Source organism: Algoriphagus hitonicola (genome assembly GCF_900113375.1).
In the GTDB taxonomy this organism is placed as follows: Bacteria; Bacteroidota; Bacteroidia; order Cytophagales; family Cyclobacteriaceae; genus Algoriphagus; species Algoriphagus hitonicola.
This window is the reverse complement of record NZ_FOPC01000010.1, coordinates 57672-99627: the sequence shown is the minus strand read 5'-3', so window position 1 is coordinate 99627 and position 41956 is coordinate 57672. Positions and strand designations below refer to the sequence as shown.

Genomic DNA, 41956 nt, shown 5'->3' with positions numbered 1-41956 from the left:
GTGCTCATGAATCTCCCTTTGGTCGATTTGAAAGCAATTCACAACCGGCTCCTAAATTGCCGATTGTTCCCGATTTCTGTGATTTCCCTAGAAAGATTTAAATTTAGTTTGCAGTTTATCAATTTCTAAATTAGCTCATAAATTCACCTTCGGTCAATTTGATGATTTTATGATATTGGAATAAAAATAAAAACCAGCCAGGTTTCAGAATCCTAGCTGGTTTAACTCCTTAGATTTATTCTTTTAATTATTATATCTTCTGCCGCCTCTGCGGTCATCGCCGGAATCCATCAGATCGCGATAATCTTCTTCGCTGGTTCCTTTGGCAAATCGACGGATATTGTAAGAGAAGGTAAGCATAAAATAGCGCTGCAGTACATTTGACTGAATATCTTCGATATAAGTATCGGTAATGTTTCTACGGATATTGTTGTTTTGACGGAATAGGTCATAGACATTAACCGAAATCTCTCCGCGCTGATTGTTGAAGATCTTTTTACCCAAACTCATATTCACCAAGGTAAAGCTTTGGTCAAATCCCTCGGAAAGACCTTTGTTGACCTGGTGGTTGATATCAGTTCGGAAAATAAAACCTTCCCAAATGATCCAGTTGAAATTGATTCTCGCCCGCTGATTGAAGAAGTTATTATCCAAATTTGGGTTGAGCGTATTTTCTACATTGTTGAAAGACATCCGCGTCCAAAGGTTGAAGTCTATCTGATCACTGATATTGCTGCTTAGTGAGATTCCGGTGCTGAGTCTTCTCGAGTTGTTAAATCCATATTCGTTGTTTACCAGAGTCGGACGCTTGGTATATCCCGCACCGGCGTTGATGTTTAGATTGGACTTGATGAAGTCCAAAGGCATCCCGTAACTGGACCATGATCTGAAATCCCAATATCCATCCAAGTTGACCGGGCTGAAAAGCTGAGATCCGGGCTCCAAGATAATTCCAGACTGGATTTCAGTAGCTTCATCTGCGATAAAGGAACTGTTTGCTACGGTGTTGTTGACAAAAGATGAAAACGCATAAAGGAACCAAGATTGGTCAGTCTCAGGGTTATTGCTTCGGAATCTCATTCTGAATCGGTGTGCAAAAGACTGGTTCAACCCCGGATTACCGACGTAAAGTTGGAGTGGGTTAGAATTATCCACTACCGGCTGCAACTCCCGAAGTCCCGGTTCATTGGCCCGAGTATCGTAGTCGAAGTTTAGGCTTGTGTTTTCGGTGATTTGATAATTTAATCTAAATGAAGGCTGAATGCTTTCGAATCTTCTGTTGAGCTCAAAAGGATCAGGAAATCCCTGGGTATTGTCCAGCTTGGCATTTTGATATTGTACCTCAGCCTGCATTCGAACTTTTTCGGTCTGATATTGGTAGCCGAGTTCGGTTTCCTGAGTCAGGAATTTGCTTTCAAAGGTATTACTCAAGGTAGTATCAAGTACAAACTCCGGCTGGGTAGGATCTTCTTCAAACACATCAAAAATCAATTGATCCGAATCATTCAACCGATTCCCGATTTCGTACTCGAGTTCCAACTGACTTTTTTCGCTTAATGCCTCGGTAAATGAAACTCCGGTTTCCCAAGAAGAACCACTTCTATCCCGGTTGATTTGCTGGTTGATGATTTCGGTTCGTGAATCAGGAACAAAATACTGATTTGTTGCCAATCGGTTTGCCCGGTCTTCATTCCAGTTTTCACTGATTCTACCTCGGAAAGTAAATGTTCTTCCTGGTTTATCAAATTTGTGACTGTAGAAAATCCGGTTGAAAATATCAAAATCACGATTTTCTGCTGTCCGCATATTTTCTACTGAATTGATCAGGTTAGTTCCATCGGTAGTTTCTCCGAAAAAGTCTGAATTTTCCGTTTCGAATCGTGCAGAAAATCTCGGGATAAATACGATTCGGTTTTTCTCATCGATATCGTATTCCAAACGCATATCAAACTGATGCCTGTTGTTAAGTCGTACATCATTGGCCACCTCATCGTAAAGCTGATCAGAATCGTCGCTGGTCAAAAACTCACGAAAGCGGATTTCCTGGCCGATATTTTCTCTTGAAGAGTATAAATAACTTCCCGTCACCTGAATTTTGTCACCCCAAGTGTCAGTATAATTCATTCCTAGAATATTGGTATTAATGACTCCGTTTTGCGGGCGTGCATTATCTTGTGCATTTGGGTCGGAAGAAAAATCCGTTACGTTGACATTGTTGGAAAGACCAGTGATGGTAATTCTTCGATCATCATTGAAATCGTTGATACTTGCTCCTGCCAAATAGCGGTCATCGGTACCGTAGCCCGCCGATACTCTACCAAACTGACCTTTTCTACGGTTAGGTTTGGTGATGATATTTACTGTCTTGAGTCGCTCTCCATCATCAAATCCGCTCAGTCTGGCTTTTTCACTTAACTGATCAAAAATTTCGATCCCTTGGATCACTTCAGCAGGTAGGTTTTGAAGGGCAGTCCGAACATCAGTTCCGAAAAATGGCTTTCCATCTACTAAAATCTGACCGATATTTTCACCCTGAGCTTGAAGCGCTCCATCTTGTGAGGTGACCCCCGGGATTTTCTCCAATAAGGTTTGTGCACTTGCATCCTTCATGGTTTTGAACGCGTCGGCATTGAATAGGGTAGTGTCTGATTTATTTTGACTGGTTGATCTTCGAGCCTGGATTGTAACTTCCTCGAGATCGGTATCTTCTTGGCGGATATTGATTGTCCCCAGGTCTACATCTTGCGTCATGTTGAGCGACTTGAAATAACTTTCATAGCCCAAATACTGAATTTTTAAAATGTATTCTCCCTCTCTAATATCCTTGATTTCGAATTTGCCATCCAAATCCGAGATGATTCCATCGACTTGGCTGGAGTCTCCATCATTGAGCAGGAGAACGGTGGCATTGGGGATAGTACTGGAAGTTCCGGCCTCTTGGATTCTTCCCACGATCGAATAACGCTGCGAGAAGGCCGATATGCTTAGCGTTAAAAGAAAAACTAAGGTTAAATAAATTTTCATGTAGTTGGTTTTTTTTCATTTGGCGCAACTGAGTTTTTTTTCCGTTTCGCCACCACAAAACAAGCAAGTTGTAAGTAAAATGTTTTCGCTTTTTGGCTAAACGGTTAATAGAGCAAATGAATAGTAGACCGATCATGTAAAAGATGCTGAATATCATTGAGTTATAGAATTTTGAAGGAATTCTGAAGTTTTATGACAATTCTTGTCAGAAAATAATGTTTATTTAAGCATCATCAATATGTTTATTAAAACAACATTTTTATCTTAGTGTCCTGAATGATAGATGATATGAAAACAACTGAAAAAATTAACATCACGACCAAAAATCTGGCTTCCGGAAATTGCCAGGTTAAATTTTTCGTAGAAGATGAACAGAAGCCACAATATGGTTATTTGTTGATTTCTGAGCCCAAGCCGGTGGGAGAGATTATTTTGGAGATCCAAAATAGATTGGCGCAGAGGCAAGCGGCGAAACAGAATATCAACCCGCTTTTTCCGATCGAACCGGTATCTGAAGATCATAACTTTTATCTCTTTTCGGCATGAGTTACTTAGCTTCAAACCTTCGCTTTTTGCGAAAGCAGAAAGGCATCACTCAAAATGAACTAGCTGAGCAGCTGGATGTACAGCGAACGATGATTTCAGCCTATGAAGACGGGCGATCCGAACCCAAACTGGCAACTTTGAAGCGGATCGGTGAGCTATTGGAAATCGGGATTGAGGAGCTACTGGAGCATGATATCGAAAAGCTTGGGAGAAAAGCACTCCAAAATCGGGGAATTAATATTCTTACTATCGCCGCTGATGAAAATGATAATGAAAATATCACGCTAGTCGGGCAAAAAGCTTCTGCGGGTTATCTCAATGGTTTTGCTGATCCAGAATATATGGAACAGTTGCCGCAGTTTCATTTGCCCAATCTATCCAAACAAACTACTTATCGGGCCTTTGAATTAGCCGGCGATTCCATGCTGCCACTGATATCTGGGACGATAGTCATCGGTGCATACGTGGATCAGCTCAGATCGGTAAAAAGTGGACGAACCTATATCCTTGTGACCCAAACCGAAGGAGTCGTGTATAAACGGGTATTTAATTATTTGGAGGAAAACGGAAAGCTTTTTTTGGTTTCAGACAATGAGCACTACAAACCTTACGAAGTGAGAGGAGAAGATGTCTTGGAAGTCTGGGAAGCCAAAGCTTTCATCAGCACTGACTTTCCCAATCCGGGAGACAAAAAGAAAGCCTTGAGTCTGGAGGATCTGGGTGAAATGATCCGGGATATTCAGATCGATTTGAAGAAGCTGAGGAAATAGATGTTCGGTTGGTTCCTGGGGAGCTCGGCCAACTTGAATTTGGCCAAATTCAGCCTCTAACCGAGTAACATATCTTCAAAGCGCTGTTGGATTTTTCCTACTGCATCAAAGGCCGGATCGATATTGACCACTCCTTTGCCTAACTCATGCCATAGCCCATCCCCGCAGTCGATGTATGCACCCGGTTTCGTTCCAGGTGCTTCTTTTGCAATTTCATAATGATAATCCGGCGTAAAAATCAGTTTCATCAACTGAATTGAATAATCCCAGTTGAGCGCCTGACTTTTTTCTCCCTGATCTAAAATCACAGTTCGGTTGGAAAAATGCACGGTGATCGTACAATCCAGCGTATTTTCTTCTGTAACTAGTCGGTAATTAATATGAAGTGGGGCTTCTTTTTTGGTGGATTCGTAGATCGCCTGAATTAGATCTTGTGCCATCAGCTGCCAAACCTCCTGACTTAGTGGTGTTTTCGGAACAGAATCCTCATTGAGGTAAAGAATTATCCCGCCTTCGTCCAGTTGTCGAGGTGACCATTTGGTTTCAGTCAGTAACTCCTGTATGGGTTCGATCCAAATGGAGTTCAATTCTCCCTCATAATGATAATCGTCAGAAAGGGTAAAGCCCTCATCCAAAATTTCCTGCTCGCTCAATTCGTCCCGATCCGTATAATGCAGATCCAGTTTGACTTTCAGGATGGACTCACTCCAGTCCAATTCCATGTGGAAAACATGGCTGTAAGGTGGAGGGATAATTCCTGAATCGTATTCGAGTGTGAGTTTTTGGATATCTTCTTTAGAGAACTTCATTTTTTAAGCTTTGCACAAAAGTATATTTTTTCAAGCAATTAAGATCTTACTTTGCAGTCTAAACCCATTTTCATGGAAGATAATCTCGATCGTATAGTCAGTGGAATTTATGAAAATTCATTTGCAGTCATTGATGACTTTGTTGACGAAATTTTCCGAAAGGCACTTTTTGACGAGCAGACGGATCTGTTGGAGAGTGGGAAATTTCGAAAAGCAGCTATCGGTACGGGAGATCAAAAACAGGTGAAACCTGAAATTCGCAGTGATGAGGTGCTTTGGATGGAGCCTGACAATCTGAGTATTCTCCAGTCGGAATATTGGCATCGAGTGGATGCAATCAAATTGGCACTAAATCGAAGATGTTTTTTAGGACTTCAGTCTTTTGAAGCACATTTTGCCCGCTATCCGATCGGATCTTTTTACAAGCGGCATTTGGATCAGTTTCAGCAGGTTTCCTATCGGGCGGTGACCGTCATTCTCTACGTCAACGATATATGGACAGCCCAAGACGAGGGAGCATTGAGAATGTATCTGCCTAAAGAAAATGGTAAGGAAGATGTGCTGGATATTTTGCCGATGCCAGGCAGATTGGTTGTTTTTCTGAGCGGAGAGATCCCTCATGAAGTCCTGCCGACCAAAAAGGAACGGAACAGCATTACCGGATGGCTTAGGACGATTTCCTAGCGAAGTTTGATTTCTACTTTTTTGACCTGATTGGAAGAAAGCGAAACCGCACAGCGATCAAATTTTGGGATTGAAAATCTGTTGTTTGGATTATTCGAAAAACCGTATTTCTCCTGAGGATAACCGAGGGCGTTTTTCTTCATTTTGCCGTTTTTGTCTTGGTCATGAAATACAGAAATGGCGTATTTCCCTTTGGGAAGATTTTTGATTTGGGTAGAGGCCTGCCCATTTTCAATAGGTAGCGAAATCGCTTTAATAGCATGATCTCGATTTTCCGGAAATCCATCTGAACTGGAAAAAACTAAAATTCTGATGACTCCCTGATCGGATTCCACTTTGTCAATGGTCAGATGGATGCTGCCTTTTTCATTCATCATAAACGGATTTTGAATCCAAAGAAATATGAAAATTAGAAGGTAATTCATGTTGGAATATTCAGTTTTCGATCAATTTTCCCACTTTCTGTCTCTTTAAATTGAGCTATGAGATAAATAGCCTTCGGACATTCAAATGCGGAAAGATTCTTTTTCAGTTCATTAAGCAAATGCGTTGCCTTATTGCTGTCTGCTTGGCTTGATTCAATAAATAAGACGAGTTTTTCACCAAATTTAGGATCTGGAGTTCCTGTCAGAAAAAAGCGGGACCCGAAAAAATAGGTATTTACCGTTTTTTCGATTTTTGGCTCAATCAGCTCGGGATGGAGTTTTACTCCTCCTGAATTCACCACAAAGTCTATTCTTCCAAGCCATTGAAATTCGTTGTCTGAACGTAAGCGAACAGCGTCATTGGTTTGGATTTTTTCATTCTTGCTCATGGGACCTTTCACCCATAAAGCACCTCGATCATCTACTCCAATTTCTACCTTGGGAAGGGTTTGATAGATTAACTCTTCGCTCTTGATTTTGGCAATGGCAATGTGTGAAACCGTTTCGGTCATCCCGTAAGTTTGATAGGCTTGGATCTTGTTCAAAACCATTTCCATTTTCAGTTGAGGACTCAATGGCGCTCCACCGATGATGAGCTGCTGGACTTTTTTGAGTTTGGCAAAAGAAGATGGATTTTGGAGGCTTTGCTGTATTTGAAGGGGAACCATAGCTAAAAAATCAGGAATTTGGCTATCCTCAATTTCACTTAAGGGATCAGAACTGGGGTTTACAAGTACCATCGGACAGTTCCATTCCATGGCACGAACTAGCATCATTTTTCCGGCGATGTAGGCAGGATTGAGGCAACATAAGAGCAGAGATTTGGAATTGATCTGGAAAAAAGCTCCGGTGGCCTGAGCGCTCGCTTGCATTTGGATCCTGGTAAGGTTGATTTTCTTAGGCTTACCTGTGGATCCTGAGGTGTATTGCTCAAAGTTTTCTTTTCCCGAAAGCCATTCCCTACAGAACTGAATGGCTTGATCCAAAACCTCAATGTCAAAGGGTTCCACCTTTTCAAAATCCTGTACTGAGGAAAACCGTTTGTCTTGATATTGAAGTTGGAACATGGAATAATTTTAGAATGCAAAAAGGAAGCCGTACAGTAGATCAACAAATTTCGGACAAGCCTGTTATCTTGCAAAAAAATCGGATTTTTAACCAAAAAGAAAATCATGGAGTGGATCACTGCCAAAGAATACGAAGATATCACCTATAAAAAATGCGATGGGGTAGCCCGAATTGCTTTTAATAGACCTGAGGTGAGGAATGCTTTTCGTCCGAAAACTACGGCGGAATTATACGATGCTTTTTACGATGCCCAAGAGGATACCTCGATAGGGGTAGTTTTACTGAGTGGTGAAGGACCTTCGCCTAAAGATGGAAAGTGGGCCTTTTGCTCCGGTGGAGATCAGCGGGCACGAGGCCATCAAGGCTATGTGGGTGATGATGGCTATCATCGATTGAATATTTTGGAAGTGCAGCGGCTGATTCGTTTTATGCCTAAGGTGGTGATCGCAGTGGTCCCAGGCTGGGCTGTCGGCGGAGGACACAGTTTACATGTGGTTTGTGATTTGACTTTGGCGAGTAAGGAACATGCGATTTTTAAGCAGACAGATGCCGATGTGACCAGTTTTGACGGGGGATATGGATCTGCCTATTTGGCTAAGATGGTCGGACAAAAAAAGGCCAGGGAAATATTTTTCTTGGGAAGAAATTATTCTGCACAGGAGGCCTATGAAATGGGAATGGTCAACGCCGTAATTCCACACGAAGAACTGGAATCCACGGCCTTTCAATGGGCGCAGGAAATTTTAGAAAAATCCCCAACTTCAATCAAAATGCTGAAATTTGCGATGAATCTAACCGATGATGGAATGGTCGGGCAGCAGGTTTTTGCCGGTGAAGCGACCCGATTGGCCTACATGACCGAGGAAGCTAAAGAGGGAAGAAATGCTTTCTTGGAAAAGCGAAAACCGAATTTTAAGCAGATCAAGTGGATTCCTTAAAATAAAATTTCAGTCAATGCGACCTGCTTTCCGGTTACCTGTTCCGGTTCGATCGGTCAGCGCATCGCCCATATCTTGGCGGGCTAGTTCCGCGTAGCCTTCCAATTCCCGGAGAATATCAGGATTTTCAGCAGCTACATTTTTTTGCTCAAAGGGATCAGAAACCAAATCAAAAAGCATGGGTTCGGTGAGATTGATATGATCGTATTTTACAGGAATGCCATCATTACTCAATTCCGCATCATTGGGAATGGTCCGGTATTGATGTGGGAATATCAACTTCCATTTTCCAAACATGACCGCTTGCAATTCATTTTGATTATAATAAGCATAATAGGGTTTATGATCCATTTTTTCGCCCTGCGTCAATGGCCAGATATTTCGCCCGTCTATGGGTAAGTCTGGAAGTTTTGCTTGTGTGATATGAGCCAAAGTGGGTAAAATATCGATTGTCATTGCAGCTTGATCTTGGACTGTTCCAGCGGGGATGACTCCAGGCCAAGTCATGATGGCCGGGACTCGGATTCCACCTTCCCAAGAAGTGCCTTTTCCTTCTCTAAGACCTCCGGTCGATCCAGCATGACCTCCATAGGAAAGCCAAGGGCCATTGTCGGAGGTGAAGATGATCAAGGTATTTTCTTCCAGGCCTAGATCTTTGAGTTTTTTTCGGATTTCACCCATGGACCAATCGATCTCCATCATCACATCCCCGTAAAGCCCCTGCCGGCTTTTTCCCTCAAATTTTTCTGAAACAAAAAGTGGCACATGGGGCATGGAATGAGCGAGGTAAAGAAAAAAAGACTCTTCTTTATTTTTATCGATAAAATCCAATGCACGCTCAGTGTATTGGGTGGTGAGTTGATGCTGTTCATCCAGGATATCTATGGTTTTTTCATTTTCCATCAGGGGAAGGGGAGGATAATAATCCTTTGCTTCCGGATGATGAGGCCACATATCATTGGAGTAGGGTAGGCCAAAATAGGAATCAAATCCTTGACGGGTGGGCAGAAATTCCTCGAGATGGCCCAAGTGCCATTTTCCAACCATACCGGTTGTATATCCCTTCTCTTTTAAGAGATCCGCAATGGTCGTTTCCTCCGGGTTTAAGCCATGCTTGGCGGTATGATCCAAAGCCCCAAAAAGTTCAAGACGGTTAGCATAAGTACCCGTCAAAAGCGCTGCTCTCGATGCCGTGCAGACCGCATGAGGCACGTAGAATTGGGTGAATTTCGCTCCGTCCTTGGCCAACTGATCCAAGTGTGGGGTTTCCCATTCAGTAGCTCCATAGCTCCCCAAGTCCCCATAACCCATGTCGTCAGCAAAAACTAAGATGATGTTTGGAGGAGAGGTATTAGTTTTAATTTCTGTTTGATTTGTACAGGAAAAGAATGCAGAAACAAGTCCTAGGGAAAGGAAGGTTTTTATCATTACTTAATTATTTATAGTCAGGGTTTTTGGGGTATTTTGTACTTTATCTAAAATCATTTTTCCAATTCGGTCACCTTGTTTTACTCCTTCTTCAATAGCATCCCGGAAGTGGATTCCTCCATAAAGCCGGGAAATAGCTGCCTCTGCGGAAGCCTGAAAAAATGAGTCAAATTGCCGTTCAGGAAGGCCAAAATAAACCTCCGAAGTGTCAAGGAATGAAAAATCCTCCCCAAAATAGGAGGTAAGGATTACAGCTGAGGCCTGTGAAATGACGGAATGTCCTGAGGTATATTCCGGAAAGGGCGGGGTTTGTAGTAGAGGTTTCCAACGCTGATCTATTGTCCGATTGATCACGGTTTCCGGGCGAATCCGATTGGTCTCGTATTTGGCCTTCCAGCAGGAGATGAATGCATCATGAAGCGTCATCCCCACAAGAGAATGGATGTATGCGGTTTCCTGAAAATTGAGTTGTGCTTTCTGTGCTGCAATACCTGTGATCCCCATCCAATGTCCTCCGGGAGAGATTTTTTTGACCCCGATAGCCATGTGGCCCGAATAAGTGACCATAAAAGGGTTACAGTCCCAAAAGTTAGCAATAAGTTTTTGCTCTTCACTTAGACTTTTACCCACTTCGTACACTTCCATCAGTTGATTATGAAAGGAACTGCCTGCTTCCAGATCAAAATTAGCCATTGGATTGGGGGCAAACTGATCAAGATCATCGACAAAGAAAGGTTTTATCGTCCTCCACTCAGGTTCCACCGCGGCGATATAGGCTGGTGGGGTAGGATACCAATATCCTGGACCTTCTTTGGGCGTGTAGCGATTCAAAGCGGTCAGTTCTTTGTACCCGTCTTTTCCAGCAATAGCCAAAACCTTATTCGCAATTTGTTGTGCTTTTTGTAAATGACTATCTACTTCCCCTTTTTTTAAAAGTTTAAGCTTTATGGCCCGATCGATCCAGTTTTCCTGCTTTTCTTGGAGCAAATAACCTGAGGGCATGAGTTTCTCCCCAACCAAAAGCATGGTATAAATAGCTGCAAATTCCGGTGATTTAATCCCTGTAATTCCGGAAGTGCCTTGGATATGAAAGGGAATTTTCGGCTGATCAAAATTTGCGCCTTCGCTCTCCATCATCAGATAGGTACTCAGAGCTGCGTAGGCATAGATTCTGGCTGCCACTGGTGGACTAGCCACATCGGTGACCATGACTTCGGTCAAATGAAATAGTTGATCTGAGTAGATTTTTGGCCAATCGGGAGTTTTTTTTTCAACTGCGATCCCAATGGGACAAATCCCAACCATCAGGATATAAAGCAAAAGATATGAGACCTTATTATTCCACATACTCATAAAGTTCTAAAGCCTGACCATGAACTCCAAATAAGATGAATTTCTTTTCACCTACCTGAAACTCCAAGATGGATTTGATATCTCCTTTGATGCTGAATCCCGCATCTGCCGGACCAAGGATTTCAAAGCCTCCATCTGATTTTCCCTGTAAAACCAAGCCAAATCCAGCGTCGAGATTTCCTACCCGAATACGACTTTGTCGATTGTTTCCTCCCAGAACCAAATCTTGAATTCCATCTCGATTGACATCAGTAACCTGAATGGCATAGATCGGAAAAGCTTGGGCCAAAGTGGGTAATTTATGCGGTCTGAAGCCTTCCCTTGAGTTTTCTAAATAAAAGGAACTCATGGTATTGGCTTCAAGATATTCTGCCTGATCCAATTCATTTTGGCTAAATAAATCAGAGATTTTTGCTGTCGAATAGGATTCGTAATCAGTGAATTTACTTCGCATGCTGACCATTTGGTCCAAAAGCTCGTCTCTACTGGCAAAGGGATAATATCCGTCTCCGATATAGCATTCCAGAATCGGATCAATGGAACCGTTTTGATCAAAGTCAGCCGAAAAAAGTCGAAGTTTTTTCTCCTCACTGACCTCAAACTGACTGTTTTCTCCAAAATTCCCCACAATCAAATCCAAATCACCGTCCCCGTCAAGGTCAGCTTGGGCCAAAGATGACCACCAGCCGCTGAGCTGATCTGAAAAGTATTTTTCGGATTGATCCAAAAAGGATTTTCCTTGCTGATTGATGAATGCCGTGATAGGCATAAATTCTCCTACAAGGATCAAATCCGGATATCCGTCATCATTTAAATCCTGACTTTGAGCGGAAGTAACCATGCCCAGGGTCGAATTGGGAATATATGTGTCGGTCTGATCAGTAAATTGTCCCTGTCCATTATTGATTAGGATTTTGCTTTCGGGGATTTGAGGGTAACGTCCTGGAATGATTCTTCCTCCTACGAACAAATCTGGAGCACCGTCTTGATTGATGTCTAGGCTAATCGCTGTGCCCGTGCTGATGGTGTAATCTGGAAAAGAATTCGACCATCGGAGTCTTCCGGTTCCGTCATTGAGATAGAGTCTGTCCACCAGGGATTCGTCTGTCCTCAAGTAATCATGATAGCCTCCGCTGCCGATGAAGAGGTCCTCAAATCCATCTCCATTGAAATCTTCAAAAATTGCAATGGCGTCGGTAAATTCATCGGCACTTGAAAATCCGGAATATGGGTTCCATCTTTCACCATCAAAAGAAAAAATCTGTGCTGCCTGACCCTTGGTGCCTCCGATAAAAATCTCAGGAATTCCGTCTTGATTCAGGTCCCCTTGAGCCAAAACCGGGCTGATCGCAGAAGGCATAGTAATCATCAAGGGTTGCCGCTTAAAATCATTAAAACCAGAAGCCTTTGGGAGAAATTGGGGAGCAGAATTATGCTTTTTGAAGCTCGAATTTTTGGCAGTTTTTGACGAGGAATTAATTGAAGTACTTTTTTGTTTAAAGGTATTTAAAGAATTGATATCAAGGTCTTTAAAGGTAGATTGTGATTGATATGGCCAATGGATTAGAACGGAGTCGATGGATTTTTCCGCTCCCAGTCCGAAATGAAGGCGGTAGGTGCTGGAAGACTGGAATCCTCTCACCGGCTGAAGTTCTTGGACTTGCTTGGAATCATCACTAAAAATCTCTATTCGACTTCCGATAGCTAGCGGATTTAGATCAGTCCCAGTTAGTTTTATTTGCACCCAATTTCCTTTTTCGCCAGTGTTTTCATAAATACCGGCAACTTCATTTAAATGGTTGACTACCAAATCCAGATCTCCATCATTGTCCAAATCGGAATAGGCAGCACCACTTGAAAAGCCTGGTTTTTCAAATCCCCAATTCAAACTTTGATCTTTAAATTGAAGATCTCCACGATTTTCAAAAAAGTAGTTGTGCACCGGCGTGGAGCTCATAGTCGTAACGAGATGCAGCGTATCCGCTTTTTGATTGGCGACCGCTTGTTTGAAATAATAATCGCCTTTGTACTTGAGAAAATCCCGATTGGTGTAATCCCGGTAATAGCCATTGGTGACAAAAAGATCTTTGAAACCGTCATTGGTGGCATCGAAAAAAAGCGCAGCCCACGACCAATCGGTATTGGATATTCCGGCGAGTTGTCCGATCTCTGAGAAGTTTCCTTCACCTAGATTGAGGTGAAGCATATTTCGCATGTTTTGATGGTAAAATCCCTTTCGGATCATCAAGGCATATTGCTCGTAGTTTTCGGGGCCGTAGAGTAGTTTTTGACGCTTATTGTCTTCGGGAAGCATATCGAGCGTTAAGATGTCTTGCAGTCCGTCATTGTTGATATCAGCAATATCCGCTCCCATGGAAAAGTGGGAAATATGGCTGAAATAAGATTCCATTTCGTCTGAAAATGTGCCATCCTGCTGATTGATGTATACATAATCCGGCTCGATGTAGTCATTGGTGACCAAGAGATCCAGCCAACCGTCTTGATTGATATCTGATGCGATGACTGCAAGACCGAATCCTAAGGCGGAGCCTTTGATTCCGGCTTCTTCGCTGATATCGGTGAATTTTCCATTGTCATTTCGGTAGAACTTGTCTCCAGCATAAGGATGTCTGATAGACTTGGCTTCATCAAATTCCAACTCATTGATGACTTCGATGTGGTGATTGAGTAGAAAGAGATCCAAATCCCCATCTTGGTCAAAATCAAAAAATAAACCTTGGGTGCTATTGGAAGGATCAGCAATTCCATATTCTTCTGCTTGTTCACTAAATTGAAAATCGCCTTCGTTGATCCAAAGCTCATTTTTTCTACTTTCCGGTGTCCCTTTTCCCGAGTAGCAGACGTAAATATCCAAGAGACCGTCACCATTCACGTCAGCCATGCTGACTCCTGTCGTCCAGGTTGATTTCCCTTTTACCCCTGCTGATTTGGTTACATTTTCAAACTTGAGTTCCCCTAGATTTTTATAGAGTTGATTGGGAACCATATTTCCTGTAAAAAAAATATCGTCCAGTCCATCATTGTCCAAGTCACCCACAGCGACGCCGCCCCCGTTATAAAAATATTCGTAACGAAGGATATTGTTGATTTGGTTCTCGGTCAGTTGATTTTTGAAGGAAACTCCAGCTTTTCTGGGTTTTAACTGGACGAATTTTGCCTCAAAATTATCTTGTGAAAATCCCTCCAAAAAAGAAAAAGTCAAGAAGACTACCAGTAGGAGTCTTGCTTGACTAAATCGATTTTCACGGAGTAAAAACATTGGAATTGAAATTAGCCCAATCTGCTGATCACATCATCAAACAACTGTTCGTTGACCACAGCCATACCTCCCATCAAACCAACATCCTCACCTAACTTATACAGGGCTAGTTTCGATTTTTCGCGGGACTTGGCCATGCTGTAGATATTAAGTGCCTGCTGAATAGGAGTGATCAAATATTGGTTGGCCTCTGCCACTGATCCACCGATGATGATCAGTTCGGGATTGAGTAACTGAATCAAGATAGATATTCCCCGACCTAAGTCCAAACCGGCTTCCGAAAGAATCGTGATGGCTCGCTGATCACCCGCCAATGCGGCTTCTACCACGATTCCGGGTTCCAATTCGCCTTGATGATCACGGACCATTCTCGCCAGAATACTGTCTTTGTCTAAAAGGATGGCGGCTTCGGCCATTTTTACAATTGCCGTTCCTGATGCCACAGCTTCCAGGCAACCTTTTTTGCCACAGGCACAGGTTACATCTCTAGATTCGAAAATCGGGGAGTGGGAAAACTCACCGGCAAACCCGGAGGCTCCTTGGTAGATTTTGCCGTCAATGATGATTCCGAGTCCGATTCCCCAACCTACAAAAACCCCTAGAACATTTTTATACGAATGCTCTGAGCCAAATTTAAATTCGGCCAAAGTCATAGCCCGGGCATCGTTTTCCAGGAAAATCTTCTTTTCAAAACGTGATTCGAAATTTTCCAGAAGCGTTTTTTTACCAAACCTAAAATAGGTGTAGTTTACTCCTCCTACCGAATCCACCAATCCAGGCATAGAAATCCCGATAGCGATGATTTTTTCATTAGGAATCCCTGAGGATCTAATGTACTGATCCATCAGGTCGCAAATTCGATCAAAGGTTTCCTTTTCGTTATTGAGGGTGACCTTGAAGCTCTCTTTGGGAACGGCCTGCTCATGATTGCATGAATACAGTGCAATATTCATCGTGAATTTGGAGAGATCAACCGAAAGCACATAGAAGGCATCTTCGGCCAGTCGATAGAGATCCGGTTTTCTGCCGCCTTGGGATTCGGCGCGACCGTGTTTGATCACTTCACCCGAACTCATTAGGTCATTAAGCAGGGAATTGACCGTAGGTAGGGAGATTCCTACCTCGTTACAAATTTCACTGGCAGTATTGGCACCTTTGAGATAAAGATTCTTGATGATCTTAATCTTGTTGATGTAGCTCTTGATTTCGACAACACCGTCCATTTTGTCGATGACGGCATTTGGGTTTATTAGGTTCATGGCATTAAGATATGCCTGAAATACGGTATTTTTTAGGTTTCAAAAAATACTTTTAAAAAAAAATTGATAAACAGGCTCTTGATTTTCAATAATAACCCAATTTATTTCTTTTGATCGATGCTTTTGGTAAAAAGATTCAAAATTGCCAATTTGCTTTTCAATCCATTCCTTTTTTAATTAACTATCTATTAATCATGATTTTAAGTAATATTAATGCGCAAAACACCAAGGTTGAAGTTTCTAAACTGGTAGAGGAGTACTTGACTGATTTGGGTTTGAAGGTTCACGATCTGGATTTCTCCCGTCCCTGGGGAGGTTTTTTTGTCATCGAAGAGAATCAGATCAAAAAATTCAAGGAGTTGTTTTTTGATGAAGTTACCCTGACCGAGAAACAGTATGAGATGAAATTGAGTCCGAAGATATTGGTCGTATCACCGGCTGCTCGGCTTTCCTGGCAATATCATCACAGAAGAGCTGAACTTTGGAAATTGATCGCGGGGGAAGCGGGTATTGTGAGAAGTCAAACTGATGAGCAGGGAGATACTCAGTTGATGAAGACAGGGAAGACGGTTTCGCTTTCCCAAGGAGAAAGACATCGCCTGGTAGGTCTGGATACCTGGGGAGTGGTGGCCGAAATCTGGATGCATACTGATCCTAACCAACCCTCTGATGAATCGGATATTGTACGGGTCTCTGATGATTATTCCAGAAAATAAGTTTGAAAGGGATGCTAGTTGAAATTAGAGGGAAAAAATAATAGGCCCAGAAAAAATCCGGGCCTAAAAATTTCAAACAGGTTCCGTAGCTCAATCACCCTTAAAATTTGAATTTTCTGAATCAGAAAATACTACAGAATTGTTTAAAATGAAACTAAAGATACGATTATTAATCTGAAATACAAATAAATGTACATCAAATTTGTTTCTCTGTATAAGAAACTCGATTTATAATTTTTCTATTTTCTTGGCTACTTCCTCTGCTTCTGCCATTAGTTTATCAGCGGCAGTGCGATTGGAGTGCGAGAGTTTATGGGCTTCGGCAAGCATTTTGCTATACTTTTCCTGAAGTTTTTCTTTTTCTGATTTCTTTTTGAATAGACCAAACATAAATGCTTTTATTGTAGAACTCGTGCTCTTGTAGAAGGTTTAAAATTGAAATACAGTTGAGGCGTTTTCCTGAACGATTTCGTCCTCTTTGTAATTGATCAAATCCTCCAATCTACCAGCGGGATTGTAATATCTCCAAGGGCCTTCTCGCTTGCCCTCAGTCATATTTCCTTCGGAAGCCTTTCGGCCATTTTCATGGTAAAAAATCCAGATTCCATCTGCTTTTCCGCTTTTATAGTTTCCTTCTGATTCTTTTTTTCCGTTGATGTAGTAGGTGATTCGAGAGCCATCTCCATCCTTTAGCGTGCCCTTATCCAGTTTTTTGCTACCGTCGTAGCTCATGTAATCTCCGACATTCATTAATCGCCCGTTTTCCCAGTATTCCTCCTGGGTGAGTTGTTTGTTGTCATAAAAGAGTCCCCACATGCCGTCTTCAAATCCCAGCTTGTATGCTCCAACGGATTTCAATTGGCCTCCATCGTAGTAATACACCCACTGCCCGTTTTCCATTCCGAGGATGTATTCTCCTTCGGCAATTAATACGCCTATTTTGTTGAAATATTTCCAAAGTCCGGATTTCAGATCGTTACGATATTCACCGATGGAATATAATGCCCCTTCTGGATCATAACTTTTCCAGAGCCCTGTTTTCATCCCTGATTCGTATTGTCCCTGAACGGAAGGTTTTGCATTGCTATGGTATTCGACATAGTCACCGACCGGAACTCCGAGTTCATAGGTTTTTCGTTTGGCTACTTCTTTATTGGGGAAATACTCTTCCCAGGTTCCTACAGCAATGCCATTTTCATATTTTTCTACTCGGGCCAGCCTTTTGTTTTCGTAATAATACTTCCAAGTGCCGTCTGGTTTCCCGTTTTTATTGTAAAACTCCTCTGCTTCCAAAATTTTACTTTCAGGAAAATAGCGTTTCCATTCGCCTACTTTTTTTCCATTTTCATAAATCCCTTCTTCCTGTATGATATTTCCATAGGAGAATCGCTTAAACTCACCTTCGAGTTTTCCGAGACGGTAAAAAGCCTCCGTCATCAAGCCTCCATCGGGATCGTATTCCAGATAGGGGCCATCCTTGAGGTTGTTTTTATAAAACTCCCGGATATAAATCTCCCCAAACGGATGATAGGTAATCCATTGCCCTTCTTTATCGCCATCGGTATATTGTCCTTCTTTGTAAACCTGGTCAGGTTCTACGTAGCTAGGCTGGCCGGTTTTTCCATAATATTCCACGTATTTTCCGACCAATACACTATCCTGAAAAATCAATTCCCTCTTTAAAAAACCGTCGGCATCATAAATATCCGTTTTGCCAAAGAGTTCTCCTTTTCGGTATTCCACTTCCACTTGTTTTTTGCCATCTGGAAAGTAACTCGTCCATTTGCCGTCTTTTAATCCATCTTTGTAAGTACCTTCGGAAAGGAGTGTGTTGGTTTTTGGATTGTAAATTTTCCAGAGACCCTGACGGACATTGTCGATCGCGGGCCCAGTAGCCATCAAAGTGGAGTCCTTATTAATCTGTTTGACTAATCTAGTTTCTTGTGCTAAAAGTGTAGTAGAAAGGAATGAAAGAAGAATTAAGATATATCTCATATGATTAGATTTGCTTCGACTGTTTCTAAGAAGTACGAAGTGCCTATTTAATTTTGGACAATCGAAAGTATTTTACGCAGGATTACAATTCCTGTTTAAAAATAACTTAAATCTCTTGGATTCCCAGATGTTGGGAGAGGGTGTCAGTTAATTTTTTTATTTGAAAAACCCATTCGATTTCATTCTTTGAGGTCAAATTGAAGACCGGGATTTCTTTATACCATTGAAAAAAACCAGGGTCAGAATCTAGGGCTAGTTTTTCGTTTGAGACAATGAGTTTCTCATATTCCCAAGGACTATCCCAATTACATTTTTGAAAAGATTGCTCCCCTAAATCTAGTGATCCGAAATTTTCTTTTCCCAATAAAACAAAAAGATAGAGCCCTTTCCCAAACCAATTGAGGATTCTGATATTCAGTCCTTTTTCCAGGTCAAAATCCCGAATTATATCCAAAACCTGGTAGGGCAATCCCATCAAATCACTTCCTTGAGATAGCTTTTTCCCCCGAGATGGAGCATGGATTTTTTTTAATTCCTCCTGCTCAAAATGATCTCCTACTTTTCCTAAAAGTTCCCAAAATTGGTATTTGAGTCGGTTTTGCTTTCGGATCAGTTGTTCGTCTTTCCACAGGTCCAGATTAAGCTGAGTAGATGAATTGTTCATTTTACCATTGCAAAATAGCGGAAGCCCAGGTAAATCCGGAACCAAATGCGGCTAAGCAAATCAGATCACCTTCCTTGATTTTTCCCTGTTCCCAAGCTTCACTAAGGGCAATTGGGATAGTGCCTGCGGTGGTATTTCCCATGTGCATGATGTTGTTAAAAACTTTTTCGTCAGGTAGTTCCAGTTTTTTCTGGATAAATTGGCTGATCCTAAGGTTTGCCTGATGGGGAACGAGCAAGTCAATGTCAGATTTTTTCAGGTTGTTGTGGTCCAAAGCTTCTTGAATCACTTCCATAAAACGAACCACGGCATGTTTAAATACTGCATTTCCGTTCATTTTCAAATAAAAACTGCCCGAATCAATCATTTCTTGGGAGATCCGGACTTTTCGGCTACTACCGGGATCTTTGCAGTAGAGTTCCTCTGCATACTCTCCTTGAGAATGGAGATGAGTAGATAAAATCCCCGGTTGATCCGGCTCAACTGCTCCCAATATCACTGCCCCTGCTCCGTCAGCAAAAATCACCGAACTGGAGCGCCCTTCATCACTTTTGTCCAAAGCTGAAGACTGAATTTCAGCGCCTACGACGAGGATTTTTTTGTACATCCCGGTTTTGATAAACTGATCAGCCACTGACAGCGCATAGATAAATCCTGAACAGGCATTACGAATATCCAGCGCTCCGATCTCTCCAAAATCCAACTCTCGCTGCAAGAGTACACCATTGCCAGGCACATAATAATCCGGAGTAATGGTTGCGAAAACGATGAAATCAATTTCTTTGGCAGTGACTCCCGATCTTTCCAATGCCATTTCGGTGGCTCTCTTAGACAAGGAAGTGACCGTGTCGACATCCGGGGTAAACCAGTGCCTGGTATGAATCCCTGTTCGCTCTACAATCCACTCATTATTGGTGTCCATCATCTGTGATAGTTCCTCATTGGTCACTATCCGATCTGGGACACAGTGTCCTACACCAAGGATTCTGGATTTTTTCATTTGGTCGTATTTGGGTTTAAAAAAGAAAGGTATTCCAATATCGGAAGCTTCTTATTTTCTACAAAAATAAAATAAAGATAGTTCGTTTAACCAAACAGGGTATAGTTTCCATGCTGATCAATCGGAGAGGTTTTTCGGATAAGCGCAGGAGAATCATTTTTAACCGAATTGACCAAGGGCGAAACCGTAAAACTGGCCATCTGCTCGGGATCAAAAGGCTGGAGCAGGGGAAGCAGCTCTGCTTCGGTGCTGTAGGTATCCAACCATTTTTTTTCGGATTCTCGGGGCAAAATTACAGGCATTCGGTCGTGGATCTCTGCGACCACTTGATTTGGACTGGTAGTAAGAATCAGAAAAGTATGCTGAATTTCCCCATTGACATTTTCGAATTCCTCCCAGATACCTGCAAACGAAAAAAGCTCTTCATCGCGAAGGGTAAAGCGGTATGGGATTTTTGTTTTCTTACCGAGTCTTTTCCATTCGTAGAATCCATCCGCCGGGATCAGGCATCTCCGTTGTTTAAAGGAATTTTTAAAGGAGACTTTTTCATTGACTGTTTCTGCCTTGGCATTAATGAGTTTCTGAGCGACGGGTTTGTTTTGGCCAAATTCAGGAGTAATTCCCCAATAGAAAAAAGAGAAGCCTTTTGGGCTTTGAGAAGTGATCACGGGGACCAATTGAGTAGGAGCGATGTTGTATCTTGGATTAAAATCTGCAAGCATCTCGGCCTGAAACCGTTCCTCCAGTTCGATTTTACTTTTGCTCAGGGAATATCGTCCGCACATAGGAATAGAGATAATTTGGTGGAAGTTAGAGATCGCTGCTTATAAATTCAAATGCCCGTTGCTCAGAATAATAAGGGATGCCCTTTTTTGTTGAACTAAAGCCCACATGTCCTCCATATTTCGGAAATTCGAAGTAAACAGATTCAAGCTCTCGTGCCATTTTGGTAGGGAAACATTCCCTACTGAGAAAAGGATCATTTTGAGCATTTACTATCAGTGTGGGTTGTTGGATTTTGTCCAAAAAATAAAGTGATGAATTTTGGCGATAATAGTCTTCAGAGTCTTTGAATCCGTGAATCGGCCCCGTGAAATAATCGTCAAAATCAGCTAGGGTTTTAATATTTCTGAGAAAATGCACGGGGATTTCCTCCGGAAAATGCTGGGCTTTTCGGATAACTTTTTCTCTCAAGGTTTTCAGAAAACGCTCACTATAAAGTTTATTTTCACGGGAAGAAATTTTTTTACTGCTGGAAGACAAGTCCAAGGGAACCGAGATAGCCACAGCTTTTTTTATTGCAGGAATTTTTCCTTGATTTTCTCCCAAATATTTTAGGGTGAGATTTCCTCCCAAACTAAAGCCGATCAAGTAGATTTCCCGATAATCTTGTAAGCCACGCTTCACGACTTCCTCCAAATCATAAGTGGCTCCAGAGTGATAAAAAATAGGCTGATGATTAAGCTCGGTCCCACAACCCCGGTAGTTCCAAGTCATGACATCAAAGTGATTTCTCAAAAAAATCCGGGCCATGCCGAGCATGTAAGGGCGACTGCTGTTTCCCTCAAGTCCGTGGCTGATGATGATCAGTTTTTGGCTGTTTTGTCGATACCAATCCAAATCCAAAAAATCTCTGTCTGAAGTAACTATCCGTTCTTTTTCGGGTTGAATAAGTTCTACTTTACGAAATAAAGCTGGATAAATGGTCTCTAAATGTCCATTAAACAGCCACTTAGGTCTTTGGTAGTTGCTGGAGCTGATGATAGGCATGGTTTAGTTTAAATCTTTGCTGGGTAAACAGCCTTGGGAAAATACTAGTTTTAAATTTGAATAAAGACTTTATAAAAACTATTTTTGGACACTTTAAACAAGAATAATCGCGCAATAACCTATGGCCGAAGTAATCAGAATGCCTAAAATGAGTGACACCATGGAAGAAGGGGTGATCGCTGCATGGTTGAAAAAAGTTGGGGACAGTGTCAAGCCAGGAGATATTTTGGCTGAAGTCGAAACCGACAAAGCAACTATGGAGCTGGAATCCTACGACGAAGGTGTCCTACTATATATCGGTGTCGAAGAAAAAGACGCTGTTCCAGTAAACGGTATCATCGCAGTAATCGGAGAGAAAGGAGAGGATTACAAGCATCTTTTGAAAGAGGATGGAGATGATTCCGGGGAGGAAAAGAAAGACGACTCCAAATCGGAGAAGAAAGAAGAAAAATCATCCGATAAGGAAGACGAGGTTAAAGAAGAAAAAAAGGAAAAGTCAGAAAAAATAGATACCTCTTCTATCAATGCCACCCTCGTGACCATGCCAAAAATGTCCGATACCATGCAGGAAGGGACTATTGCGGCTTGGCTCAAAAAAGTAGGTGATGAGGTGAAGTCTGGAGAAATTATCGCCGAGGTAGAAACGGATAAAGCCACCATGGAGCTGGAGTCCTATGAAGACGGAAACTTGCTCTATATCGGTGTTGAAGAAGGCGATAGCGTACCAGTCGATGGCGTGATTGCCATTATTGGGGAAAAGGGAGCTGACTACAAGACCTTGCTAAAAGCACACGAGCAGGAATCCTCGGGAGGAGATGACGAACCAGAGGAAAAATCCGAGGAAAAGAAAAGCGAACCATCATCAGAAAAGAAAGAGGATAAATCGGCTGACCAATCTAAGTCTAATGGCAGTTTGACTTCCCCTTCCCCTGTCGCTACCAGTGGTGAGCGGGTGAAAGCCTCTCCTTTGGCTAAGAAAATTGCTGAAGATAAAGGGATCGATATTCGTCAGGTTTCTGGCTCCGGCGATGGAGGGAGAATCATTAAACGGGATGTGGAAAGCTTCGTGCCTACAGCCGCAGCTGACGCCTCTGCTTCAGCTTCTGCAGTCATGCCATCTATCGGACAAGAAAGCTATAAGGAGGAGAAAGTTTCTCAAATGAGAAAAGTGATCGCTAAGCGATTGGCTGAGAGCAAATTTGGCGCACCTCATTTCTACCTGACCATGGAGATTAACATGGACAAGGCGATCGAAGCGAGAAAAAGCATGAATGAAATCGCACCGGTAAAAATCTCGTTTAACGATTTAGTCATTAAGGCATCGGCAGTTGCTTTGCGTCAGAATCCGAAGGTAAACTCAAGCTGGCTGGGAGACAAAATCCGATACAATGATCATATCCATATCGGAATGGCAGTAGCGGTAGAAGAAGGACTTTTGGTTCCTGTCATTCGTTTTGCAGATAGTAAGTCTCTTTCTCAGATATCCAATGAAGCCAAAACGCTCGGCGGAAAAGCTAAAAATAAAGAACTGCAGCCCAAGGACTGGGAAGGAAATACCTTTACCATTTCCAATTTGGGAATGTTTGGTATCGAGGAGTTTACCGCGATCATCAACCCGCCGGATGCCTGTATTCTGGCTGTCGGAGGAATCAAGGAAACCGTCATCGTAAAAGACGGAGAAATGAAAGTCGGTAATGTCATGAAAGTGACGCTTTCCTGCGATCACCGGGTCGTGGATGGCGCAGTGGGATCGGCATTTTTGCTGACACTAAAGGGATTACTCGAAGATCCGGTTCGGATCCTTATTTAATATGCTGTCAAAAAGTCCTGATTTCAGGACTTTTTGCTTTTAGTATGGTTATTGAAATTATCGATGACTTCGCAAAGCTTTTTCTGTGAAGACGACTTAGCTTACGAAAACATCCTAAATCAGAAAAGCATTATTTAATTCCATGGAAAAAATCAAATCAACCACCGTTGTAGCCATCCGCCACAATGGTCAGACATTTATAGGTGCAGACGGGCAGGCCACTCTTGGCAATACGATAGCGAAAAGCAGTGTCAAAAAAATCCGTGTCTTGCAAGAAGGGAAAATTGTGACTGGATTTGCAGGCTCCACAGCGGATGCATTTACGCTTCTGGAAAAGTTTGAAGAGAAGCTCGGGGCATTTGGCAACAATATGAAACGGGCCGCGGTAGAATTGGCCAAAGAATGGCGAACCGACCGAATGCTCAGTAAACTGGAAGCGATGATGATCGTAGCAGATAAAGATGACATCTTGATTATTTCGGGGACTGGGGATGTCATTGAGCCGGATTTGGAGATTGCTACCATCGGATCAGGGAGTATGTTTGCACAATCTGCCGCCCGGGCGATGAAAAAATTTGCGCCACAACTTTCGGCCGAGGAAATGGTCAGAGAAAGCCTCCATATCGCAGCTGATGTCTGTATTTACACTAATCATAACCTTGTCATTGAGCAGGTTAGGGATTGATTCAGGTCAAATTAAGCGAGCCGAACTGAGAAGTTCGGTTTTTTTATGCAGTTGAGTTAAACCCAAACTCACTTTTAGGGGTTATCAGTTTGTAATTAAACCAGCGAAATGGAAACTACAACCACTAAAAAAACTACAAAAAAAGATTATCGGAAACTGATATTAGAAGGTTTTGTGACTCATGTGCTAGAGCATGGCACCATGCCTAACTCTGTTTTCAAATTTGCCAAAGAACTGAAAATGAAGGAAGGTGATTTTTACAGTTACTTCACTTCGTTCGATGCAATCAAATCCGCGATTTGGGTTCAGATTTTTGAGGATTCCTTGGCCCAGATTGAGGCGCAGGAAGTTTATAAAGAATATTCAGCACGAGAAAAATTCCTTGGTTTCCTATTCACCTGGATCGAGGAGTTAAAGAAAAATAGATCTTATTTATTAAGTCTCTATGGGGAAAAGCCCAAAGGGATAACAGCCTTGCCTAAAGAAGTAAAAGAATTTAAAGAGAAGTTTAAAGATTTTGCTTCCGAAATTATTTTGGAGGGAAAAGAAACCCAAGAAATTGCTAACCGTCCTGTCATATCAGACCGATACGATGAAGCCCTTTGGTTACAGGGGTGGTTTGTGTTCAATTATTGGTTGGACGACGTTTCTCCCCGTTTTGAAAAAACTGATGCTGCCATCGAAAAATCCGTCAATTTAGCGTTTGACCTGATGGGAAAAAGTGCCCTGGACAGCTTTATTGACTTCGCAAAATTCCTTTATCAAAATAAATAATTCATGGCAAATCAAGTGAAAGAGCAAGAAGCCATTCCGGTTTCGAAAGTGCAGCGGGCAGCCAAATTTATTTCCACAGGAGCAAAGGTGGGAGGGAATTATGTGAAGCATTACGCCAAAAAGATGGTTAATCCGGCTCTCGACAAAGAGTCTTTGCATCAAAGCAATGCAACCGACATTTATAATTCTCTGAGCCAACTCAAAGGTTCTGCCCTGAAGGTGGCTCAGATGATGTCCATGGATAAAAATCTTCTGCCGCGGGCTTATCAAGACAAATTTACCATGGCCCAATATTCGGCGCCACCCTTGTCTTATCCCTTGGTAGTAAAAACCTTCCAGCAACATTTTGGTAAAGGGCCTGAGCAAATTTTTGAGACCTTCACCCGATCTGCCGTAAACGCAGCTTCGATTGGACAAGTGCATCAGGCGACCAAAGGCGAAAAATTATTTGCCGTCAAAATTCAATATCCAGGTGTGGCTGATTCGGTCAGTTCGGATCTGAAATTAGTCCGTCCCTTTGCTTTGCGTCTGCTCAATATGAATGAGAAAGAGCTTGATCATTACATGGGAGAGGTAGAGGAGCGATTGGTAGAGGAGACCGATTACGTATTGGAAGTGGAGCGATCCAGAGAAATTTCAGAAGCTTGTGCGCACATTCCCAATCTTAATTTCCCAAAGTATTATGATGAGTTGAGCTCAGAGCGTATCATCACAATGGACTGGATTCAGGGCCTTCATATCAAAGAATGGATGGACACGAAACCGAGTAAAAAGTCCCGAAATCAAGTAGGACAAGCTCTTTGGGATTTTTATCATCATCAAGTGCATAATTTAATGCAGGTTCACGCCGATCCCCATCCGGGAAATTTCATTATCCAAGAAAATGATGTCTTGGGGATTATTGATTTTGGCTGTGTCAAAGTCATCCCGGAAGATTTCTATCATGGTTATTTTTCACTGATCAAGCGTGAGCTTTTGATCAATGAAGAAGAGCTTAACCAGATATTTTACACCTTGGAATTTATCTCAGACAAGGACAGCGAGGTAGAGCAAGCGTATTTTAAAGGTGTATTCAAGGAAATGATTTCCTTGCTTGGAAAGCCCTTTCATGTCGATCGTTTTGATTTTTCGGATGATGGATTCTTTGAGCAAATATTCCAGCTTGGAGATCGAATTTCTAACGACAAAATGTTTAAGAAATCCCGTCAGGCACGGGGGTCCAGACATGGTTTATATATCAACAGAACCTATTTTGGATTGTATAACCTGCTAAATCAGCTTCAGGCCGAAATTGATACGACGAAGCCGGATTGGTTGAAGTAAGATTTTGTTTTGTGATTTGTTTAGATGAAAAAATGACCTCTTTTGAAGGTCATTTTTTTTGCCAATTGATTTTCAACTCCGGCCATTCACTCTCCAAAACGCTGTAATAAATCGTATCTCTTCGTCTTCCAGTGCTGAGAAGTGTATGGCTCCGGAGAATTCCTTCTTCGACAATTCCCATTTTCAGTAAGGCTTTCCGAGCGGGAAGATTGAGCACGTCGGTTTTAATTTCGACCCGTTTGAGCTTAAGGGTTTCAAAGGCATATTTCAGCATTAAAAACTTCATTTGCGGATTGATCCCTTTTCCATGAAAATCACTTCCCAGCCAGGTCCATCCGATTTCTATTCGCTGGTCTCGTGCAGCATAATTGCCAAAAGCTGTTGAACCCATCAGCTGTCCATTGACTTTGTCTATCACTGAAAATTGGACACGATCGCCGGTGAATCCAGGTTCGGCCCATTTTTCAAATTCTTTTTCCCGGCTCAGATCATAAGTGAAATACTCCCAGAGTGTTTTGTCCTGACAAAGCTCCACCAATAAAGAAAAATCCTGCTTCATCAATGGACGAAGCAGGATGGATTCATTTTCTAATTCGATATAAGGTAACGGCATTATCCCAAAACTTCTTTTAGGGTGGTATTAAACATCGCGACTTCTTCCGGAGTACCGGTGGAGATTCTGCACCAATCAGTTAAAGGAGGGAAAGGTCTGCCGATGATGATTCCTTTATCCGCAAAAGTCCGTTCCAATTCTGAAATATCACGTCCAGATTGGAAAAAGACAAAATTGGCATGTGAATCAAGATAAGGCAATTTCAATTCGTCGAGCGTTTGCGTAATGGAGTTACGGGCTTCTACTGTTTTTTGTAATGAAAAATCGTAAAATTCTTTATCCTTCAATGCTGCTTTTCCGGCTTCGATAGCCATGATGTTGGTGTTGGCGACAACTCTTTCGCGGAGTTTTTTTGCCAATTCGGGTTTTGCAATCAAATAACCCAGCCGAATACCAGCGAGTCCATAGGCTTTGGAAAAAGTCCGGGAAACAATCACATCCATTCCTTTTTTGACCAGCTCCACCATGGATGGATAGTTGGGTTCGGTGATGTAATCATAATAGGCTTCGTCACTAAAAACCACTGTTTTTTTACTGACCGATTCACAGAAGTCCATCACTTTTTGAGCGGGAAGAAGTTTTCCGGTGGGATTATTGGGATTGCATAGGAAAACCAATCCGGTGTCATTGGAGACCCGCTTTTCGATTTCTTCTAGATCAAAGTCCAAATCTTTGTTAAGGGGAACCCAATTGATTTCAGTACCCCAGAGTTCGGCATAGTCCATCAAAGAGAGGAAGGTAGGCGCACAGCTGATGATTTCGCCTCCTTGTCCAAATGTTAAACCAGCTACCTTGAGTCCTTCTGTAGAACCAGCCACCAAAACGATATGGTCTTCAGGTACGCCTTCTTTTTCGGAAAGCATCTTGGCAAGATCGGCATTGTATCCCCAGGGATATCGGCAGCCGAGGTCAAAGTGGGCAGCCATGGCTTCCCGCATTTTTTCGGATGGTCCAAATGGATTTTCGTTTGATCCCAGCCGAACAGGTCCGACGAGGGGTCTCGGATTAAATTTCTTGATTTCCTCGGCTGTTAAAGAATTGCTCAAATGAGTTCCCACCAGGGCAAGTCCAGTGCTAAATCCGGCTTTTTTGATCCACGATCTTCTTGATATTCCTTTCATTCTTTCTTCAATTTGTTAGTAAAATACCAAGTTTTTTTGACAATACTTATAGATTTTACATTTATGCTTAAAGATTCTTAAAATACTGTTTTTGTGGTGAAATATGGCTTTTGAAAAATTTCCTTCTAATTATTTGCTTTTGTGCGAAATTAATTTTTAAATTATACAGAAGCACAATAACCCTTAACCTCTATTTGTCATGAAAAAAATCCTGTTTTTCTTGGTTTGCGGGTTGCTATGGTCCACTGTCCTCAGTGCCCAGCAAACACGTTATATGGTATTCGAATTTATCAAGGTTGAAAACGATCAACTCTTCGATTATATCGAATTTAAGGACTTGATGGAAAAGGTGTACCGTCAGGCACGAAACGATGATCAAATAGTAGGATGGGACTTTTGGTCACTCCAATCCGGTGCAGATGATGCATCTTTTCAGTACATCATGGTGACTCATTACGATGATCCTGTCAAAATGATGAATGGATTGGATGAGGAGCAAATGGAAGAATATACCAGAATAGCCTATCCTCACCTGAATGAATCCCAAGTCGAAAGACTATTCCAGGAATCTCTCTCCATGCGGGATATGCCAATGCGGCTGTATATGAAGGAAATTGTAAGTACAGAGGATAATTTCCAGATGAAGCCAGGTGTCCTTGCTTCTTTCGATTTGATGAAAGCCAATGAGGGTAAGTTTAATGCCTACGAAAAGGCTGAGATGGAGGTGTTTAAACCCATCCATCAGCGTAATATCGAAAAAGGCCTCATGGGACATTGGAGTTTCTTGCGAACGGCTTTACCACTGGGCTCGGAGGCTTCCTCTACGCATCTCACATTGAACATGTATAAAGATTACATGCAGTTTTTCAATGCGCAGGCTTATGAGGATATAGAGCAGACGGATGAGCAGCGAAAAAAAGTCAATGAAGGGCTCAATTCCAGGGATCAAAAATGGGTGTATTTGGCAACACTAGAGAATGTAGTACGTTAACAATATAGTCCGGTTTGTGATTACGTAGAGAGATTCTGATTCAGGGTCTCTCTCTTTTTTTGAAAAAATCTAAATAAGAATATGCCCAGTGCTGGACCGATAAAAAGTGTGCTCATTACCCATTGTGTGGGATAATGAGCCAAAAGAAATTGACCGATTTGAATCGAAAATATGGTCAAGGCAAATCCAAGACAATTGACCAAAGTTAAGGCTGTTCCTCGGTAAATTGCAGGGGTGGCTTGCGCGACCAAAGTGGAAAATTGGGGGGAATCAGCTGTGACCAACATGCCCCATATCAACAGGAAAGGCAATAGAAAACCTTTTGGAAAAGAGGGAATCAATAAAACGAGTAAACAGCAAAGTCCACTTCCGAAAAGCGAAATCAACGCGATATTCTTACTGCCAAATTTATTGGCTAAAAGTCCCCCGATGGCACAAGAAATTGCGCCGACACCGATGATTAAAAACGAATACAAGCCGTTTTCAAATCCGGTTGTCTCATAATTTCCCAGAGCCCAGAGTAAGGTAGGGACAAAAGCCCAAAAGGTGTATAGCTCCCACATGTGACCAAAGTAACCTGAAGCGGCACTTTTCAAAGCCGGGATTTTACTCAGTTTGGGTAATAAGGCCCAATCAAACTGAAGATTTTTTTTGCAAAAAGGTCCATCCGGTACAAATAAGCCGACTAACAATCCACCCAAAATAGCTATTCCGGAGGTAATCCAGAAAATCAATTTCCAATCGTAATTGACGTCCAATGCTCGGATCAAATGCGGAAATGCCGTACCGAGTACCAACGCTCCCACCAAAAAACCCAAAGCAGCACCTAGGCCTTTTTCAAAATAATCGGATGCGATTTTCATTCCTACCGGATAAATTCCTGCGAGGAAAAATCCAACCATAAACCTAAAAGTCAAAACCAAGCCAAAGGATAAGGGAATTACAGCTATTAACAGGTTGAAAAATGCAGCCAAACAGGCACTGATCAAAAACACGAAACGTGGTGAATAGCGGTCGGGAACCGAGAAAATCGCAAAAATCAAAGTACCTGAAATAAAGCCCAACTGAACGGCAGATGTAATCCAAGCCGTGAGATTGGGTAGGTCGAGCAGCAGGCTAATCTGGGGAATAGCTGCGTTGCCGGCAAACCATAGTGAAGTGCCCAGAAATTGAGCGATTACAATCAAAATCAAGGCACTTCGTGGATTCATCGGTGGCTTAGGCTCCAATGATTTTTCTGATTTTTTGAAGTTCTTCCTCAGTGAATTTGGTGTTTTTAACGGCATTGACATTGTCATCAAGCTGCTCGGGTTTGGATACCCCAACCAATACTGAAGTCACCCGGGAATCCTTCAAAAGCCAAGAAATTGCCATTTGGGCTAGGGTTTGACCGCGGTTGAGGGCAATTTCATTCAGTGATTTGATCAATTCCAGTTTTTCGTCGCTGATTTGTTCGGGCTTGAGGTATCGACCGTCTTTGGCGGCGCGGGAGTCTTTAGGAATTCCTTTCAGGTATTTATCGGTCAACATTCCCTGTTCCAACGGAGAGAAGGCGATACTTCCGATTCCTTTTTCACCCATAACATCCAAAAGGCCATCTTCGACCCATCGATCAAGCATATTGTATCTGGGCTGATGAATCAGGAGTGGGGTGCCCATTTCCTTTAAAATCCGATAAGCCTTTGCCGTATCCTCTGCATTGTATTGGGAAATTCCCACGTAGAGCGCTTTTCCCTGTCTGACTAATTGATCCAATGCTCCCATCGTTTCCTCTAGCGGGGTGTCAGGGTCAGGACGGTGATGATAAAATATATCCACATAATCCAAGCCCATTCGCTGGAGACTTTGGTCGCAGCTGGCGATCAGGTATTTTCTCGAGCCAAAATTCCCATATGGACCGGGCCACATATCCCAGCCAGCTTTCGACGAGATCAAAAGTTCGTCCCGGTAAGCTTTAAAATCTTTCTGTAATATTCTGCCAAAATTTTCCTCTGCGGAGCCAAACGGAGGTCCGTAATTGTTTGCCAAATCAAAATGGCAGATTCCCAAATCAAAAGCTCTCCTGAGGATTTTTCTTCCTAAAGTAAAGTCGGCATTGTGGCCGAAATTATGCCAAAGACCAAGACTGATTTCGGGTAGGCGTAATCCACTATTTCCACAATATCGATAGTTCATCTGATTGTAGCGATCCGCTGCAGGTTGATAGGGAAGGAGTGGATTGTGATCGTTGATTTGCATGATTTAATAGGTTAATTGGATTTAAGAAAACCAAATTAAGGCGATAAATAAAGATATCAAACTAATTCCTAACAGCATCAGCCAACTTTTGATAATAAACCGAATCCAATCTTGATATTGAACCCCGGCTGCGGCGATGACCGCCATCATTCCTCCATTGGTAGGGGTGAGCATATCCATTAGATTGGTGGCGTATTGGGTGCTCAGTACGGCAAGTTGTCGTGAGATGCCGAGGAGATCCATCAATGGCGTCGCCAAAGGAATAGTTAGTACATTTTGTCCCGAGGTGCTGGGAACTGGAATATGGATCAAACATTGGCTAAAAAATAATCCGACTACCGCAATCTGATCTGGCAATCCTTCCAAAGGAGAAAATAAGGCAAAAATTACCGAATCGATGATTTGGCCCTTTTCCAAAATCAGATAAACTGCCCGAGCCAAACCTACAATCACCCCTGCGAAAATCATTTCTCCAAATCCCTCAGAATAGGTCTTTGCGGTGCCATTGATTCCCAGCTTTCCGATCAAACCACAGGAAATTCCGATGACCAAAAACAAGGCAGACATTTCATTGTATCCCCAGTCTTTTTGAGTGATTCCCCAGCCCATCGCCAAAATTCCGCCCAAGGATAAGGTGAGAATTAAGCCATTTCTCCATCCGATTGTGGTTGGCTTAAAGTTGAGTTGCTCTTGAGAGCTCGATTCACTTTTGCCTTTTCTGATCATCAGAAAGGTCCAAATGCTGAGTGCAATAACAAAAACAAGCAGTCGAAAAACCAATCCCTCGGCTACGTCTAACTCGGCTAGTTTCTGTCCGAGTAATCCATTGAAAGGATTGATCGGCGAAAATCCCGCTCCCAAAAGTGAGGATCCCAAGGTGAGGCCGACGATGGACTTGATGTCATATTCCAGTTTTTTGGATAAGACAAGAAGAACGGGAACCATAGCAATTATCTCCTCCTGCATGGCAATAGTGGCTCCTGCGATCGAAAATGCTAAGGAAATCAAAATCAGCAAAATGAAATTATTTCCCCTAAACCGATAGATCAATGCTTCGACTCCTACCTGCAAAGCTCCGGTTTTTTCGACCACGTAAAATGCTCCTCCGATGATCAGGATCAAGACTAGAATATCACTGCCTAGAATGATTCCCTCAGGAATGGAAACAACCATTTCTTCTATTCCCAAATGGGTCTTTTCTTTTTCCTGAAAACTATCTGCTACGACAATTTCTCGTCCGGTGGCTTCATCTAGAATCCGCTCAAACGATCCGGAAGGGATAAAATATGCTGCGATCCAAGAGAGCAGAATAAATCCCAATAAAATGACAAAGGGGTGAGGAAAGTTGAATTTCATGGTTTTTGATAAAGAAAAGGTTCCAATTTTTCAGCCAGTTGTTTTCTGAAATCAGTTTTGTCTGCCGTGTTGGACAAAATGACCAATCCATTACCCAACTCAAGATCAAAAAGCAGCAAGGAGCTAAATCCGTCCTGTCCTCCGAAATGCCCCCAATAAGTTTGATTTCCCAATTTTACTTGCTGAAAACCGGCTAAACCCGAATTCTCTTGCTCCAGCCATTCCAAATGAGGCTGTAAATATCCCAAATCTCCCCGGCTTAATTGAATCAATGCCTTGAGCAAGTCATGGGTACTGCTGATCATTCCAGATGCTGGATCCGGGAGTACTTCATAGACAAATGGATTATTTTTAAGCCGCTTCCAGAGGAAGGTTTTTTGATAACCTTGGGTGGTAAGGCTATCGGATTGGTCGGGAGTTTTAAAATAAGTTTGGGTCATTCCCAGCTCTACCTGCAGAAATGGATTCATAAGTTTTTCAAAAGAACTCTGGGAATTTTGCTCGAGGAGAAAAGCCAATAGCTCAAAATTGAGATCACTGTAGCTGGCGATGCTGTCTGTTTCTTGATTGACGCGTTTCGAAAGAATGTTTTTAATATGATTTTCAAGCCTCAGTGGTTTTTTGATTCCTAGCCAAGAGCCCAAATAGCCTTTGTCACTGAGTCCGGATTGGTGAGTTAAAAGGGAAGCAATAGTTATGTCTTCCAATTGGGGAAATTCCTTGACTATTGAAGGGAAATGAGAGGAAATGTTATCTTCGGGTTGAATGTCATTTTCTAAAAAATAGGAGGAAACGAGGAGGGCTGTAAATAGTTTAGAGACGGATGCTGTGGGAATTTGGGTAACAGAGGTCAAGCTATCTTTCGTTTCCAAATTAGAAAATCCAGCCGCTCCGGTATAAACAATCTCGGAGTCTATGATCAATCCCACCGATAGTCCGGCGAGTTGGTTTTGATTTAACGTAGTGATCAAGATCGAATCCATTCGATCATCAAATCCAAAAGTCCCCAGCGGAACTGGTAAATTGACTTTAGGATGACTTTGCCACCACTCAATACCAATAAAAATGAGCGAAAGAAAGGCAAATATAAGCAGCACTAACTTGAGCGATAGCTTCATAGCTCATGGGATTCATGGTCTTTAATTCGCTTGGGAGAGATAGGATCTCTTGAAATGTAATTTTTCGGTAAGTGCTTTTTCACGGCTTTGACGTAAAGATGATAATCTACCGTGATTGTGTGACGGGGAGTGTTGATTTGTCGAAAATGTGGGTTTTTGACCTCCTTTTCACTGAGATTAGCAATATTATCTGGTCTTTGCCACTTTCCAGCCAGTTCTTGGGCCATTAGTTTACTTTGCAGTTCAGCTCCAGGCCAGATACAGCCCAACGGCTGAAACATCCCGATAAAATAAAGATTTTCATACTCAGGGTGAAACATTCTTAAGTAGAGTTTCACTGGACCGTTGCTGTAATCGATAAAATTTTTGTCAAAAAAAGGATGGCTAAGCCAATATCCGGTACAAGCCACAATACTGTCAAAATCTTCTTTTGAGCCGTCTTTGAAAGTCACCGTTTTCCCATCAAATCGCTCAATGTCCACTCGAGGCTTCACTTTACCATGGCGGATTTTATGAAGCAATTCGTCATTGATGGTAGGGTGCGTCGCTGCGAAAGACTGGGTAGGTGGCTGAAGTCCATAATCTTCATTTTTTCCAACGATTATTCTCAAGAGCAAGGAATTTAAGGCCATTCGCATTCGGGGAGGGATCCATTTACTCCGCTCAGCTACTTTGTCGGTTGGCTTCCCAAAAAGGAATTTTGGTACAATCCGATAGCCACGTCTCCAACTAATGGCGGTTTTTCTGGATACGCGGCTTGTCTCTACCGCCACATCGCAAGCCGAGTTGCCTCCTCCGATGACCAGTACCCGTTTTCCTGAAAAAGGAGCCGCTTTTTTATATTGGTGAGAGTGTAAAAATTCGCCTGTAAATTCCCCGGGATAGGTGGGATATCGGGGTTTCCAATGATGTCCATTAGCTACTACCAAATGGGTAAAAATTTCTTTCTTGGATTCTCCATTGGTTTCGGTGGTGATTCTCCAGGTATGCTGATCAACCCATTTGCAGTTTTTGACCAAAGTGCCAAATCGAATGAACGGGTAAAGATTGAATTTGGAGGCATAGGCTTGAAAATACCTTCTTAATTCATCATGCGAGGGATAATCGGCCACTTCCGAGTCAAACTCATCAAAGGTGAAATCCTCGTACTGGGAGAGGGTTTTGGAAGAAATAATATGCGTGGTCTCAAAAACACTGGAATGACTTTCCTCTTCAGAATAGATCCAATTTCCCCCCACATCCTGATTGCGATCAAATGCGATTGCATCGATCCCCTGATCCAATAAATTCTTGAGGGCTGTAATTCCGGAAGGTCCAGCTCCGATGATGGCTACTTTGGGTCGCATAGGGTTCTATTCAGAATCAGACCTCAATTTATCTTTTTTAGCCAAACCTTTACCCTTATCCGGATTGAATAATCATTTCTTTGACTTTTTTCATTCCGGTACTGGCATTTTCTGGGATTGCAATCAGATTTTTGTTTGGTTTTGTCTCTGGAACCTGTGGATCTACCAGATAAATGGGGCTGTGATGGGGTACAAAATCCACCAAACTTGCCGCTGGATAGACTTGAAGAGAGGTTCCTACAATTATAAAGATGTCGGCTTTTTCTACGAGCTGAATTGCCTCCTCCATTTTAGGGACAGGTTCACCAAACCAAACTACATGAGGACGCAGTTGACTGCCCCTTTCACAGGTGTCACCGGATTTTATTTCCCAGTGGTCCAGTGGATAAATTAAATTAGGGTCCAATGAACTCTGGGCTTTATTTATTTCGCCATGCAAATGCAGAACGTCTGAGGAACCTGCCCGCTCATGAAGGCTATCGATATTTTGAGTAATAATCTTTACTTCAAAATATTTCTCTAACTCTACAAGAATGTGATGTGCCAGATTGGGCTGGCATTCCCGCTCTTGTTTTCTTCTTTGATTATAAAAATCAAGGACTAATTTTTGGTTTTTTTTCCATCCGTGTGGCGTGGCGACTTCCATGATATCATGATTTTCCCACAATCCATCACTATCACGAAAAGTCTTGATCCCGCTCTCAACGGAAATACCTGCTCCAGATAAGACGACTAATTTTCCTTTGGGCATAATCTAAATATCAATAATTGGGGACTAATAAATTTACTAAGACCTTTATTGGGTTTTTTTAAACAAATTGTAAGGATTTTAGTTTTTCGCTGTTTTTTTAACCAATAATTCAATAAAAGAGATAGAATTTTCTAAATAAGGGTATTTTTTTTATCATTTTTTAAAATTGCTTAACTTTATACGCTTATTCGCTAAAATCTGAATAGACTCAGGTTTTTATATACTTAAACTAAACCAATATGATGAAATCGTTACAGGTATTTGTCGCGATCATGTTTCTGTCCATTGGATTGATTCATGCTCAAACGCGTACAATTTCGGGTACAATTATCGCCCAAGAGGATAATTTTCCACTCCCTGGGGTAAATGTGACCCTTAAAGGAAAACAAGGTCAAGGAACCATCTCGGATGTAGATGGTAAGTATAGCATCGAAGCCGGTGCTGATGATGTGTTGGTATTTTCATTTGTAGGATATACTGCACAAGAGATTTTGGTGGGAAACCGTAGCCAAATAGACGTAAGCCTAGCAACCGATGAAACGCAACTGGGTGAAGTTTTGGTCGTGGGATATGGTAGTCAAAATCGAAGGGATTTAACTGGAGCCGTGGGTTCTGTGAGTGGGGAAGATATTGCAAGACTTCCTGTGGCCTCCTTGGATAATGCACTTCAGGGAAGAGCAGCCGGGGTTTTTGTCACTTCTCCCTCTGGTACACCCGGTGCTGGAATCACCATGCAGATCAGAGGAAATACTTCGCTCTCGGCTTCCAGCCAACCTTTATATGTCATAGATGGAATCCCAATCATCTCTGAGGACCTATCGGGATTATTTTCTGGAGGACAGTCTACCAATTCCTTAGCGGACATTAATCCTAATGACATTGAATCCATCGAAATTCTAAAAGATGCTTCTGCCTCTGCGATTTACGGTTCGAGAGGTGCCAATGGCGTCGTCTTGATCACTACAAAGCGGGGTAAATCAGGCGAAGCGAAAATCGATATTTCCGGATTTTATGGCGTTCAGAATGTGACCAATGAAATCGAGATGCATAGCTCCCAGGAGTTTTTGGAGCTGATGAATGATGCGATCAGACAGGATATCCGGGCAGGAGAAGATTATGGATATGATAATATCACTGATGTTTGGGGATTTGATCCCGAGGATCCCGACCTTCAAAACACCCGCTGGTTTGATGAGATTTTCAGAAGCGCGCCAATTCAAAGCTATGATATTGCTGCTTCCGGAGGAACTGATAAAACCCAATATTACACCTCCATTTCCTATTTTGACCAGGAAGGAGTCCAAATCGGAACTGGATTTAAGCGGATCTCAGGCCGAATTAATTTGGATACTGAGGTCAACGACTGGTTGAAAGTGGGTACCAATATGACCCTAAACCGAACAATCCAGAATAGAACAATCAATGATAATTCACTTTACGGAGTGGTGATTAACAGTATCGCTGGAGATCCGCTGATGCCTGTACGAGAGGAAGATGGTTCTTATGCAGATCCATTCAATTATTTTGGATGGTGGATGCTGGATAATCCAGTATTGATTGCGGAAAATTATTATCGCTATACCCGGACTGTTCGAGGACTAAGTTCTGTTTTTGCAGAAGCGACGATTTCTCCCGATTTGAAGTGGCGGTCATCTTTATCCATTGATTACACTAGTTTGGACGATGAATCTTACACGCCGATCATTTCCAGAGAGTCTCAGAATGGCAACTTCAATGGATTTGGTACCTATGGGTCTACGCAGGATTTTACCTGGCTGGCTGAAAATTACCTGACCTATACCAAGACTTTTGGTGAAGATCATAATTTCACCGGATTGGCGGGATTCTCTTATCAAGCCTCCAATCGTAATTTTGCTTCGATCTCTGCACAGGGATTTCCTTCTGATCAGTTTACAAAACTAAGTGTCGCTTCTAGGGTAACGGCAGGATCTACCTCAGGAACAGAATGGGGCTTGGCATCTTATTATGCTCGTATTAATTACGGGTTCAAGGACAAATACCTATTTACCTTCACTGGAAGAGCTGATGGAAGCTCTCGATTTGGAGAAAATTTCCGCTTCGGATTCTTCCCTTCAGGATCTTTTGCCTGGAGAATTGGTGATGAGGAATTTATGCAAGGACAGGACTTGATTTCTGACTTGAAAGCTCGAGTAAGTTATGGGTTGACCGGAAATCAAGATGGGATCGGAAACTTCGCCTCAAGAGGACTTTTTGGAGTCACTGCATACAGACAAACTCCCGGGTTGATTCCTACTCAACTTAGCAACAGCAATTTAACTTGGGAAAGCACCAGCCAATTGGATATTGGTTTGGACGTAGGTTTTTTGGAGGACAGAATTACCTTGACTGCGGATTATTTTATCAAAACGACCAATGATTTGCTACTAAACCGGCTTATTCCAGGTATCTCAGGTTTCTCTTCAGTAATTGAAAATATAGGAAGAATTGAAAACAGGGGCTTCGAATTCACAGTCGGTGGAGCGATTCTTACGGGTCCACTTCAGTGGAATTCATCCTTTAATATTTCCCAGGTGAGAAATAAAGTCTTGGAGCTGGAAGTAGATGATCAGATTTTAAATGATTCACACATCTTGAAAGTAGGAGAACCAATCGGTACTTTCTTTTTGATCGATCAGGAAGGAGTAGATCCGGAAACTGGAAACATGCGTTGGGTGGATCTGAATGAAGATGGAGCCATTAATTCAGCAGATAGAAGAATTGTCGGAAATGCCCAGCCTGATTTCTTCGGGGGTTGGAATAACAATTTCAGCTACAGAGGATTTGATTTGGGAGTGTTTTTCCAGTTTATCGTCGGAAATGATATTTTCAATCACAGCCGGGCTTCCTATGAAAACTTAGGATGGAGTAGAATTGGTACTGGATTCCCATTACCTGATGGCAACAATCACAAATTAGCCGATGAGCGGTGGATGGAGCCAGGTGATGTGACCGATATCCCAAGAGCTTCGCTAACTAATGTCAACTGGAGAGAATATTCTTCCAGATGGTTGGAAGACGGTTCATTTTTGCGGTTGAAAACACTATCCTTAGGCTATACATTCACTCAGCCAGTTTTAGATAGAATCGGATTGAACAGCCTCAGAGTCTATGTCCAAGGACAAAATCTGCTGACCTTCACCGGATATACCGGATTTGATCCTGAGGTCAATCAAAATGCCCGAAACCCACAGGTGGCAGGCTCTGATTTCGGGACATTCCCGCAGACTAAAAGTTTCAACTTCGGATTTAATATTGGCCTTTAATACAGAAAGATTATGAAAAAGATACTATCGTTTTTCTCACTAATTCTAGTAATGGGGGCCTGTAACGTCCTCGAACCCGATCCTCAGACTGCCTTGGATGCAAATACTGCTTTGGCAGACGGAGCATCGGCAAATGCGATCCTAAATGGAGCTTACTCCTCGATGGGATCAGATGCTTACTATGGGGTAGAATATGTCCTAAACAATGATTTAATTGCTGATAATGCGATTTATCAGGGTTTCTTTGATTCTCAGTTGGAGATTGATCAGAAAGCTGTGCCCTTTTCTAATCTTTGGGTAAGTTCAGCTTGGGTAGACATCTATCAAGTTATCAATATTACCAATCTTCTGGTGACAGAGGTTCCCGGCTTGGATGAGGCAAATTTTGGAAATAAAAACCAAGTGTTGGGTGAAGCGCATGCCTTGAGGGCTATGGCCTATTTTGATTTGTTGCGCGTTTATGGGGAGCATTATGACTTGGACTCTAGATTCGGCATGCCGCTTCTACTTGAGCCGGTCGAAAACAATGATTTCAATTTGATTCCCAATCTAAGTAGAAGCAGTGTTTCCGATACTTACCTTCAGATCAATAATGATATCGAAACGGCTCTTTCTCTTTTAACAGGAACAGATGATCCTGGTAGAATGAATTATTGGGCCACTTTGGGACTACAGGCAAGAGTTGCCCTATATCAGAAAAATTACGAACGGGCCTTTGCTGCAGCCGATGAGCTCATTCAGAATGGACCTGCTACGTTAGCTGCGGACCTCTCTGATGTGTACAATACACTGGATCCCAGCGAAGAGAGTATTTTCGATTTGGAATTCAATGATCAGGATCAAAGTGCATACAACACCTTTGCGATTCGCAGAGATGAATATAATGTGGATGAGAGCCTCTTGAATGCCATTGAAGCTGGTGATGCAAGAGCAGCCTTTTTTGGTTTTTCGAGAAATGCCAACAGAACGCTAAAGTACCCCGACGGAAACAACTCCAATAATGCCAAAATCTTCAGATTGGCCGAAATTTATTTGATTCGAGCGGAGGCCGCTGCAATGCGATCCGATGATCCTCAAGCTGGCCTTTCGGATATAAATGTGATTCGAGAGCGTGCAGGGTTGTCAGAAATAACTTCTGTTGCCAGTATGGATAATTTTATCGATGTGCTCTTACAGGAAAGAAGGATCGAATTAAACTATGAAGGACACCGATTCTTTGATTTGGTCCGGTTTGACCGGGTGGAAGAGGTGTTGGATATGCCGGACTTTAGAAAGGTCTTCCCGATTCCACGAAACGAATTGCAGGTTTCGGAAGAGGGAGCTTTAGAACAAAACCCAGGGTATGAAACTTTGTAATAAAATGAATAAAAAAGCAAAAAAGACTGGTCAATTGGCCAGTCTTTTTTTTGAATTTGATTTTGTTGAAATTACTTTTTCTTCGCAAATCGACCACCTTTTTTCTTAGGCTCTGGCTGATTTTCGATGATTTCTATTGTTTCTTGGTAGGTCAGCTCCTCTGCTTCCTTATCTTTTGGAATTTTATAATTGTTTTTGCCAAACTTGATGTAAGGACCCCATCTTCCATTGAGGATTTGGATCTCAGGATTTTCATCAAAACTCTTGATGTGTTTCTTAGCATCGGCTTCGCGCTTATCCTTGATGAGTTGGATCGCTTCTTCTTCGTTTATGCTCAGTGGATCCTGCTCTTTTTGCAAAGAAAAGAAATTGCCATCATGTCGAATGTATGGACCGAATCTTCCGATAGCTGCCACCATTTTTTTATCTTCAAACATCCCCACGTCTCTCGGTAATTTGAAAAGTTCAAGTGCATCTTCCATGCTGATGTTTTCGATAAACTGGCCTTTTTTCAGGCTGGCAAACTGCTTTTCCTCATCCTCACTGTCTCCGATTTGCACAAGTGGCCCAAATCGACCCAAACGTGCAGTTACCGGTTTTCCGCTGACCGGGTGATCACCCAGATATCGGCTGCTATTCACGTCCTGTCGGGAAACTTGCTCCGTCTCCTCGACACTGTGATGAAATTTGCCATAAAATCCATCAATCATATCCTGCCAATCCTGTCCACCTGCTGCGATATCATCAAACTCTTTTTCTACCCGTGCAGTAAAATTCACATCGATGACATTGGGGAAATGCTCCACAAGAAAATCATTGACGACCATCGCGATATTGGTCGGGAAAAGCTTTTGTTTTTCAGCACCCGTGATTTCGGTTTTGGAGCTTTCGGAAAATTCACCCTTCGAAATGATCATTTCCTGATAATTTCTCGGTGTGCCATCCCGGCTTTCCTTAATCACATATTCCCGCTTTTGAATGGTTGAAATCGTCGGCGCATAGGTAGACGGGCGTCCGATACCGAGTTCTTCGAGCTTTTTCACCAGAGAAGCTTCCGTATATCTCGGAGCTGCTCGGGTAAATGATTCCCGGGCTTTCATTTCGAGAAGCTTCAGCTCCTGTCCGATTTTCATCGGAGGTAGCAGCGATTTGCTGTTGCTTTCTTCTTCCTCGTTTTCATCATCCGTACTTTCCAGATAGACTTTCAAAAATCCGTCAAATTTGATGACTTCTCCCTGAGCGCTAAGGGTCAGATCCGAATTGGAAACGGTGATTGTTACATTGGTTTTTTCGAGTTCTGCGTCTGACATCTGAGAGGCGATCGCCCGCTTCCAGATCAGTTCGTAAAGCCGCTGTTCATTTCGGTCACCGCTGACTTCTGATTTGGAAAAATCCGTGGGTCGGATGGCTTCGTGTGCTTCCTGTGCGCTTTCAGATTTGGTACTGTATTTTCTGGCTTTG

At 42.4% G+C, this 41956-nt stretch carries 35 protein-coding genes (1 of these 35 running past the window's edge); 12 read left to right on the top strand and 23 right to left on the bottom strand.

Annotated features, from left to right (window positions below):
* Positions 1-243: 243 nt before the first annotated feature.
* The gene (locus BM043_RS14015; RefSeq protein ID WP_092792700.1) at positions 244-3024 is read right to left on the bottom strand and encodes an outer membrane beta-barrel protein; all 2781 of its coding nucleotides are present in this window, start codon (positions 3022-3024) and stop codon (positions 244-246) included.
* A gap of 288 nt (positions 3025-3312) precedes the next feature.
* Between BM043_RS14015 and BM043_RS14010 the strand changes: the two genes are divergently transcribed.
* On the top strand, positions 3313-3570 hold the full coding sequence (locus BM043_RS14010) for a hypothetical protein (RefSeq protein WP_092792823.1): 258 nt from the start codon (positions 3313-3315) through the stop codon (positions 3568-3570).
* A complete protein-coding gene (locus BM043_RS14005; protein ID WP_092792698.1) occupies positions 3567-4340 on the top strand; it encodes an XRE family transcriptional regulator in 774 nt (257 codons plus the stop codon). Before BM043_RS14010 ends, BM043_RS14005 begins: the two co-directional genes overlap by 4 nt.
* 56 nt (positions 4341-4396) lie before the next feature.
* Here the strand turns inward: BM043_RS14005 and BM043_RS14000 are convergent, their stop codons facing one another.
* Positions 4397-5149, bottom strand: a complete 753-nt coding sequence (locus BM043_RS14000) for a hypothetical protein (RefSeq protein WP_092792696.1) — start codon at positions 5147-5149, stop codon at positions 4397-4399.
* Between the two features lie 72 nt (positions 5150-5221).
* Between BM043_RS14000 and BM043_RS13995 the strand changes: the two genes are divergently transcribed.
* Entirely contained in the window at positions 5222-5833 is a 612-nt protein-coding gene (locus BM043_RS13995) for a 2OG-Fe(II) oxygenase (protein WP_092792694.1), read from the top strand.
* On the opposite strand, the gene BM043_RS13990 is transcribed toward BM043_RS13995, so the two are convergent.
* Positions 5830-6258 carry a DUF2141 domain-containing protein gene (locus BM043_RS13990; RefSeq protein ID WP_092792693.1) on the bottom strand — a complete coding sequence of 143 codons (429 nt, stop codon included), beginning with the start codon at positions 6256-6258 and terminating at the stop codon, positions 5830-5832. The genes BM043_RS13995 and BM043_RS13990 overlap by 4 nt on opposite strands.
* Entirely contained in the window at positions 6255-7325 is a 1071-nt protein-coding gene (locus tag BM043_RS13985) for an AMP-binding protein (protein WP_092792692.1), read from the bottom strand. Before BM043_RS13985 ends, BM043_RS13990 begins: the two co-directional genes overlap by 4 nt.
* Positions 7326-7430: 105 nt before the next feature.
* Between BM043_RS13985 and BM043_RS13980 the strand changes: the two genes are divergently transcribed.
* On the top strand, positions 7431-8264 hold the full coding sequence (locus BM043_RS13980) for a 1,4-dihydroxy-2-naphthoyl-CoA synthase (protein WP_092792689.1): 834 nt from the start codon (positions 7431-7433) through the stop codon (positions 8262-8264).
* Positions 8265-8273: 9 nt separating this feature from the next.
* Here the strand turns inward: BM043_RS13980 and BM043_RS13975 are convergent, their stop codons facing one another.
* The 4 genes from BM043_RS13975 to BM043_RS13960 are packed head-to-tail and all read right to left on the bottom strand — an operon-like array spanning position 8274 to position 15584.
* Entirely contained in the window at positions 8274-9692 is a 1419-nt protein-coding gene (locus BM043_RS13975) for a sulfatase family protein (protein ID WP_092792687.1), read from the bottom strand.
* Between the two features lie 3 nt (positions 9693-9695).
* Positions 9696-11039, bottom strand: a complete 1344-nt coding sequence (locus BM043_RS13970) for a vanadium-dependent haloperoxidase (RefSeq protein ID WP_245753038.1) — start codon at positions 11037-11039, stop codon at positions 9696-9698.
* Positions 11029-14325 carry a VCBS repeat-containing protein gene (locus BM043_RS13965; protein WP_092792684.1) on the bottom strand — a complete coding sequence of 1099 codons (3297 nt, stop codon included), beginning with the start codon at positions 14323-14325 and terminating at the stop codon, positions 11029-11031. The genes BM043_RS13970 and BM043_RS13965 overlap by 11 nt, the downstream gene beginning before the upstream one ends.
* An 11-nt stretch (positions 14326-14336) precedes the next feature.
* Positions 14337-15584, bottom strand: coding sequence for an ROK family transcriptional regulator (locus BM043_RS13960; RefSeq protein WP_092792682.1), 1248 nt, complete (start codon positions 15582-15584; stop codon positions 14337-14339).
* Between the two features lie 194 nt (positions 15585-15778).
* On the opposite strand from BM043_RS13960, the gene BM043_RS13955 reads away from it, so the two are divergent.
* Positions 15779-16300, top strand: coding sequence for a cupin domain-containing protein (locus BM043_RS13955; RefSeq protein ID WP_092792820.1), 522 nt, complete (start codon positions 15779-15781; stop codon positions 16298-16300).
* 228 nt (positions 16301-16528) lie between these two features.
* Here the strand turns inward: BM043_RS13955 and BM043_RS19390 are convergent, their stop codons facing one another.
* From BM043_RS19390 to BM043_RS13930, 6 genes are all read right to left on the bottom strand, one after another.
* Positions 16529-16690, bottom strand: coding sequence for a Lacal_2735 family protein (locus tag BM043_RS19390; RefSeq protein ID WP_143189542.1), 162 nt, complete (start codon positions 16688-16690; stop codon positions 16529-16531).
* A gap of 39 nt (positions 16691-16729) precedes the next feature.
* The gene (locus BM043_RS13950) at positions 16730-18295 is read right to left on the bottom strand and encodes a toxin-antitoxin system YwqK family antitoxin (protein WP_092792680.1); all 1566 of its coding nucleotides are present in this window, start codon (positions 18293-18295) and stop codon (positions 16730-16732) included.
* A 106-nt stretch (positions 18296-18401) separates the two neighbouring features.
* Positions 18402-18959 carry a hypothetical protein gene (locus tag BM043_RS13945; protein WP_092792679.1) on the bottom strand — a complete coding sequence of 186 codons (558 nt, stop codon included), beginning with the start codon at positions 18957-18959 and terminating at the stop codon, positions 18402-18404.
* Position 18960: 1 nt separating this feature from the next.
* On the bottom strand, positions 18961-19959 hold the full coding sequence (locus tag BM043_RS13940; RefSeq protein ID WP_092792677.1) for a 3-oxoacyl-ACP synthase III family protein: 999 nt from the start codon (positions 19957-19959) through the stop codon (positions 18961-18963).
* Between the two features lie 86 nt (positions 19960-20045).
* Positions 20046-20744 carry an SOS response-associated peptidase gene (locus tag BM043_RS13935; RefSeq protein ID WP_092792675.1) on the bottom strand — a complete coding sequence of 233 codons (699 nt, stop codon included), beginning with the start codon at positions 20742-20744 and terminating at the stop codon, positions 20046-20048.
* Between the two features lie 25 nt (positions 20745-20769).
* Positions 20770-21729: a YheT family hydrolase gene (locus BM043_RS13930; protein ID WP_092792674.1), complete on the bottom strand. Its 960-nt coding sequence runs from the start codon at positions 21727-21729 to the stop codon at positions 20770-20772.
* Positions 21730-21850: 121 nt separating this feature from the next.
* Here BM043_RS13930 and BM043_RS13925 point away from each other — a divergent pair, with 121 nt between their 5' ends.
* The 4 genes from BM043_RS13925 to BM043_RS13910 all read left to right on the top strand — a co-directional run bounded on the left by BM043_RS13925 (position 21851) and on the right by BM043_RS13910 (position 26321).
* Positions 21851-23539, top strand: a complete 1689-nt coding sequence (locus BM043_RS13925) for a pyruvate dehydrogenase complex dihydrolipoamide acetyltransferase (protein WP_092792672.1) — start codon at positions 21851-21853, stop codon at positions 23537-23539.
* A gap of 142 nt (positions 23540-23681) precedes the next feature.
* Positions 23682-24224 carry an ATP-dependent protease subunit HslV gene (gene hslV, locus BM043_RS13920; protein ID WP_092792670.1) on the top strand — a complete coding sequence of 181 codons (543 nt, stop codon included), beginning with the start codon at positions 23682-23684 and terminating at the stop codon, positions 24222-24224.
* A gap of 108 nt (positions 24225-24332) precedes the next feature.
* The gene (locus BM043_RS13915) at positions 24333-24998 is read left to right on the top strand and encodes a TetR/AcrR family transcriptional regulator (RefSeq protein WP_092792668.1); all 666 of its coding nucleotides are present in this window, start codon (positions 24333-24335) and stop codon (positions 24996-24998) included.
* Positions 24999-25001: 3 nt separating this feature from the next.
* Positions 25002-26321: an ABC1 kinase family protein gene (locus BM043_RS13910; protein ID WP_092792666.1), complete on the top strand. Its 1320-nt coding sequence runs from the start codon at positions 25002-25004 to the stop codon at positions 26319-26321.
* Between the two features lie 49 nt (positions 26322-26370).
* On the opposite strand, the gene BM043_RS13905 is transcribed toward BM043_RS13910, so the two are convergent.
* Together BM043_RS13905 and BM043_RS13900 are read right to left on the bottom strand one after the other, a co-directional pair.
* Complete coding sequence (locus BM043_RS13905; protein ID WP_092792664.1) at positions 26371-26934, bottom strand: GNAT family N-acetyltransferase; 564 nt, start codon at positions 26932-26934, stop codon at positions 26371-26373.
* A complete protein-coding gene (locus BM043_RS13900; protein WP_092792661.1) occupies positions 26934-28055 on the bottom strand; it encodes a pyridoxal phosphate-dependent aminotransferase in 1122 nt (373 codons plus the stop codon). Before BM043_RS13900 ends, BM043_RS13905 begins: the two co-directional genes overlap by 1 nt.
* 199 nt (positions 28056-28254) lie before the next feature.
* Between BM043_RS13900 and BM043_RS13895 the strand changes: the two genes are divergently transcribed.
* Positions 28255-29046, top strand: coding sequence for a hypothetical protein (locus BM043_RS13895; protein WP_092792658.1), 792 nt, complete (start codon positions 28255-28257; stop codon positions 29044-29046).
* Between the two features lie 20 nt (positions 29047-29066).
* On the opposite strand, the gene BM043_RS13890 is transcribed toward BM043_RS13895, so the two are convergent.
* From BM043_RS13890 to BM043_RS13865, 6 genes are read right to left on the bottom strand one after another with little or no spacing between them, the layout of a single operon-like run.
* The gene (locus BM043_RS13890; protein ID WP_092792656.1) at positions 29067-30257 is read right to left on the bottom strand and encodes an MFS transporter; all 1191 of its coding nucleotides are present in this window, start codon (positions 30255-30257) and stop codon (positions 29067-29069) included.
* Between the two features lie 7 nt (positions 30258-30264).
* Positions 30265-31284: an L-glyceraldehyde 3-phosphate reductase gene (gene mgrA / locus BM043_RS13885; protein WP_092792653.1), complete on the bottom strand. Its 1020-nt coding sequence runs from the start codon at positions 31282-31284 to the stop codon at positions 30265-30267.
* Positions 31285-31305: 21 nt separating this feature from the next.
* Positions 31306-32640 carry a YfcC family protein gene (locus tag BM043_RS13880; RefSeq protein ID WP_092792650.1) on the bottom strand — a complete coding sequence of 445 codons (1335 nt, stop codon included), beginning with the start codon at positions 32638-32640 and terminating at the stop codon, positions 31306-31308.
* A complete protein-coding gene (locus tag BM043_RS13875) occupies positions 32637-33758 on the bottom strand; it encodes a serine hydrolase domain-containing protein (RefSeq protein WP_092792648.1) in 1122 nt (373 codons plus the stop codon). Before BM043_RS13875 ends, BM043_RS13880 begins: the two co-directional genes overlap by 4 nt.
* Positions 33755-35104, bottom strand: coding sequence for a flavin-containing monooxygenase (locus tag BM043_RS13870; RefSeq protein ID WP_092792646.1), 1350 nt, complete (start codon positions 35102-35104; stop codon positions 33755-33757). The genes BM043_RS13875 and BM043_RS13870 overlap by 4 nt, the downstream gene beginning before the upstream one ends.
* Positions 35105-35159: 55 nt before the next feature.
* A complete protein-coding gene (locus BM043_RS13865; protein ID WP_092792644.1) occupies positions 35160-35855 on the bottom strand; it encodes an SIR2 family NAD-dependent protein deacylase in 696 nt (231 codons plus the stop codon).
* A 239-nt stretch (positions 35856-36094) separates the two neighbouring features.
* Here BM043_RS13865 and BM043_RS13860 point away from each other — a divergent pair, with 239 nt between their 5' ends.
* Both BM043_RS13860 and BM043_RS13855 read left to right on the top strand, forming a co-directional pair.
* Positions 36095-39139, top strand: coding sequence for a SusC/RagA family TonB-linked outer membrane protein (locus BM043_RS13860; protein WP_092792643.1), 3045 nt, complete (start codon positions 36095-36097; stop codon positions 39137-39139).
* 12 nt (positions 39140-39151) lie between these two features.
* Positions 39152-40495 carry a RagB/SusD family nutrient uptake outer membrane protein gene (locus BM043_RS13855; protein ID WP_092792641.1) on the top strand — a complete coding sequence of 448 codons (1344 nt, stop codon included), beginning with the start codon at positions 39152-39154 and terminating at the stop codon, positions 40493-40495.
* 71 nt (positions 40496-40566) lie between these two features.
* On the opposite strand, the gene topA is transcribed toward BM043_RS13855, so the two are convergent.
* Positions 40567-41956, bottom strand: the 3' portion of a protein-coding gene (gene topA / locus BM043_RS13850; RefSeq protein ID WP_092792640.1) for a type I DNA topoisomerase. It continues 935 nt past the right edge of the window; only the last 1390 of its 2325 coding nucleotides appear in the window; the start codon falls outside the window, past its right edge; it ends in the stop codon at positions 40567-40569.

Coding starts and splice junctions, on each gene's coding strand:
- BM043_RS13870 (WP_092792646.1), bottom strand. CDS start 35,104: ATGCGACCCAAAGTAGCCATCATCGGAGCTGGACCTTCCGGAATTACA.
- BM043_RS13935 (WP_092792675.1), bottom strand. CDS start 20,744: ATGTGCGGACGATATTCCCTGAGCAAAAGTAAAATCGAACTGGAGGAA.
- hslV (WP_092792670.1), top strand. CDS start 23,682: ATGGAAAAAATCAAATCAACCACCGTTGTAGCCATCCGCCACAATGGT.
- BM043_RS13970 (WP_245753038.1), bottom strand. CDS start 11,039: ATGTGGAATAATAAGGTCTCATATCTTTTGCTTTATATCCTGATGGTT.
- BM043_RS13995 (WP_092792694.1), top strand. CDS start 5,222: ATGGAAGATAATCTCGATCGTATAGTCAGTGGAATTTATGAAAATTCA.
- BM043_RS13960 (WP_092792682.1), bottom strand. CDS start 15,584: ATGAACCTAATAAACCCAAATGCCGTCATCGACAAAATGGACGGTGTT.
- BM043_RS14000 (WP_092792696.1), bottom strand. CDS start 5,149: ATGAAGTTCTCTAAAGAAGATATCCAAAAACTCACACTCGAATACGAT.
- BM043_RS13950 (WP_092792680.1), bottom strand. CDS start 18,295: ATGAGATATATCTTAATTCTTCTTTCATTCCTTTCTACTACACTTTTA.
- BM043_RS13955 (WP_092792820.1), top strand. CDS start 15,779: ATGATTTTAAGTAATATTAATGCGCAAAACACCAAGGTTGAAGTTTCT.
- mgrA (WP_092792653.1), bottom strand. CDS start 31,284: ATGCAAATCAACGATCACAATCCACTCCTTCCCTATCAACCTGCAGCG.
- BM043_RS13940 (WP_092792677.1), bottom strand. CDS start 19,959: ATGAAAAAATCCAGAATCCTTGGTGTAGGACACTGTGTCCCAGATCGG.
- BM043_RS13915 (WP_092792668.1), top strand. CDS start 24,333: ATGGAAACTACAACCACTAAAAAAACTACAAAAAAAGATTATCGGAAA.
- BM043_RS13855 (WP_092792641.1), top strand. CDS start 39,152: ATGAAAAAGATACTATCGTTTTTCTCACTAATTCTAGTAATGGGGGCC.
- BM043_RS13980 (WP_092792689.1), top strand. CDS start 7,431: ATGGAGTGGATCACTGCCAAAGAATACGAAGATATCACCTATAAAAAA.
- BM043_RS14005 (WP_092792698.1), top strand. CDS start 3,567: ATGAGTTACTTAGCTTCAAACCTTCGCTTTTTGCGAAAGCAGAAAGGC.
- BM043_RS13990 (WP_092792693.1), bottom strand. CDS start 6,258: ATGAATTACCTTCTAATTTTCATATTTCTTTGGATTCAAAATCCGTTT.
- BM043_RS13890 (WP_092792656.1), bottom strand. CDS start 30,257: ATGAATCCACGAAGTGCCTTGATTTTGATTGTAATCGCTCAATTTCTG.
- BM043_RS13945 (WP_092792679.1), bottom strand. CDS start 18,959: ATGAACAATTCATCTACTCAGCTTAATCTGGACCTGTGGAAAGACGAA.
- BM043_RS13905 (WP_092792664.1), bottom strand. CDS start 26,934: ATGCCGTTACCTTATATCGAATTAGAAAATGAATCCATCCTGCTTCGT.
- BM043_RS13865 (WP_092792644.1), bottom strand. CDS start 35,855: ATGCCCAAAGGAAAATTAGTCGTCTTATCTGGAGCAGGTATTTCCGTT.
- BM043_RS13895 (WP_092792658.1), top strand. CDS start 28,255: ATGAAAAAAATCCTGTTTTTCTTGGTTTGCGGGTTGCTATGGTCCACT.
- BM043_RS13880 (WP_092792650.1), bottom strand. CDS start 32,640: ATGAAATTCAACTTTCCTCACCCCTTTGTCATTTTATTGGGATTTATT.
- BM043_RS13930 (WP_092792674.1), bottom strand. CDS start 21,729: ATGCCTATCATCAGCTCCAGCAACTACCAAAGACCTAAGTGGCTGTTT.
- BM043_RS14010 (WP_092792823.1), top strand. CDS start 3,313: ATGAAAACAACTGAAAAAATTAACATCACGACCAAAAATCTGGCTTCC.
- BM043_RS13985 (WP_092792692.1), bottom strand. CDS start 7,325: ATGTTCCAACTTCAATATCAAGACAAACGGTTTTCCTCAGTACAGGAT.
- BM043_RS14015 (WP_092792700.1), bottom strand. CDS start 3,024: ATGAAAATTTATTTAACCTTAGTTTTTCTTTTAACGCTAAGCATATCG.
- BM043_RS13965 (WP_092792684.1), bottom strand. CDS start 14,325: ATGTTTTTACTCCGTGAAAATCGATTTAGTCAAGCAAGACTCCTACTG.
- BM043_RS13860 (WP_092792643.1), top strand. CDS start 36,095: ATGATGAAATCGTTACAGGTATTTGTCGCGATCATGTTTCTGTCCATT.
- BM043_RS13975 (WP_092792687.1), bottom strand. CDS start 9,692: ATGATAAAAACCTTCCTTTCCCTAGGACTTGTTTCTGCATTCTTTTCC.
- BM043_RS19390 (WP_143189542.1), bottom strand. CDS start 16,690: ATGTTTGGTCTATTCAAAAAGAAATCAGAAAAAGAAAAACTTCAGGAA.
- BM043_RS13900 (WP_092792661.1), bottom strand. CDS start 28,055: ATGAAAGGAATATCAAGAAGATCGTGGATCAAAAAAGCCGGATTTAGC.
- BM043_RS13925 (WP_092792672.1), top strand. CDS start 21,851: ATGGCCGAAGTAATCAGAATGCCTAAAATGAGTGACACCATGGAAGAA.
- BM043_RS13910 (WP_092792666.1), top strand. CDS start 25,002: ATGGCAAATCAAGTGAAAGAGCAAGAAGCCATTCCGGTTTCGAAAGTG.
- BM043_RS13875 (WP_092792648.1), bottom strand. CDS start 33,758: ATGAAGCTATCGCTCAAGTTAGTGCTGCTTATATTTGCCTTTCTTTCG.